This window comes from Acinetobacter sp. SAAs474 (assembly GCF_032823475.1).
Lineage (GTDB): Bacteria > Pseudomonadota > Gammaproteobacteria > Pseudomonadales > Moraxellaceae > Acinetobacter.
Genome location: NZ_CP127915.1, coordinates 1,384,115 through 1,441,785 on the forward strand (window position 1 = coordinate 1,384,115; position 57,671 = coordinate 1,441,785).

The 57,671-nt window shown below is 37.9% G+C and carries 52 protein-coding genes, 3 tRNA genes and 2 pseudogenes (2 of these 57 running past the window's edge); 31 read left to right on the forward strand and 26 right to left on the reverse strand.

Going from position 1 to position 57,671, the window contains the following annotated elements:
- Positions 1 to 452, reverse strand: partial view of a site-specific recombinase gene (locus tag QSG86_RS07535; RefSeq protein ID WP_317030921.1) — the start only. The gene continues 1,588 nt to the left of window position 1, outside the view; the window shows 452 of its 2,040 coding nt (coding positions 1-452); it begins with the start codon at positions 450 to 452; the stop codon falls past the left edge of the window.
- A 20-nt stretch (positions 453 to 472) separates the two neighbouring features.
- Positions 473 to 1,450, reverse strand: a complete 978-nt coding sequence (sdsA, locus tag QSG86_RS07540; protein ID WP_317030922.1) for an All-trans-nonaprenyl-diphosphate synthase — start codon at positions 1,448 to 1,450, stop codon at positions 473 to 475.
- Positions 1,451 to 2,072: 622 nt separating this feature from the next.
- Here sdsA and rplU point away from each other — a divergent pair.
- The 8 genes from rplU to QSG86_RS07580 all read left to right on the forward strand — a co-directional run bounded on the left by rplU (position 2,073) and on the right by QSG86_RS07580 (position 9,342).
- Positions 2,073 to 2,384: a 50S ribosomal protein L21 gene (gene rplU / locus QSG86_RS07545; RefSeq protein ID WP_317030923.1), complete on the forward strand. Its 312-nt coding sequence runs from the start codon at positions 2,073 to 2,075 to the stop codon at positions 2,382 to 2,384.
- Between the two features lie 19 nt (positions 2,385 to 2,403).
- Positions 2,404 to 2,658, forward strand: a complete 255-nt coding sequence (gene rpmA, locus QSG86_RS07550; RefSeq protein WP_054580114.1) for a 50S ribosomal protein L27 — start codon at positions 2,404 to 2,406, stop codon at positions 2,656 to 2,658.
- Between the two features lie 395 nt (positions 2,659 to 3,053).
- Positions 3,054 to 3,752, forward strand: coding sequence for an outer membrane lipoprotein chaperone LolA (gene lolA, locus QSG86_RS07555; protein WP_317030924.1), 699 nt, complete (start codon positions 3,054 to 3,056; stop codon positions 3,750 to 3,752).
- Between the two features lie 523 nt (positions 3,753 to 4,275).
- Positions 4,276 to 5,025, forward strand: coding sequence for an RsiV family protein (locus QSG86_RS07560; protein ID WP_317032701.1), 750 nt, complete (start codon positions 4,276 to 4,278; stop codon positions 5,023 to 5,025).
- Between the two features lie 110 nt (positions 5,026 to 5,135).
- On the forward strand, positions 5,136 to 6,407 hold the full coding sequence (gene serS, locus QSG86_RS07565) for a serine--tRNA ligase (RefSeq protein ID WP_317030925.1): 1,272 nt from the start codon (positions 5,136 to 5,138) through the stop codon (positions 6,405 to 6,407).
- Between the two features lie 75 nt (positions 6,408 to 6,482).
- Complete coding sequence (gene cysG / locus QSG86_RS07570) at positions 6,483 to 7,859, forward strand: siroheme synthase CysG (RefSeq protein ID WP_317030926.1); 1,377 nt, start codon at positions 6,483 to 6,485, stop codon at positions 7,857 to 7,859.
- A gap of 41 nt (positions 7,860 to 7,900) precedes the next feature.
- The gene (locus QSG86_RS07575; RefSeq protein ID WP_317030927.1) at positions 7,901 to 8,380 is read left to right on the forward strand and encodes a tRNA (cytidine(34)-2'-O)-methyltransferase; all 480 of its coding nucleotides are present in this window, start codon (positions 7,901 to 7,903) and stop codon (positions 8,378 to 8,380) included.
- Positions 8,381 to 8,856: 476 nt separating this feature from the next.
- Positions 8,857 to 9,342 (forward strand): hypothetical protein, encoded by a 486-nt coding sequence (locus QSG86_RS07580; protein ID WP_317030928.1) that lies wholly within the window; start codon positions 8,857 to 8,859, stop codon positions 9,340 to 9,342.
- Between the two features lie 89 nt (positions 9,343 to 9,431).
- On the opposite strand, the gene QSG86_RS07585 is transcribed toward QSG86_RS07580, so the two are convergent.
- The 6 genes from QSG86_RS07585 to rpoD form a co-directional block, all read right to left on the reverse strand.
- Positions 9,432 to 10,832: an APC family permease gene (locus QSG86_RS07585; RefSeq protein WP_317030929.1), complete on the reverse strand. Its 1,401-nt coding sequence runs from the start codon at positions 10,830 to 10,832 to the stop codon at positions 9,432 to 9,434.
- Between the two features lie 262 nt (positions 10,833 to 11,094).
- Complete coding sequence (locus QSG86_RS07590) at positions 11,095 to 12,279, reverse strand: iron-containing alcohol dehydrogenase (RefSeq protein ID WP_317030930.1); 1,185 nt, start codon at positions 12,277 to 12,279, stop codon at positions 11,095 to 11,097.
- A gap of 1 nt (position 12,280) precedes the next feature.
- A complete protein-coding gene (locus tag QSG86_RS07595; protein WP_410487516.1) occupies positions 12,281 to 12,760 on the reverse strand; it encodes a hypothetical protein in 480 nt (159 codons plus the stop codon).
- Positions 12,761 to 12,894: 134 nt separating this feature from the next.
- A complete protein-coding gene (gene lipB, locus QSG86_RS07600) occupies positions 12,895 to 13,554 on the reverse strand; it encodes a lipoyl(octanoyl) transferase LipB (protein ID WP_317030932.1) in 660 nt (219 codons plus the stop codon).
- 122 nt (positions 13,555 to 13,676) lie between these two features.
- A complete protein-coding gene (locus QSG86_RS07605) occupies positions 13,677 to 13,964 on the reverse strand; it encodes a DUF493 domain-containing protein (protein ID WP_317030933.1) in 288 nt (95 codons plus the stop codon).
- A gap of 304 nt (positions 13,965 to 14,268) precedes the next feature.
- Positions 14,269 to 16,155 (reverse strand): RNA polymerase sigma factor RpoD, encoded by a 1,887-nt coding sequence (gene rpoD / locus QSG86_RS07610; RefSeq protein ID WP_317030934.1) that lies wholly within the window; start codon positions 16,153 to 16,155, stop codon positions 14,269 to 14,271.
- 370 nt (positions 16,156 to 16,525) lie between these two features.
- Here rpoD and QSG86_RS07615 point away from each other — a divergent pair, with 370 nt between their 5' ends.
- Both QSG86_RS07615 and QSG86_RS07620 read left to right on the forward strand, forming a co-directional pair.
- Positions 16,526 to 16,726 carry a PA3496 family putative envelope integrity protein gene (locus QSG86_RS07615; RefSeq protein ID WP_317030935.1) on the forward strand — a complete coding sequence of 67 codons (201 nt, stop codon included), beginning with the start codon at positions 16,526 to 16,528 and terminating at the stop codon, positions 16,724 to 16,726.
- A gap of 67 nt (positions 16,727 to 16,793) precedes the next feature.
- Complete coding sequence (locus tag QSG86_RS07620) at positions 16,794 to 17,318, forward strand: YecA family protein (protein ID WP_317030936.1); 525 nt, start codon at positions 16,794 to 16,796, stop codon at positions 17,316 to 17,318.
- Between the two features lie 126 nt (positions 17,319 to 17,444).
- Here the strand turns inward: QSG86_RS07620 and QSG86_RS07625 are convergent, their stop codons facing one another.
- The 3 genes from QSG86_RS07625 to QSG86_RS07635 all read right to left on the reverse strand — a co-directional run bounded on the left by QSG86_RS07625 (position 17,445) and on the right by QSG86_RS07635 (position 19,840).
- The gene (locus QSG86_RS07625) at positions 17,445 to 17,861 is read right to left on the reverse strand and encodes an ABZJ_00895 family protein (RefSeq protein WP_317030937.1); all 417 of its coding nucleotides are present in this window, start codon (positions 17,859 to 17,861) and stop codon (positions 17,445 to 17,447) included.
- A gap of 181 nt (positions 17,862 to 18,042) precedes the next feature.
- A complete protein-coding gene (locus QSG86_RS07630; RefSeq protein ID WP_317030938.1) occupies positions 18,043 to 18,660 on the reverse strand; it encodes a DedA family protein in 618 nt (205 codons plus the stop codon).
- A gap of 247 nt (positions 18,661 to 18,907) precedes the next feature.
- Positions 18,908 to 19,840 (reverse strand): rhodanese-related sulfurtransferase, encoded by a 933-nt coding sequence (locus tag QSG86_RS07635; RefSeq protein ID WP_317030939.1) that lies wholly within the window; start codon positions 19,838 to 19,840, stop codon positions 18,908 to 18,910.
- A gap of 168 nt (positions 19,841 to 20,008) precedes the next feature.
- Here QSG86_RS07635 and QSG86_RS07640 point away from each other — a divergent pair, with 168 nt between their 5' ends.
- Positions 20,009 to 20,482: a DUF1289 domain-containing protein gene (locus QSG86_RS07640; protein WP_317030940.1), complete on the forward strand. Its 474-nt coding sequence runs from the start codon at positions 20,009 to 20,011 to the stop codon at positions 20,480 to 20,482.
- On the opposite strand, the gene QSG86_RS07645 is transcribed toward QSG86_RS07640, so the two are convergent.
- The 5 genes from QSG86_RS07645 to QSG86_RS07665 all read right to left on the reverse strand — a co-directional run bounded on the left by QSG86_RS07645 (position 20,479) and on the right by QSG86_RS07665 (position 25,262).
- Positions 20,479 to 21,432 (reverse strand): tRNA dihydrouridine synthase, encoded by a 954-nt coding sequence (locus QSG86_RS07645; RefSeq protein ID WP_317030941.1) that lies wholly within the window; start codon positions 21,430 to 21,432, stop codon positions 20,479 to 20,481. The genes QSG86_RS07640 and QSG86_RS07645 overlap by 4 nt on opposite strands.
- Positions 21,433 to 21,480: 48 nt before the next feature.
- On the reverse strand, positions 21,481 to 22,842 hold the full coding sequence (locus QSG86_RS07650; protein WP_317030942.1) for an NAD(P)/FAD-dependent oxidoreductase: 1,362 nt from the start codon (positions 22,840 to 22,842) through the stop codon (positions 21,481 to 21,483).
- Positions 22,843 to 22,932: 90 nt separating this feature from the next.
- A complete protein-coding gene (locus tag QSG86_RS07655) occupies positions 22,933 to 23,415 on the reverse strand; it encodes a hypothetical protein (protein ID WP_317030943.1) in 483 nt (160 codons plus the stop codon).
- 27 nt (positions 23,416 to 23,442) lie between these two features.
- Positions 23,443 to 24,492, reverse strand: coding sequence for a linear amide C-N hydrolase (locus tag QSG86_RS07660; RefSeq protein WP_317030944.1), 1,050 nt, complete (start codon positions 24,490 to 24,492; stop codon positions 23,443 to 23,445).
- A 17-nt stretch (positions 24,493 to 24,509) separates the two neighbouring features.
- On the reverse strand, positions 24,510 to 25,262 hold the full coding sequence (locus tag QSG86_RS07665; RefSeq protein ID WP_317030945.1) for a hypothetical protein: 753 nt from the start codon (positions 25,260 to 25,262) through the stop codon (positions 24,510 to 24,512).
- Positions 25,263 to 25,659: 397 nt separating this feature from the next.
- Between QSG86_RS07665 and bfr the strand changes: the two genes are divergently transcribed.
- The 4 genes and pseudogenes from bfr to QSG86_RS07685 form a co-directional block, all read left to right on the forward strand.
- On the forward strand, positions 25,660 to 26,124 hold the full coding sequence (gene bfr / locus QSG86_RS07670; protein WP_317030946.1) for a bacterioferritin: 465 nt from the start codon (positions 25,660 to 25,662) through the stop codon (positions 26,122 to 26,124).
- A 225-nt stretch (positions 26,125 to 26,349) separates the two neighbouring features.
- Positions 26,350 to 27,189, forward strand: a pseudogene (locus QSG86_RS07675) (RNA-guided endonuclease InsQ/TnpB family protein); the annotation flags it as partial.
- 238 nt (positions 27,190 to 27,427) lie between these two features.
- Complete coding sequence (locus QSG86_RS07680) at positions 27,428 to 28,414, forward strand: IS110 family transposase (protein WP_317030947.1); 987 nt, start codon at positions 27,428 to 27,430, stop codon at positions 28,412 to 28,414.
- A gap of 32 nt (positions 28,415 to 28,446) precedes the next feature.
- Positions 28,447 to 28,674: pseudogene (locus tag QSG86_RS07685) on the forward strand (zinc ribbon domain-containing protein); the annotation flags it as partial.
- 13 nt (positions 28,675 to 28,687) lie between these two features.
- On the opposite strand, the gene QSG86_RS07690 reads toward QSG86_RS07685, so the two are convergent.
- From QSG86_RS07690 to gltA, 3 genes are all read right to left on the reverse strand, one after another.
- Positions 28,688 to 30,313, reverse strand: coding sequence for an NAD+ synthase (locus tag QSG86_RS07690; RefSeq protein ID WP_317030948.1), 1,626 nt, complete (start codon positions 30,311 to 30,313; stop codon positions 28,688 to 28,690).
- A 303-nt stretch (positions 30,314 to 30,616) separates the two neighbouring features.
- Positions 30,617 to 31,114: a hypothetical protein gene (locus QSG86_RS07695; RefSeq protein WP_317032702.1), complete on the reverse strand. Its 498-nt coding sequence runs from the start codon at positions 31,112 to 31,114 to the stop codon at positions 30,617 to 30,619.
- A gap of 413 nt (positions 31,115 to 31,527) precedes the next feature.
- The gene (gene gltA / locus QSG86_RS07700; protein WP_317030949.1) at positions 31,528 to 32,802 is read right to left on the reverse strand and encodes a citrate synthase; all 1,275 of its coding nucleotides are present in this window, start codon (positions 32,800 to 32,802) and stop codon (positions 31,528 to 31,530) included.
- A gap of 1,005 nt (positions 32,803 to 33,807) precedes the next feature.
- On the opposite strand from gltA, the gene sdhC reads away from it, so the two are divergent.
- The 9 genes from sdhC to sucD all read left to right on the forward strand — a co-directional run bounded on the left by sdhC (position 33,808) and on the right by sucD (position 45,941).
- Positions 33,808 to 34,206 (forward strand): succinate dehydrogenase, cytochrome b556 subunit, encoded by a 399-nt coding sequence (gene sdhC, locus QSG86_RS07705; protein WP_317030950.1) that lies wholly within the window; start codon positions 33,808 to 33,810, stop codon positions 34,204 to 34,206.
- On the forward strand, positions 34,206 to 34,571 hold the full coding sequence (gene sdhD, locus QSG86_RS07710) for a succinate dehydrogenase, hydrophobic membrane anchor protein (protein WP_317030951.1): 366 nt from the start codon (positions 34,206 to 34,208) through the stop codon (positions 34,569 to 34,571). Before sdhC ends, sdhD begins: the two co-directional genes overlap by 1 nt.
- A gap of 12 nt (positions 34,572 to 34,583) precedes the next feature.
- Complete coding sequence (sdhA, locus tag QSG86_RS07715; protein WP_317030952.1) at positions 34,584 to 36,479, forward strand: succinate dehydrogenase flavoprotein subunit; 1,896 nt, start codon at positions 34,584 to 34,586, stop codon at positions 36,477 to 36,479.
- A gap of 15 nt (positions 36,480 to 36,494) precedes the next feature.
- Positions 36,495 to 37,205 carry a succinate dehydrogenase iron-sulfur subunit gene (locus QSG86_RS07720; RefSeq protein WP_317030953.1) on the forward strand — a complete coding sequence of 237 codons (711 nt, stop codon included), beginning with the start codon at positions 36,495 to 36,497 and terminating at the stop codon, positions 37,203 to 37,205.
- 958 nt (positions 37,206 to 38,163) lie between these two features.
- Positions 38,164 to 40,986 carry a 2-oxoglutarate dehydrogenase E1 component gene (locus QSG86_RS07725; protein ID WP_317030954.1) on the forward strand — a complete coding sequence of 941 codons (2,823 nt, stop codon included), beginning with the start codon at positions 38,164 to 38,166 and terminating at the stop codon, positions 40,984 to 40,986.
- 16 nt (positions 40,987 to 41,002) lie between these two features.
- On the forward strand, positions 41,003 to 42,211 hold the full coding sequence (gene odhB / locus QSG86_RS07730; protein ID WP_317030955.1) for a 2-oxoglutarate dehydrogenase complex dihydrolipoyllysine-residue succinyltransferase: 1,209 nt from the start codon (positions 41,003 to 41,005) through the stop codon (positions 42,209 to 42,211).
- Positions 42,212 to 42,270: 59 nt separating this feature from the next.
- The gene (lpdA, locus tag QSG86_RS07735; RefSeq protein ID WP_317030956.1) at positions 42,271 to 43,704 is read left to right on the forward strand and encodes a dihydrolipoyl dehydrogenase; all 1,434 of its coding nucleotides are present in this window, start codon (positions 42,271 to 42,273) and stop codon (positions 43,702 to 43,704) included.
- Between the two features lie 169 nt (positions 43,705 to 43,873).
- Positions 43,874 to 45,040, forward strand: a complete 1,167-nt coding sequence (gene sucC / locus QSG86_RS07740) for an ADP-forming succinate--CoA ligase subunit beta (RefSeq protein WP_317030957.1) — start codon at positions 43,874 to 43,876, stop codon at positions 45,038 to 45,040.
- Positions 45,041 to 45,050: 10 nt separating this feature from the next.
- On the forward strand, positions 45,051 to 45,941 hold the full coding sequence (sucD, locus tag QSG86_RS07745) for a succinate--CoA ligase subunit alpha (protein ID WP_317030958.1): 891 nt from the start codon (positions 45,051 to 45,053) through the stop codon (positions 45,939 to 45,941).
- Positions 45,942 to 46,020: 79 nt separating this feature from the next.
- Here sucD and trpS read toward each other — a convergent pair whose 3' ends face one another.
- Entirely contained in the window at positions 46,021 to 47,034 is a 1,014-nt protein-coding gene (trpS, locus tag QSG86_RS07750; protein WP_317030959.1) for a tryptophan--tRNA ligase, read from the reverse strand.
- A gap of 436 nt (positions 47,035 to 47,470) precedes the next feature.
- Here trpS and QSG86_RS07755 point away from each other — a divergent pair, with 436 nt between their 5' ends.
- Positions 47,471 to 48,970: a cation:proton antiporter gene (locus QSG86_RS07755; RefSeq protein WP_317032703.1), complete on the forward strand. Its 1,500-nt coding sequence runs from the start codon at positions 47,471 to 47,473 to the stop codon at positions 48,968 to 48,970.
- Positions 48,971 to 49,035: 65 nt separating this feature from the next.
- Here QSG86_RS07755 and QSG86_RS07760 read toward each other — a convergent pair whose 3' ends face one another.
- A complete protein-coding gene (locus tag QSG86_RS07760; RefSeq protein ID WP_317030960.1) occupies positions 49,036 to 49,578 on the reverse strand; it encodes a DOMON-like domain-containing protein in 543 nt (180 codons plus the stop codon).
- A 9-nt stretch (positions 49,579 to 49,587) separates the two neighbouring features.
- Positions 49,588 to 49,911: a ribosome assembly RNA-binding protein YhbY gene (gene yhbY / locus QSG86_RS07765; RefSeq protein ID WP_317030961.1), complete on the reverse strand. Its 324-nt coding sequence runs from the start codon at positions 49,909 to 49,911 to the stop codon at positions 49,588 to 49,590.
- A 195-nt stretch (positions 49,912 to 50,106) separates the two neighbouring features.
- On the opposite strand from yhbY, the gene rlmE reads away from it, so the two are divergent.
- The 4 genes from rlmE (at position 50,107) to QSG86_RS07785 (ending at position 54,302) form a co-directional block, all read left to right on the forward strand.
- The gene (rlmE, locus tag QSG86_RS07770) at positions 50,107 to 50,757 is read left to right on the forward strand and encodes a 23S rRNA (uridine(2552)-2'-O)-methyltransferase RlmE (protein ID WP_317030962.1); all 651 of its coding nucleotides are present in this window, start codon (positions 50,107 to 50,109) and stop codon (positions 50,755 to 50,757) included.
- Positions 50,758 to 50,896: 139 nt separating this feature from the next.
- Positions 50,897 to 52,786 (forward strand): ATP-dependent zinc metalloprotease FtsH, encoded by a 1,890-nt coding sequence (ftsH, locus tag QSG86_RS07775; protein WP_317030963.1) that lies wholly within the window; start codon positions 50,897 to 50,899, stop codon positions 52,784 to 52,786.
- 155 nt (positions 52,787 to 52,941) lie between these two features.
- Complete coding sequence (folP, locus tag QSG86_RS07780; protein WP_317030964.1) at positions 52,942 to 53,808, forward strand: dihydropteroate synthase; 867 nt, start codon at positions 52,942 to 52,944, stop codon at positions 53,806 to 53,808.
- 182 nt (positions 53,809 to 53,990) lie between these two features.
- On the forward strand, positions 53,991 to 54,302 hold the full coding sequence (locus tag QSG86_RS07785; protein ID WP_317030965.1) for a DUF5713 family protein: 312 nt from the start codon (positions 53,991 to 53,993) through the stop codon (positions 54,300 to 54,302).
- Positions 54,303 to 54,605: 303 nt separating this feature from the next.
- Here the strand turns inward: QSG86_RS07785 and QSG86_RS07790 are convergent.
- From QSG86_RS07790 to QSG86_RS07805, 4 genes are all read right to left on the reverse strand, one after another.
- Positions 54,606 to 54,691 (reverse strand) — tRNA-Leu (locus tag QSG86_RS07790).
- Between the two features lie 282 nt (positions 54,692 to 54,973).
- Positions 54,974 to 55,699: a hypothetical protein gene (locus QSG86_RS07795; RefSeq protein ID WP_317030966.1), complete on the reverse strand. Its 726-nt coding sequence runs from the start codon at positions 55,697 to 55,699 to the stop codon at positions 54,974 to 54,976.
- Between the two features lie 109 nt (positions 55,700 to 55,808).
- Positions 55,809 to 55,894, reverse strand: a tRNA-Leu gene (locus QSG86_RS07800).
- 9 nt (positions 55,895 to 55,903) lie between these two features.
- Positions 55,904 to 55,977: transfer RNA gene (locus QSG86_RS07805), tRNA-Cys, on the reverse strand.
- A gap of 154 nt (positions 55,978 to 56,131) precedes the next feature.
- Here QSG86_RS07805 and folD point away from each other — a divergent pair.
- Both folD and QSG86_RS07815 read left to right on the forward strand, forming a co-directional pair.
- Positions 56,132 to 56,980, forward strand: a complete 849-nt coding sequence (gene folD, locus QSG86_RS07810; protein WP_317030967.1) for a bifunctional methylenetetrahydrofolate dehydrogenase/methenyltetrahydrofolate cyclohydrolase FolD — start codon at positions 56,132 to 56,134, stop codon at positions 56,978 to 56,980.
- A 307-nt stretch (positions 56,981 to 57,287) separates the two neighbouring features.
- Positions 57,288 to 57,671, forward strand: the 5' portion of a protein-coding gene (locus tag QSG86_RS07815) for a class I SAM-dependent methyltransferase (protein WP_317030968.1). It continues 285 nt past the right edge of the window; 384 of the gene's 669 nt are visible here — the first part of the coding sequence; the start codon lies at positions 57,288 to 57,290; its stop codon lies beyond the right edge, outside the window.

Below are 57,671 nucleotides of genomic sequence, written 5' to 3' on the forward strand. Positions count from 1 at the left end.
CCTTGATTTAATAAGTTAAACAGTTGTTGCCACTGCTGTTGTTGAATGCTTTCTAACCAGTATTGATCACTATGTTGATGAAAAACATTTTGAATCAAATCATGTAGGTGGTCTTTGTCACCAATCAAGGGTAAAAAATGTGCACCAAGACGTTGAAATAACTGATTCCAAAAACCGTCTAATGATAAAATACCTGTATCAGCATATAAACTGGTCTGCTTATATTGGCTGATCAGTTTAAGCATAAAGCTTTGTAAGGTGTGTGCCGCATTGGGTGTGATCAGTATTGCTTGAATAAATGCAGCAAATTTATGTTGTATTTCTTGACTATTTCTCGTATCCGTTGGACGAATTCGATTGACCAATTCAATCACTAGGGTATCGTCAAGAACAGCATGACAGGCAAGCTGTTCTTGCATACTGCTAATTAAGTCATTCAGTTGAATATGCATAGACAATCAATATCTGTTGACTACTGAATACGATTCAGTGCAAGACGTGCTAGATTTTCCAATGCTGTACGATACTCGCTTTCTGGTAAGTACTGTAGTGCTTGGATAGCCATTTCGGTTTCCTGTTTTGCACGTTCTCGACAGTAGTTGAGTGCACCTGAATCATGGACAATTTGAATGATTTGTTCCAAATCTGCGGTACCACCTGTGGCAATACTTAAACGAATCAGTTCATGTTCTTGGCCTGTGGTATTTTTAAGTGCAGCAATTAACGGTAGGGTGGGTTTACCCTCCATTAAATCATCACCAATATTTTTTCCTAAGGTTTCTGTATCTGAGGTGTAGTCTAAAATATCGTCAATAATTTGAAACGCATTGCCAAAATGTCCAGCATAACGTTTTAATGGTTCGCGATAGGCTGGTGTACCCGATAAAATTGCTGAACCTTCTGTTGCTAATTCAAATAGGCGTGATGTTTTACCATGAATAATATCGAGATAGGTTGCTTCTGTAGTTTCGGGTTGATGTTGTGATTGTAATTGTAACACTTCACCTTCGGCAATTTCGCAGGTTCCTGTCGAAAAATCTTTGAGTAAGGTCATATTGTTGAGATCGACCAGTAAATCAAACGCACGTGAAATCAGAAAATCACCTACCAGTACAGCCGTTTGGTTGTTCCATGTTGCATTGGCTGTTGGACGTCCACGACGCAAACCAGATTCATCAACCACATCATCATGAACCAATGTTGCTGTATGTAACATCTCAATAATAGCGGCAAGTTTACGGTGTTGTTCTAAATCTATGCTTCCACAAGCCTTTGCTGCCAGTAAGCACATAATCGGACGCATACGTTTGCCACCAGCTTCAACAACATGCTTGCTAACAGCCATTACTAAGGCAACTTTAGACGTAATTCCTTCATTAATGAATGTATCCATCGCAGCAAAATCAGTTGCAACAGGAGCGAGAATGTCTTGCTTAAAATCGATGGTCATGTAAAGCGAAACCTCATTTTATTCAATAAAAAAGATTGAAAGATGTAATTTATCAGGAAACACACAGTATAGCGTAAAGCTTTTTCAACAAGTCTGCCAAAAAAAACATTTTTAATCTATAAGCCAGCGTATCGTATCTGTTTAATTTAGCGTATTAAATCGTCATTATTGATTAAAGATGATATTGGATTTTCCTTATTTTTTAATGATTTATATCAATAGAACCTATGGGCCTGATTGATATGATTTTTATCTGGCTATTTGCGATCATCATGATCTCGCTACTGTGTAATTAAAATTAATACAATTCAATTAAACATCAATATCGTGAATGCTTGATCTCAAATGCTAGGTGATGAGTAAGATGGCTAGATGGTGTGGTGTAGATTTATTTTTCTGAATATCAATAAAAGCATGGTTTGTTGGCTAGAGCAATCCATCATTTTAAGTATATTGTTGAATTAAGCATCAATATTCTGCTGCTAATTTTTTCAGCAAATGGCTTGTTGTTTGCATCAATATCCCTTAAGATATTTGCCCTTGTATAACCCCCAGTGGTGATCGTTTTAAGTTCGATATATCCCTTTATCGGCACGACAACACGGGTATGTTGGAGTACATTATGTACGCAGTAATCCAAAGCGGTGGTAAACAGCACCGTGTAGTTGAGGGTGAAACCCTTAAAGTTGAATTATTGAAAGCTGAAACTGGTTCAACAATTACGTTTGATGACGTATTGATGGTTGTGAACGGTGATAGCGTTCAAATCGGTGCTCCAGTTGTTGCTGGCGCTAAAGTAACTGCAGAAGTGGTTAGCCATGGTCGTCACGACAAAATTCGCATCATTAAAATGCGTCGTCGTAAACATTACCGTAAACAACAAGGTCACCGTCAATGGTTTACCGAGTTGAAAATTACTGGTATTTCAGGCTAATCCACTAGGAGTATAAGACATGGCGAGTAAGAAAGCCGGTGGTTCTACTAAGAACGGTCGTGATTCAAATCCTAAGATGTTAGGTGTTAAAGTTTATGGTGGTCAAACTGTGACTGCTGGTAACATCATCGTTCGTCAACGTGGTACAGAATTCCACGCTGGTGCAAACGTAGGTATGGGCCGTGACCATACTTTATTTGCTACCGCTGACGGTGTAGTAAAATTCGAAGTGAAAGGTCAATTTGGCCGTCGCTACGTTACTGTTGAAGCATAAGCTTTGATTGTAAAGAAACCCACTTTTGTGGGTTTTTTTTCGTTTTAGCATGGGTGTTTTACAGTTAATTTACACAATAGCCATACAATAACAGGTTGTTTTTGATCAATATACCGTTGATTTAAATGTACTTAATCATTGATCTTGGCTGATATTTTGAATTGAAAACACTGTAAGGATAAATGTACGGGACTGAGTAGTTAGGTGCAGTTATTTGATTGCGATCTCTGTATCAGGTGCATTGAATCAGCTAAATTATGCTACAAAAACTACACAAACAGCCTAATTTTTTGTTGAAGAGAAATACAAACATCCTTATTTTATCTTAATTTTTTTGTTTTAATGATTTTAATATTGGTCATAACTTGCTTTAAGCAAATATCAAAGGTAGATCTATGAATATGCGTCGTCATCACGTATGTTGCTTAACATTGGCTGCAGGTATGTTGGTACCAGCTATACTGAGTACAACAGTATCTGCTGCAACGGTTGCAGCATCAGAGCAGCAGGCAACGGCAAGCTTAATTAATCAGCTGAAAGGTATGCAGCGCTTAACTGCAAATTTTGAACAAACGACGAAAGTGACTCATCCTAAGGCTGTGAAAAGTAAAGGCTTAACAGCCCAGCATATGAATCAGACTTTTAAGGGTGTAATGAAAGTTGAACGCCCTGGGAAGTTTTATTGGGAAACCAGTAGCCCAGTAAAACAGACAATAGTATCTTCCGGAAAAACAGTATGGATTTATGATCCAGACTTACAACAAGCAGTACGACAAAGTTTAGATGAACAAATGTCAAATACTCCTGCATTATTGTTATCTGGTAATACCAATCAAATCATGACAGCTTATAAGGTTGCTCAACCTGATCAAAGCAAAACATACTATACTTTAACACCTAAAAATAAAGAGGGTGCATTTCAGCATTTAACAATTAGTTTTAGTGCTAAAAATAAACCGTCCATGATGGTATTACAGGATTCACTAGATCAAACCACGTATATCAAATTTAGAAATGTAGTGGTCAATGGTGCGATTCCTGCAGCCACATTTAATTTTGTACCACCTAAAGGCACGGATATTATTGATCAATAATAGTGCCAAGCTTGCTGCTAAAGCACATCTTGATTCTCTGCTGAGTTAATCAATGCTGTAGATCATACTGATCAATAGCATTGATTGCTTAAGTTAGGCTAATTTTTAGTATTTTGGCATTATTTTGCATGATGGTCTTGATTTTGCCGAGCTTAAGATTTAAATGTTCAGTTTATGCCTGATCGATATTTTTTTGCGCTAAATTTAACCAGTTATCTTTTTCAGTAACTTGAATAGAATAAATACGTGGCTTGAGTAGCTTAAGCCAGATCATACAGAGAAATATGATGCTATTTAATTGATTATGCGAATTTTTATGATTTATTAATAGCTATGCTGATATCGTGTCATGTTGTATTGTACAGATGCAATCTTAGGCTTAAGCAGCAGAATGATATGGCTGGGTGAAGTATGAGGGATGAAATTTATATCATGAATTTGTATAGTGTAACTGTTATTAAGCGTCATTCTATTCGGGGTTAAGGTGAAAACAATTAATATTAAAGTACTGAGTATTGCGACAATGGTGCTTGTGTCCACAAGTTTAATCACTGGATGTAAACCACGTAATGAACCTGTTAATGAAAATTTAACCAGTACACAACAAGAAAATAATGTTCAAGTCCCATTAATTCAATCTAAAACAGTCACAATGAAAATCACCAAGCCAGAGGCTTGTGATGCTGAAGGTTGTACACAATATGATTTACAAACCGTAGAAACCAATGTTGACTGGATTAACAGCTATTTTAATGCGCGTATAAAAAAAGCAGAGCCGATTGCATTTTCAACTGAGCCAAATGAAAAAGTTCAATTAGGCGATGGTTCTGTTGCCGGTTTAAGTCAAAGCAGTATTGCCGTACGTTATATTAGTCAGTGGTATAATGTGGCAACTTTTGCGATTGATTCTTATACCTATAGCGCAGGTGCAGCGCATGGTTTATATCATACAGAGTATGTTAATTTTGATTTGTCTCAAAAAAAACGTATTGCTCTACAAGATATTTTAGTTAAAGGTGCTGAACAAAAAGTACTTTATCAACTGTATGATGCTAACTCGATTTGGTTAAGTGACCATAATATTGAACGTCAAAAATTACAGCTCAGTGATAATTTTTACTATGGCCCCAAAGGAATCGTTTTTGTTTATCCACTCTATGAATTGGCAAGTTATGCTGAGGGTATGAGTGAGTTAACCTTACCATATCAAATGAGTCAAAGCTTATTTAAGCCGCAGTATTTACCAAGTTTACCAAACTATAAAAAGTTATAGTCTGTAGCAATTATTGTGCTAATGAATCGTAACAGTTCGCGCTTACACTGTATTTTTTACTGTTAAGCGCTTACACTATAGGCAGTTTTTTTCTTTACTTAAGATCGACTATGATTGACCCTAAATTACTTAGAAATAATATTGAGGCTGTTAATTTAGCCCTTGCTAAACGTGGTATACAACTCAACGTAGAAGAATGGGCATCATTAGAAGCTCGCCGTAAAGAAATTCAGTCCAAAACTGAAAATCTGCAAGCTGAGCGTAATGCTGGTGCAAAACAGGTGGGTCAAATTAAAAAAGCAGGTGGCGATGCTTCTGAGATCATGGCACGTATGGCGATGATTGCAGATGAAATTAAAACTGCTGAACTTGAATTGGCAAACCTGCAGGCGGAGTTGGAAGAAAAATCATTATCTATTCCTAATTTACCTGATGCGTCTGTACCTGCTGGTAAAGACGAAAATGATAATGTTGAAGTGCTAACATGGGGTACACCTCGCGCATTTGATTTTCCCATCAAAGATCATACCGATTTGGGTGAGATGATGGGTGGCTTGGAATTTGATACTGCAACTAAATTGACAGGATCACGTTTTAGTGTATTAAAAGGCCCTTTAGCGCGATTACAACGTGCTTTAACACAATTTATGTTAGATACACATACATTGCAAAATGGCTACACTGAGGCTTATGTACCATATTTGGTCAATGCCGATTCGTTGCGTGGTACTGGTCAGTTACCTAAATTTGAAGAAGATTTATTCAAATTACAAGGTGAAAAAGAGTTCTATTTAATTCCGACCGCAGAAGTACCTGTAACCAACTTTGTTCGTGACGAAATTATTGATGCTGAGCGTTTGCCACTTAAATATGCTGCACATACACCATGTTTCCGTAGTGAAGCAGGCTCTTATGGGCGAGATACACGTGGTTTAATTCGTCAACATCAATTTGATAAAGTTGAAATGGTGCAAATTGTTAAACCTGAAACCTCAATGCAGGCACTTGAAGAATTAACCGGTCATGCCGAAGGAATTTTGCAGGCATTAGGTTTGCCATATCGTAAAATAGTACTTTGTGGTGGTGATATGGGATTTGGTGCAGTAAAAACTTATGATTTAGAAGTTTGGGTACCGAGTCAAAATACTTATCGCGAAATTTCATCTTGTTCATGTATGGGAGATTTCCAAGCCCGTCGTATGAAAGCACGTTATCGTGTCGATCAAAAGAAAACTGAATTGGTGCATACCTTGAATGGTTCTGGATTGGCTGTAGGTCGTACCTTGCTTGCTGTGATGGAAAACTATCAGCGTGCAGATGGTTCAATTGAAATCCCTGAAGTGCTTCGTCCATATATGGGTGGTCTAAGTTATATTGATTAATCGTCAATAACAGAAAATCACCGTATTGTACGGTGATTTTACTTTAAGCAATCAGGACAAATTCTGAGGTCTTTTGTGGATATTTTTCCAATCTCTTTAAAGTTGCAGCAGCAACCTTGTCTGATTGTTGGTGGTGGACATATTGCTTATCGTAAAGCAGTGTTACTGGCAAAAGCTGGTGCAATCATTGATATACTTTCGCCTACAATTGAACCGGATTTGCTTGAGATTGTTCAGCAGAGCCAAGGTCAGTATATTCAAGCACTGTTTAATTTAGATTTTCCAATCCGAAATTATCGATTAGTGATTGCTGCTACCAATGATGCCGCAGTCAATCAAGCGGTCTTTCAAGTCTGTGAAGCAGCGCGAGTGTTAGTCAATAGCGTTGATGATCCGCCTCATTGTCGTTTTATGGTACCAGCGATTGTGGATCGATCACCGTTGGTGATTTCAATTGCCAGTAATGGTACATCACCTGTGCTATCTCGTCAGCTTCGGACTCAGTTAGAAAGTATGATTCCCCATCAATTGGGAAAACTAGCTGCTTTTTCTGGAAAATGGCGTAATACTGTCAAAGCACAGATTATTCATCCTGATGAACGCCGTATTTTTTGGGAAAATCTGTATGCCAGTCCACTCAAAGAAAAAGTATTCAATGATGGTATTGATGAAGCAGATCAATGGATGGAACAAGCACTGAGCGATTGGACAGCACCTTCAGGTGAGGTTTATCTTGTGGGAGCAGGGCCAGGTGATCCAGAATTATTGACACTCAAAGCATTACGTTTAATGCAGCAAGCGGATGTTGTTATTTACGACCGTTTGGTTTCTGCACCGATTATGGACTTATGTCGTCGTGATGCCGATAAAATTTATGTCGGTAAGGCACGTTCTCATCATACTGTACCACAAGAGGGTATTAATGAGCTTTTGGTTAAATATGCCCGTCAGGGAAAGCGAGTGTGTCGTTTAAAGGGCGGTGATCCTTTTATATTCGGTCGTGGTGGTGAAGAAATTCAAGAGCTTTTTGCAGCAGGCATTCCTTTTCAGGTTGTACCTGGTATCACAGCAGCTTCTGGATGCGCGGCTTATGCCGGTATTCCTTTGACTCATCGTGATTACGCACAAAGTGTGCGATTTTTAACGGGCCATTTAAAAGAGGGTTCACCTGAACTCCCTTGGCAAGAATTGGTTTATGAAAATCAAACACTGGTGTTGTATATGGGATTGGTTGGTTTAGAGCAAATTTGTAAAAAACTGATTGCACATGGTCAAAGAGCAGATATGCCTGTGGCATTAATTTCTAAAGGTACCACACCAGCACAAAAAGTATTGATTGGAACTTTGGCTGATATTGCCGAAAAAGTTTCTCAAGATCAAATACAAGCACCGACCTTAACCATTATTGGTGAAGTGGTACATTTACGTGAACAGTTACAGTGGCAAGGCTAGTCAGCTTTGCTTAATTGATAAAAGTAGAGAAGAGATATCCTGTGATTCATATAGTGTTATACGAGCCTGAAATTCCAAGTAATACAGGGAATATTATCCGCTTATGTGCCAATACAGGAGCACAATTACATTTGGTTCAACCTTTGGGTTTTGAACTGGATGATAAAAAGTTAAAGCGTGCAGGCCTAGATTATCATGAATATGCAAGGATGCAAATTTGGCAAAATTTTGAGGATTGCTTGGCTAATCTTAAGTCACAAGGTATTGATATGGATGCAATTTATCCATTAACAACCAAAGGCCTAGAAACACCACATCGCTCAAATCTAAATCGACCAGTGGCTTTATTAATGGGTCCTGAAACACGTGGTTTGCCAGAACATGTCCGTACGATGTTTCCTAAAGAGCACTGGATTCGTTTACCGATGGCAGCCAACTCAAGAAGTTTGAATTTATCTAATGCAACCGCAGTGATTCTATACGAAGCTTGGCGTCAGCAAGATTTTAAGGCTTTAATCTAAAGCTGTTGATATAGCTGTAAGCTGTATGAATATAATTGATTGTGTCAATGATGCGCTAAAATAGCTTCAACCCAATATAAGATAGAAAACATCCGTATAATGCCATGTTTTAATTTTATGATTCGGTTTGATGGTATTTTAGCCATTTTTTATTCTGCCAAGTATATGGTTTTATTTTAGTGATATTTAATATTTTTTAATGAGCACTTTTAGTCATCAATATTGCTGAAATATGGGGGTGATCGTGAGGTCATTTAGATTATTCTAGATCACTGACGATTGTATAAAACTATAAATTTTTGATTAATATTTTTTAATCACTATGATGATCAGTTGAAATGATGTTACTGCAAAATAATATCGCTTAATGGATCATTTTATTTTAAAATTGATCACGCAATTTTTAAAATAAAATGATTGATCACAACTTAAAATATTCATTGATTTATAATTTTTGAGCAATGGAATAATGGATAATGAAATTTTCTTTTTTTAAAGTACAACATGATCGGCAGGTATTAATTTCTTTTTGTATAGGTCTATTATTATGCTTGAGTTCGAGCGTAAATCTTGTATATGCAGCAGAAAGTAGTGAAACGATCGTAGATGATACACTCTCTGAATCTTCACCATTATTAAAGGAATTACAGGTCCAACAAGAATTAGCCTTGATGAAAACACGCTTAAATGCACAAATTAAAACATGGGGAGATCAACTCACTGCAGATGATTTTGAATGGACGTTATATGGTCGAATGCTAAAACCTGCAAAACGGATAGAGGTCTGTAATATTTTTCAAAATGTGATCAATGAAACCTATCAACTGTTACAGCAAAATAAGTCACAATTGACTGCAGATAATCAGAAAGCTTTAGAAAGCCGTCATAGTTTTATTCAGCAATTGGGTATTAAAAATAATACGATTCCGACAAAAATGGGTTTTTCTTGTATGGTTAAATAGTCACTTCATCATGCTGGGATGAGTGTGTGTTTTGAAGATCTGTACATATTTAAATTAAAAAAGGCGCATGATGCGCCTTTTTGTTGTAATCATCGGATACTATCGTCAAATTCATTATGTTGTGGTGCTGGGTGTTTAAAGCCTTTGGTTTTGTATCCTAGATACATGATGCCAAACATGGCCCACCATAGCCCATACTTTAATGCAGTTTCTTCAATTTCAAGCCACATGGCAAAGATACTGGCAAAACCAAGTAATGGAATGACCACAAAACTGATAATATCTTTAAGATTTTGGGTACGTCCATCACGTAGTGCATAACGTGAAATCACCGATAAATTTACAAAAGTAAAAGCGGTTAAAGCACCAAAGCTAATCATGGAAATCACAATATCTAAGTCCATAAAGCCAGCTGTTAATGCAATAATACCAACGATGACAATATTGTAAGATGGGGTAAAATTCTTATGGCTAATATGTCCAAACAACTTTTTATTAATTACACCATCGCGTCCCATTACATACATTAAGCGCGATACACCTGCATGTGCAGAAATACCAGATGCCATTACCGTAATGATTGCAAAGGTGAGCACATAAGATTGAAACAGTGATCCACCTACAAGGAGTAAAATTTCAGGTTGTGTTTCTGCAATATTTTTAAAGTATTTGCCCGGTTCACTTGGGAAATACAATTGCATAAAGTAAGTGCTGATAATGAAAATAATACCTGCAATTAATGCCGTTAAGAAAATGGCTTTGGGTAATGTTTTTTCAGTATCTTTGGTTTCCTCAGCCAATGAACTGAGAGAATCAAATCCGGTAAATGAGAAGCAAAGGAGTGTTGCCCCTGTAATTAATGCACCCACAGAGGTCAGAGAACTCCAGAATGGATCTAAGCTCCAAAGTTGATAACGCTCTGCTGCACTGATAGGGCCGTTGGCATTAAAACCGGCTTGCAGTTTGCTATAAACCATCCAAGTAAAAATTCCGATGACCAATAATTGGATCAGTACAATCAGACTATTAAAGTTGGCAACAAATCGTGCACCACGTAAATTAATACCTGTCATTAAGGCACTGAGTATAATGACCCATACCCAATGATTCATTGCAGGAAAAAGTGCTTCTAAATAAATTACCGCGAGAATAATATTGACCATTGGGGACAATAAATAATCGAGTAATGATGACCAACCCACCATAAATCCAACATTAGGATGAATAGATTTTTGTGCATAAGTATATGCAGAACCTGAAGATGGGTAGCGGCGGATCATATTGCCATAGCTAATGGATGTAAACAGAATTGCAATTAAGGCAATAATATAGGATGCAGGTACATGGAGATGACTTTCTTCAGCGACGAGTCCGAAAGTATCAAATAGTGTCATTGGTTGAATATAAGCTAAACCAATAATAATAATGTGCCATAGCCCTAGCGTTTTTTGCAGTTTAGCTGCCGATTGAGTCCCAGAAACATTTGTCAACGGCGTATCCTCTTAATCGTTGATCAAGGATCAGTCATATCATTAAGGATCGTTTGAGACGAACGATCCCCCCTACATTTAAAACAAAGTGCGCCAATCTACTCCAAAATGCTAGTTTTTGTCAGTAGCGATCTAGACTTTTTTTAGCAAAAAACTGGCCAATTGGCTGCGACTTGTTTATTTTTTGTTCTGATATTAATAAAGCCCAATGTTTAAAAAACATTAGGCTTTTCGGGGCTTATCTTCCCTTATTTTTTTCAAATTACCAAGCTTTTTTTAGGATAGATTTTAAATCTGCTAAATTGGCTTCTTTAGGATTGTAAATGATAGAGCCATCATTGAGTGCTTTTTCAGCAATTTCATCCAGTTGAGCTTCATTAATTTTACCTGTTTCACTTAATGTTCGTGGTAATTTGGTTAAGTTATAAAGCTGATCGCGCATTGATAAAATCGTAGCAATGGTTTTATCGGCACGTAAATGTTGTGGTGTTTGTGCATAAATATCTGGGCCTGCAAGAGGCAACAATAAATCAGCAATCTTATCTGCATTAATTTCTTTGTTATATTCAAGAACATATGGCAATAGAAGATTCATACATAAACCATGAGGTAAATGTGCTACAGCACCTAAAGCGTGTCCCAAAGAATGAACCAAACCGACCATGGAGTTTGAAAATGCAATACCAGCCATCGTGGATGCCTGAGCAAGCTCTAAGCGGCCTTGTGCATCATCGGGATGGTCCAAGACTTGAAATAAATGATTGGCAATTTTCTTGATCGCTGCTGTTGCATAAGCATCAGACAGGGGATTGGCAGCCAGACAGGAATATGCTTCGACAGAATGGGTTAAGGCATCCATTGCTGTCATTGCTGTTAAATGTAATGGTAACGTTTGTGTCATACGTGGATCTAAAATAGCCGCATGTGGCATCAGGTAGTATGAGGCAAATGCTATTTTGACATTTTTTTCAGTATCAGAGACCACCGCGACCATAGTCACTTCAGATCCTGTGCCAGATGTTGTTGGAATCACAAAAAAAGGCTTTAATGGGCGGGGTAGATTATGCGCACCTGAATACTGTCGTAGATCATCGGCATTTTCACTGACTAAAATGTTAGTGGCTTTAGAGGTGTCAATCACTGATCCACCTCCTACCGCAATAATGGCATCACAATGATTGTCGCGATATAACTGTGCAGCTTGATGAACTGTGTCGAGGCTGGAGTCCGGTGGTACATCATCAAAAATACAACCAATCACAACATCAGTTGCAGCAAATGCAGCTTCAATCGGTTTGAGTAAATCATGCTGACGTACTCCTTTATCAGTGATGATCATCGGGCGTTTAGCCCCTAAGGTAGATAATTCAAAAGGAATATGCTCTAAGGCAAGATGACCTGCGATGATTTTTACTGGACAGAAAAACTCATAATAAGGTTGTGCCATGTTATATACTCCGTTGAAAATAAGATTGAGCAATTTTGAGATAAATATTGCCTGCACTCATTAATTTTTCTTTTAGACTTAATTGCTGTGGATATTCTTTAACGGCCAGTTCTGCAATCATTTTAGGTAAAATTAGTGCTTCCATTTTATTTAAACAGCGTACCAGTCGAACAGCGTAAGACAAATCTCCATCGGCAATCATACGATCATTAGCAAATGCTTGTGCAGTACTTTCTTGAAAAGAAAATACTAAAAAAGCATGACTGAGATGTTTAAAGGTGATGGTTAAGTCTGCTTTAGTCCTGATCGAGTCTAAACGTTTTAATTGATGTGTTTCGGTTACTTGTAAGATAAAGTTTGGTCCGTGAGGAAATACGGTCATTGACAGTATAAAATTTACAGGAAACTGGCGAATCTCTTGTTGGACTTCTTCATCAACCTGACTTGCCATGACGAGGCCTCGTCCAATTACATCCATCATTAGTTTGACATAGGTGAGTTGCAATGCAGGTTTTATGGCGTTGGTTGAGATCACACGTCCATCCTTTTATTGATGATTTTATTGTTTAGAGTAAATACTCTAGATGCTGCTTTGGCATAAGTAAAGTGATTTAATTAAAATTGTCTAACAGCGATTTGATTAAAGTAACCGCTGGTATTTAAATTTTCAATCACATCATTTGCTAACTGATTAAATTGAGGATAGTTTTCAATTAAATCCATGATTCTTACCATTTCTAGACCTGCGTATCCACAAGGATTAATGGTATGAAAGCCAAATAAATCGCAGTCAATATTAAGTGCTAAACCATGGTAACTACGACCTTTACGGATTTTAAATCCCAAAGAACCGATTTTTGATTGATTGACATATACACCTGGTGCATCTGCTTTAGCATAGGCGTCAATATGATATTTTTTAAGTAATGTTATCATCAAATTTTCAGCATAGGATACTAGGGTTCTAACATTCCAGCCAAGACGGTTAAGATCAAACATAAAGTAAATCACCATCTGTCCAGGACCATGCCAAGTCACTTGACCACCACGATCAGTGTGTACGACAGGAATATCACTTTCAATTAAAATATGTTCGGGTTTTCCTGCTTGTCCTTGGGTGAGTACATTATGATGCTGCAAAATCCATAATTCATCTGGACTATCATGATCACGTAATTCAGTAAATTTTTTCATTTCCTGAAAACGGTCTTGATATGCGGTTAAGTGTTGATAAACACGAATATTCAGATCAGGTTTTTGTCCAGTTTCAGTCACGTAAACCATATCCTTGTTGAATCAGTGGAAAATACAGTTTAAAGCATATTGAAAGAGAGATAAAACAGCATTTATATAAATAAGAAACACGCCATTTGGCGTGTTTTTTGTTGATATACCAACTAAAGTGCTGTTTTTATTAAAGGACAAGCAGCAAGATCGGCATATACCGCATGGACTTGTTCGAGTTCATCAAAACGCAGTTGTGCTGTAAGTGAATGATATTTTCCTGTCCGTGATGGCGTAATGGTTATACTGTTAGGATCAAATTCTGGAAAATGTTTGCTGAATATTTCAATTACAGCATCACGTAATTCATCACCAGCAAGGCCGATGAGTTTAATGGGGTAATCCATTGGAAATACCCAGAGATGTTCTTGTAGTTCACGAGATGGTGTACGATCTGACATGATAGCCCCTTATGGATTCTCTTTGTTATATAGCATAAAAAGAGGTGATTTTTCGTTGCTAGGCACAGCTATCCAAAGTAAAGATAGTCATGTGTTTATTTTAAATGATTTTGTCACATATTTTCTAAACTGATTGAATGGCGTGAGTTTGGAGAAAATGCATGAGTCTGCGATATCTCTACTTAAGCTTATCACTCAATAGATCAGATAAAAAAGCCTGCGATAATGCAGGCTTTTTTACGCTACTTTTCATATTATGGAGGCCATAAAGTTTATTTCAAGGCAACCATTATAGGTTCTTTATTTAGTCATTTTCCAAGAAAGAACGTAAATGTTCAGAACGAGAAGGGTGACGTAACTTACGTAATGCTTTGGCTTCAATCTGACGAATACGTTCACGTGTTACATCAAATTGTTTACCTACTTCCTCTAAAGTATGGTCGGTTGGCATATCAATACCAAAACGCATTTTTAATACTTTTGCTTCACGTTCAGTTAAGTTTTCAAGTACTTCACGGGTTGCTTCTTTAAGCCCCTCTGAAGTAGCCGCATCAATTGGAGAGGTAATATTACCATCTTCAATAAAATCACCTAAATGTGAATCTTCATCATCACCAATCGGTGTTTCCATTGAAATCGGTTCTTTAGCAATTTTCAGAACTTTACGAACTTTGACTTCATCCATTTCTAAACGTTCACCTAATTCTTCAGGTGTTGGTTCACGGCCCATTTCTTGCAATAATTGACGCGATACACGGTTAATTTTATTAATCGTTTCAATCATATGCACGGGAATACGAATAGTACGTGCTTGATCGGCAATCGAACGAGTAATGGCCTGACGAATCCACCAAGTTGCATAGGTTGAAAACTTATAGCCGCGACGATATTCAAATTTATCGACAGCTTTCATCAAACCAATGTTTCCTTCTTGAATTAAATCAAGGAATTGTAAGCCACGATTGGTATATTTTTTTGCAATCGAAATGACCAGACGTAAGTTTGCTTCGACCATTTCCTTTTTGGCACGGCGTGCTTTGGCCTCACCAACTGCCATACGTTTAGAAATATCTTTAATTTCTTTAACGCTAAGGTCCAGTTGTTTTTCAATGTCGGCAATTTTTTGTTGGAATGCTAAAACATCTGGACGGACTTTTTCTAAATATGTCCGTTGTTCTACAGGGATTTTACCGATTTGTGCATCTAGCCAAGCTGGATTTGATTCTTGCCCTGGGAATGATGTACGGAATTGAGTACGATCCATACGGCCACGACGTACTGCATAGCGCATCACTTCACGTTCTGAATGACGAATTTGTTCATGTGTACCACGAATCATTTCTGAAATAATATCAAACAGACGTGGCGTAAATTTAAACATCATAAATACGGTTGCTAATGCTTCTAGTGCTGCTGCACCTTCTGGGCTATTGCGACCATATTTTTCCATGATCATTTTGGTTTCTGTCCATGCATTTGCAAGTTCAGTAAAACGCATTTTGGCAATTTCAGGATCAGGACCAGATTCACCTTCTGAATCATCTTCAGTTTCGGCTTCTTCATCCTCATCATCATCATCTAGTTTGACATCTTTTGTTGATTTTGTTGATGATTCTTCGTCATCATTCAGCTCTGCTTCATCTTCTAAAACTTCTGGAATTTCTTCATCGGTTTCAGGGTTTAAATAGCCAGAAAGGATATCGGCAAGACGACGTTCGCCATTTTCATAATCTTTATATTCATTTAAAACCACTTCTACTGCATTTGGCCAGTATGCAATGGCATGTAGCACATCACGGATACCTTCCTCAATGCGTTTGGCAATACTAATTTCACCTTCACGCGTTAAGAGCTCAACAGTTCCCATTTCACGCATATACATACGGACAGGATCTGTTGTGCGACCTGGTTCATTTTCAACTGATGCCAGTACAGCTGCTGCTTCTTCTTCTGCAACTTCATCTGTTGCTTCAGCATTATCTCCGAACATGGTGTCATCAGATTCAGGCGCACGTTCATGCACAGGAATACCAACGTCTTGAAGCATTTGAATAATGTCTTCAATTTGTTCGCTTTCAGTGATCGAGTCTGGGAGATGATCGTTAACCTCAGCGTAAGTTAAGTAACCTTGCTCTTTGCCTCGGCTAATCAGAGCCGCTACTTGAGAAGTCGGGGAAGTCATATCGCTCATCTTTGCTTACTCTTCGTTGAATCTGTGGCAGTGAAAAACCGTGCATGATAGCACAATTCGCCTTAAATAGCTTCTGAATTGATCAGCCAAACAGCAAATTAAACTTGGCTTAGCTGTACAATCGAATAAAAATATCGGGGCAAAGTATAAAATTTCAAGTCTATAACTGTCGCTTGGATAGATATTTTAATTATTTTTTGTCGCAAGGTCGTTTATGACCATTTCACCCTAAATGTAGCATTTATCGCAAAAGCTGTAATGGAATTGGCTAAAAAAAGTGAAAAAAAATAAATAAAACTTGACAAGAATAGCAATCCTAGATAAATACGCCGTAGACCCATTTACATTTTTTCACTCTGAGGTAGTTTTAGTGTCTTCTACAGATTTTGAACTAGATGATAGCTACGGTGATGATGATGTTAATTTTGATGAAGCATCAAGTAAAATTAGTGCGAAAGAGTCATTAGAAAAACGTCGCCTAATTGATGATTTATTGGCACAACGTCGTTTGGAACGTGAGCTTAAAGATTTTGACTACGATTTTGATGATGACTTTGATGACGAAGATTAACTAAAAATTTCGGCAAAACATGGCAGCATGGTATGCTTATATTTTCGTATCTAAGTTTGGATTTTAAATGAGTGCTTTAGATTTAGACCTGTTAAGTGAATATCTAGATGGTGACCAAAACGAGTACGGTCTAGATTTTGCAGCGACTCATGGTTTTTTATGTGCAATTGCTGTTGGACCAAAATTTGACAAATGGTTAGAAGAACTATTTGAAGCAAATCACAACAAGATACCTGCTGAAATTATTGGCCAAATTAAAATCTGGTTAGACAGTATTCGCCAAAATTTAGCCAATGAAGAAGGCATTGAGTTTCCTTTTGAAATCGAGGAAGCAGATGTTGACTCAAGTCTAGGTGATTGGAGTGTGGGTTTTGTTGATGCCATGTTCCTTAATGAGGAAGCATGGTTTGCTGCTGAGTTTGAAGAGCAATTAGTTGATTTAACCTTGCCAATTATGATCTTTAGTGGTGTCGATGAAGAGGATCCACAGATGGAAACTTTCCGTCGCAACGGTCAATTAATGGATGAGCTTGCAGAAGAAATTCCAGATAACCTCAATGAACTTTATTTGATGTATCACACACCAAACTAACATTATGCAATGATTTGATTTTAAAAGCATCTCTACGGAGGTGCTTTTTTTTATGGGTAAAAGCTACGTTTAAAAAGTGGATGATTCAAATAAGTGTCTAATGATGATATCAAAAGCAGCAAGACTTTAATCCAATAATCGTTTATAACAAAACTGTGCATACCATCCATAGGCAATCGAGAAAATTGCCCCATGAACTGCAATAATAAAGAGCATGATAACTGCTGAAATAGCAATACCGGCTTGATCAGCTGAGGCTAAAATTGCATCTGCGCGAGGATTCATTAATACCAAGAAGAATACAAAAAAACTGCCAATGACGATCGCTACAGCACTAGATCCCCATACTAGCTGTACTTTTTCATCACTGAAAGGGAGGCGTTGTTCGCGTCGTACAAAATGACGTGCAGCAATAAAGGCAGCGGCAATTAATGCGGGAATAACACTTATCCCACCGAGCTGAAAACCAAAAATAAGTACCGTAATAACCAATAAAAGTGCAAGACAATAAACAGCAGCAAAATATTTTAAATAATGTGTCATACGACCCTCGATCGTCAAGGATAAAGCGTTATAGTAGTTGTGCAATTTTAATTGATTGATCGCTACATTTCGAGAGTACTCGTAATCACGACATAATGCCAATATTTCAAAAGCATTTTGTCTTTAAATTGTAGGTGAGCTTGTAGCATAAGCAGAGTTTTGTTGCTATAAATCAAGCGGATTAATCTTGATGTGCTTTTTGTTTATATTTTCGATAAAGTAGCCAACTGATCACGATTGCGGTAATGAGCAGAATAACATAGCCCGCTTGACTAAAAATTTGCTGCATTAAGGCTTGATTCTCTCCAAAATAATAACCAATACATGCTAAAAAAGTGGTCCAAATGATGGTCCCTAAGCCACTAAATAGCATGAATTTCCAAAATGGCATATGGCTCATTCCTGCTGGAATGCTAATGAGAGAACGAATCGCGGGAATCATTCGACCAAAAAATACAATGCGGTGACCATAGCGTTCAAACCATGTTAATGCTTTTTGTACATCGCTTACATTGATGCCTAAATATTTTCCGTAGCGCTGTACACAGGCAAAGATATGTTGATGTTTAAACTTATAGCCGACCCAATACAATACAGCTGCAGCAAGCAGAGAGCCAATGCTACCAAAAACAATGACACCCAATAAAATGAGCTCTCCCTGAGAAGCTGCATAACCTGCTGAGGGCATGATAATTTCTGAGGGAAGTGGAGGGAAAACATTATCGAGGAACATCAGTAATGCGATTCCCGCATAACCCAATTGTTCCATAATTGAAATGACCCATTGTTGTAGATTCATAATCAACACATCATTATTTCGCTATTCAAAACTGATCTATTCTAAATAGCATAAATGACAAAAAAATGAATAGTGACTCAAACAATTAAACTGATTGAGTGGATGTGATGGTGATTTTTTTTGTATGGTTGTAAAGTTGATTTAGCAAATACAACTTACATCATCATGATTTTTGAGCTAAAGCTTGAGACTTGATCGAGAAACTCAACTGCCTCTTGTTAATATCAGGCAGTTGAGTGTTGTGATTTTAAAGACGTTTACGTTTTGCTGCGACAATTTGCGATTGACGCATACGGAAACCTTCTTTTTGTTTTTCAGTGGTTTTATCAATACAATATTTACAAGATACACCATGTTCATAGCTTGCTAAAGCCACTTCTTCTGGCAATAGTGGCCAACCACAGGCATGACATTTGGTATTTTGGCCTTCTTGCATACCATGTGTTACTGCCGTACGACCATCAAATACAAAACATTCGCCTTCCCACATGCTTTCTTCAGCAGGTGTTTCTTCAAGATATTTTAAGATGCCACCTTTGAGATGATATACCTCATTAAAGCCTTCTTGTAGGAGTAAAGAGGTTGACTTTTCACAGCGAATACCGCCAGTACAGAACATCGCAATTTTTTTATCTTTATGTGCTGCTAGATTGTTTTTAACATATTCTGGAAATTCACGGAAGGTTTCGGTCTGTGGATCAATCGCGCCTTTAAATGTCCCTGCTTTATATTCATAATCATTTCGGGTATCAATTAAGATCACATCATCACGTGCAATCAGTTCATTCCATTCTTGAGGATTCAGATAATGCCCAACCAAGTCACGTGGTTTTACCTCTACGCCCAGAGTGACAATTTCATTTTTTAGTTTGATTTTCATTTTACGAAATGGTTTATCTGCGCTATGAGATTCTTTATATTCCATCGCATTAAAACCTTCGTTCAGCAAAAATTGATAAATGGTATCAATTGCGACACGATCACCTGCAACCGTTCCATTAATGCCTTCACCTGCCACAATTAGAGTTCCACAGAGATTGACCGTTTTGACCAGATCTAAAAGGCGCTGTTGAAGATCTGCAGGATCTTGGACCTCTTTGAATTGATAAAGTGCGGCAACAACCCAACCAGTCGTCGCTTGCTGTTCTACAGGTGCAAGCTGTTCTACAGTAGCGTTCATGGAAAACTCCAAATTGTGTAAGTTTCGAAAAGGGCGATATTTTAACGTGTATCTGGCGAATAAGCGAGTCATTGCTGTGTAATAAAATTGCTTCTCATCATACAATAGAGCAGGTATATTCAGCTAAAATTGAATGCTGTCAAGATATAAAGCTTAGAGGAATGCGTTTTGAGTAATGATGGTCGACTGACTGCGTTAACGCCATGTGCTGGGCGTTGTTCAACCGTTTTTGGCGATGCGGTATGCCGAGGATGTAGACGTTTTAATCATGAAGTGATTTACTGGAATACCTATAGTGCAGAACAGCAAACAGCAGTCTGGTTACGTTTAGATGTGCAGTTAGATCAGATCTTAATCCCCATGTTACCTCATGCGAATTTGGATCAGGTGGAACGGTTCATTGATGAAAAGCGTGTACGCTGGCGTCAAGATGCTTCAAGCGGACGTAAACTCTATCATGCCTTAAAATTATGTCAGAAAAATAAAAATTTTCTGGCGCAGAGTGGTTTGGCGATTGAGGTTGCCGATCTTCAACCGCTTTGGCAGACTTTTGAACAACGTATTTTAGCGTTAGCTATAGCCAGCTACGATCTGGCATTTTTACGTGCTGATCGTATGCATCTGGACCGTGACGATATTTAGCTTTCAATCCGTGGATTTGAGCCTTGTTGTTGCAGTCTTTCAATAATGTCATGGAGTGACTTGATACGTTTGACTTCATCCCATAAACATTTGGCTTCAGGGTAATGTTTAGACATCATGCCTAACCATTGTTTATAGCGACCAACCATGTTCATTTCTTTTTGATAGTGGCCATTTAAAAAGCGAAGTTGTAATTGTGTTAAATCATGCCAGTCGAGTAATGGTGTATCTTGGTCTTGACGAATACATTGTGTTAAATCGGGAGTTGTGACCGCCCCACGGCCAATCATTAAATCACGGCATCCAGACTCAATTTGACATTGCTTGGCATCTGCATTGCTCCAAATTTCACCATTTGCAATCACATTAATCTTTAGTGCTTCACGAATGGGTGCCAATAGTGTCCAAAAAGCAGGTGGGGTATAGCCATCTGCTTTGGTACGTGCATGTACGGTCACCCATGCTGCACCAGCATCTTCAATTGCATAAGCATTATCGAGTGTAAAATTTCGATCCATATAACCCAAGCGCATTTTGGCAGAGACTGGAATATGTGTGGGAACAGCATCACGCACCGCTTTGACCAGTGTATAGACGGTTTCAGGTTCATCGAGCAGAATGGATCCCCCCCGATGACGATTGACCGTTTTTGCTGGACAGCCAAAATTCATATCAATGGCAGGTGCACCGAGTTCAACTGCCCGTACCGCATTTGCAGCAAGCATTTCAGGATTATTACCTAAAAACTGGACATGGACGGGGGTCCCGGCTGCAGTTTTTCCTGCATGACGTAATTCTGGACAGTAACGTTCATAAATATGTTCAGGTAACACACTGTCAGTGACACGAATAAACTCTGTTACACACCAGTCGAAGTTTCCTACAGATGTTAATACATCACGCATAATTGGGTCTGTTAAGCCTTCCATGGGTGCAAGTACAAGTTTCAACGGGTAAATACCTGAACAATAAAAAAGGCTGTTATACGGTTTTTTAGATCACTTGTCTAGCATTGCGTCAGATTCATGTCTTTCAGCTAGCAGGGTTGAATCAATCAGGTGATTGATCTGTTGTGCAGTGGCTTGACCCGCTAAATATGCACCATGCACTGTACCAGCATAATCTTCACTACAGTGTTCACCTGTAAAAAATAAGCGTTGTTGCAGTGGGGTATTGAGCTGCTGTATGAGTCTTCGATGGTGTTGTGGGGCGGGATAACTAAATGAGCCTTTGCTCAAGGGATCAGCTCCCCAACGTGTGACGATCATTTGAGTTGGTTGCTGGGAAAAATCCACAGATTGTTGTAGTGCTGCTGCAAGCCATTGCAAGATGGCATCATCATCATGATGATCAATCCATTCAGCACGTTGTCCACCAAATAACAGTAAATAAGTAGGTTGATGATAGCTATCAGAAAGGTCTAAAACATTGATCCACTGCTGCTTTGCCCAGAAAAAATGACTGATTGTCTGGTGGTTGCTATCATTTTTAAAAACTAAAGGAGATTTAAAGCTTAAATAAACTTTATTAAATGAGCCATAACCCAGTTTTTGGATGGCATCCAAATAACCCTGAGGGAGGTTAGGGTTAAAGTCAATGTCCTGTTGTTTAAGAATACCCAATGGTGCTGCAATAATTACTTTAGCAGCAAAATAAGATTGCTGATTTTGATCTGTGATTTGAATATGCTGATCGTGTAATGTAATAGACTGCACGGTTACATTGGTACGGATATCTAATCCTGTACTGAGTGGGGTAATGAGCTGTTGATAGCCTTGAGGGAAAATGACTTCATCACCAGAAAAATAGCCTTCATATTGGTGAAAATATGTAGAAAGTTGTGTCAGTTCTGTTGCGAAAGGATCATTGGCATAGTATTGAAAATATGCATTTAATAAGGTGGTTAATTGTTGCGCTGGAAAAGGTGATGAGTGATCAGTAACATGACTGAGAATTTCTGCAATTGCATCTGCTGCAATAGGGTGGGAAGAATAGCTTAATTGTTGCATGATTTGACTGATACAATGTTCAAAGTAATCTTGCTCAGTTTGAGAAAAACATTCCCCATTAGCATGATAAAATTGACTGACATCATAATTAAAAACTTGTGTATCAATATGATATTGCTGAGTAATTTTCCAAATCGGATTCTGTTCAATGCCATGAATCCAAGAAGCACCTAAGTCATAATAAAAATTTTTTGCATCCATCGTATGTATTCGGCCACCAATACGATCTCTGGCTTCGAGGATAATACTTTGAAGTCCATTTTGTTGTAATTGATTGGCACAGGCCAGACCGGCAATACCTGCACCAATAATATAAATAGGTAAATGCTGTGATGCTGTATTTAGTGACATGATTTTATGAATAGTCGTTGCTGTGAGGGGGGTGAGGCTAAAACAGTACCTAAATTTATTTAGATACTGTTGTTTAAGATCAAAATACAGTTAAGGCTGAATAGGGTACAACTCAGTAAGTTCTTTGTATACTGGTGCCTCTTGGCCGTCTTTTAAGATATATCGAGAAATTACACCATGATTGGTATAAATCTGCATAGAGATTGTATGTGAACCTTTGAACTGCTCCATTAAATGCCTTGGAATTTGAATGCTATTATTAGAACGATAAACGCGTCCTACAAAATCAATTTTTGTTGCATCTAAAACATTAAATGCAATATTGGTTTTACCGTTACTAAAAGCAACTTTTTCAATTTCATATTTGTTTTGCGCACTATTTAGGCTGATTCGCACTTTTAAAAGATCTTTATTCGATTCATTCCAGCTTACTGTAACAATTGGACAAAGTTCATTTTCTTGGCAAATCAATAAACCAAATGTGCCAATATTGCTTGGGTTTGAAGGTGGCGTTGAGGCACAGCCTGTAATCAATAAACCACTAAGTGCTAAAAAGAGTAGTTTTTGTTTCATGAATATATTTCTCAAATCTTAATGAAATTATGATGTTCCTAAAAAGGTAAATGGTTTTGCCTCTTTAAATGAAGCATTGGCTTTACCTGAGTAAATCGTAGATTGATCAGGGCCTAAATCTAACTTTTTAGTTTTACCATCATTAAAATTAATTTCTTTTAAATCAACCCAAAAGATATTGGGTGATACTGCTGATTCAAAGAAGTATAAGCTATTTTTATGATCTACAACGCTACGCCAGCGAGTGGATGAAATATTAGGCTCTTCTTCTGTATTAAGACCATAAGGAACAGATACATTACGAATGACACTAAATACACTGGCTAAGGTATTTTGGGTAGTGCCTTTTTGTGGTACAGCATTAATATAGAAGGATGCACGGGCAAAACGATCAGAGGCACGATTGGTTCCTGGTAACATTACTGTACCACCAATTTGTTGCCAGTATGAGTTTAAAGCCAATTGTTTATCAAAGGTCGGAGAGTTGGTCATCACTTGATATTTACGACTATGATGAATGACTTGCTTGCCACCAATATATTCAACAATAGCACTATCACCTGTCGCATCAGAAATCGATAAATGTAGTGTGGCCAATCTTTGCTCACCCGGAACACTGTCTGTAACAATGGTAAAAGGTTCTTTTTGTAGAGCTTTAACTGCTTCATCTACAGTGGCAAAGTTATCCAGTACATATTGTGCCCATAATGAAATACTCATTGGTGGTTTTTTTGCTGTTTTAATATTTGGATATTCAGATTCAACCAGCCAAAGTAAATTCGCCACTAAGCCCTTTTCATTGATACCATCTGTGGTGGAAATATCATAACCTGTTGCAATTAGACTGCCATATTTTGATGTCCATTCAATTGATTTTGGACCAGCCATACCATTTCGTTTGACTTTGTTGGGCAGGATCCATAAATTGGTTTTTACATCAGATTTCCAATCCATAGAACGTGCAGTCATAATATTGTTATTTTCACCGAGATAAACCACACGGGTGCAGGCCATTGCAACATCTGCTGCGAGTAACAGTGCTGCTGCACAGAATGCTTTTTTAAATTTATGTTTCATATTTATTTATCCTAGAATTAGAAAATGGGTAAATTAATACCAATCACCGGACCACGTTCACTAATTTTCCAATGGAAACCATTAGATTCATAATCTTGTTTTAAATAGCGATAACCGACTCTCAGATTAAAGTCTCGATTAAAGCCTGGGATTCGATAGCCAACATAAAAATGTGCAGCGATGGTATCTTTGACGCCAATAGTGACTTGTGATGCTAAATTCCATGGTGAGTCAAAGTTAGATCTCAAACGTGTGCCCCAGAAAAATTCATTCCAATGTATTTCAGCTTGTTTTGTGTTACCGAGTGCAGCAAGGGTTGCATTTGCTTCAGTATGGTGTATGCCGATAGTGGGTTCAATAATCAGTGATGAATATTGATTTTGCAGCTTATTGGGGGATTTATAGGCCTGATAATAAACGCCATAGCTACTTTGATCGAGTTTGGTTTTGATCGCCAGTGGAACGTTAAAAACTTGTTCTGCTGTTGAGGTTTTTACTAACTGTTTGTCAAAATAGATCCCCCAATCCCCTTTATTGATATCAATATAGGTCATATAGGCTTGATCAAGGTGTTTTAGAGTTTCATTAAAAGATTGATCTACGTTGTATTTAATATTTTGATCATGCAATGTGCCATTGATATCCGCAGCAAAAACATAGATGGTTGCATTGATTTTTGGCGTGCCTGCAAATGAGTCAGTAAAACTATTGGCAAAAATAGATGGACTGACAAGGCCAAGTGCAAAAAAATAACAATATTTTTTAATCATAGTTTCTCTCTCTTTTGCTTATTTTATCACTGTTTACTTTGATCAGATGTGATATTTGTCAACAAATACAGTGGCTGAATGTTATGAAATTGTAGTGAAAAACAATCCCGATTGATGTGGCTTAACGTGATGGAAAAATATCTTATTGCAGATTGAAATAAGACGCATTGTTAATAGTTACAAATTTTAAAAACTTCAATATAGGCTTAAAAGATTAAAACTAGGAATCATTTTTTTAATACAAGCACTTATTTTATAAGCGGAAAATATTTTAAAGATAACTGCAAATGCGTGTGTTTATCATTTATTTTTTTTAAAATCATAAACTTAGCTGATATTTATTTTGCATTTATAATCTGGTTTAGCCATAATATTGAAAAAGGTATGGAGATTTAAAATGCGTGGCAATCCAGAAGTCATAGACTATCTTAATATGTTAATTGGTGGCGAATTGGCAGCTCGTGATCAATACCTAATACATTCTCGTATGTATGAAGACTGGGGATTAAGTAAAATATTTGAACGTATCGATCATGAAATGCAGGAGGAAGCACAGCATGCAGATGCTCTGATTCGCCGTGTTTTATTCCTAGAAGGTACACCTAATATGCAACGTGATGCTGTCGATATGGGCAGTGATGTCGTTAGTTGCTTAAAGGCAGATTTAAAACTGGAATATCATGTACGTGAAAAACTAGCACAAGGTGTTAAATTGGCTGAAGAAAAAGGTGACTATGTCACACGTGATATATTACGCCAGCAAATGTCAGATACCGAAGAAGACCATACCTATTGGTTAGAAAAACAATTACGTTTAATTGAGTTGGTTGGGCTGCAAAATTATATTCAATCACAGATGTGATATTGATTTAGTATTTCAATTGATACATGTGGGTATGCCAATTCATTTATGGATTGGCATTTTTTTATCCAAGATTTGAGTCGTATTTTTTTAATCACATTGAGCCTAAAACCTCGTCTTTTAAGACGGCAATATAAGCGAGTGGCGTTAAGCCATACGACACACTATGACGCATAGCCTCGACTTACAACGCTATGCGTATTTTCTTTGTACTATAATTAAGCTATGAAAACTCTTAAAATCCGCATAAAAGACCAACACGTTAAGGCACTTAATCAATTAGCGTCAGAGGTTAATTTTGTCTGGAATTATGTAAATAATTTGAGTTTTAAGCATTTAAAAAGAAAAAGTGAGTTTCTTTCTGCATACGATATTGCTAAGTACACAAAAGGCACATCAAAAGAATGCAATCTTCATAGTCAAACAGTGCAAGCTGTTACAGAAGAATTAGTTATACGCCGTAAACAATTTAAAAAAGCTAAATTAAATTGGCGTGTTAGTAATAAAAAATCGGCTAGACGTTCTTTAGAATGGATACCTTTTAAAAAGTCCGCTATTCGATATGCCGATGGTTTTATTCAATATGATAAAACTCAATTCAAATTATGGGATAGCTACGGATTAAGTAAGTACATAGTTAAAACTGGATCGTTTGTAGAAGATAGCCGTGGGCATTGGTACGTGTGTTTAGTTGTTGAATCCGTCAAACAACAAACACAAGCGAAACAAGCCATAGGGATTGATTTAGGCTTAAAAGACGTTGCTACATGCTCGGACGGTACGATAATTAGTAATCCTAAATATTATCGCCAATATGAGCAAAAACTAGGGATTGCACAACGGGCAAAGAATAAATGCCGTGTACGTGCGATACATGCAAAGATTAAAAACAGCCGTCAAGATTACTTGCATAAGGCAAGCACTAAGCTTGTTAAAGAAAATGCAATGATTGTTGTTGGTAATTTGAGTGCTAAAAAACTTGTAAAAACTAAAATGGCAAAATCCGTATTAGATACAAGTTTTTCAGGATTTAAAACAATGCTCAAGTATAAATGCGAGAACGCCCTTGCGTAGCAGTGCTACTTGTATCTTGATTGATATAGTGATTAGCTACCATTATACGCAAATTGTAGAGTTTGGAGTGCTGCTAAAATCTTAAATTTGAACCTGAGATAAAACCTACAATTTGCCCTTATCCCTCATACAACTCTGAACGGTAACTAAGCACTTTGATGCTGTATTCACAAGGTAAGATGATGGTTAATGGGATAAAAATCATAGCTTAAACTCAAGGAATATCACTATGATTATGCTAGGTATTGATGTCAGTAAAACCAAAATAGATTGTTGCATTTTCCCTCAAGGTTTGACTGGAAAAAGAAAAAATAAAATATTTACTAATACAGAAAGTGGCTTTGGCAGTCTGCTCAAATGGCTCATCACTCTTAAAATTGAACCTGATCAAGTGACAGCAATCATGGAAGCGACTTCGGTTTATCATGAGAATTTGGGATATTATCTATATGATGCAGGTGTAAAGGTTTGTGTGGCTAATCCTTCACGAGTAAGAGCCTTTGCCAAAGGCATGTCCATGCTAAATAAAACGGATAAAGCTGATAGTGAAGCTCTTTCACGTTATGGTTACACCGCAAAGTTAATCATATGGCAGCCTGAACCTGAAAATGTCAGATTATTAAAAGCTTTACTAGGCAGACGAGATGTCTATCTAGGTAGTCTATTGCAGGAAAAGAATCGACTTGAAAAGGCGCAGTCCACTCATACCTCCGTTGTTGTGATTAAATTATTTGAAGAGAATATTGAGTATTTAAATCAGCAACTTGAACATATTGATAAGTTAATAAATAATCACATAGATCAAGATCCAACATTGAAACAGGATTTGAAATTACTGCAAACTATTCCTTCAATCGGTGAACGATCAGGCTTATTACTGTTGGGGTTATTTCATTCGCACAAGTTTGAAAAAGCAAGTCAAGCTGCTGCATATGTAGGTTTGGTTCCAGTACATCAGTTGTCTGGCAGTTCAGTCAACAAGCAAAGTCACTTATCAAAAGCAGGTGACAGTAAAATACGCTCAGTATTGTATATGTCGGCATTAACAGCGATTAAATATAATCCACACATTGAAGCTTTATATCAACGATTATTAAGCCAGGGTAAAAATAAAATGTGTGCTTTAGGTGCTGCAATGCGCAAGCTTATACATCTGTGTTATGGCGTTTTAAAACATCAGACTGCCTATCAAAGAGATTATTTAGTGGTCGAATAATCTCAAAACCTGATTGACTACCAAGACGGTATCTCATGTTTGAAGAAGTAAACGAAAGTTTCACAACCCAGATGTGTTCGTGCTGTCAGAAAATATCTGGCAATAGTCCGAAAGGTAGGGCGGATCTTGGAATAAGCGTATGGAAATGTGAATGTGGAAGTTTAAATCAACGTGATTTAAACTCCGCAAAAAACATACTTCTTACGAAACAGTGTTTCTCAGGACATGAGCGTCTAGCAGTAGGAATCTCCGCCCTTTAGGTCGGAGAGGATGTCAAAGTCCAGCTTTCCAGCCATTCATGATTGGATAGCGACGTTCACGAGAAAAAGCGCGTGAGCTAATACGAGGACCAATCGCACCTTGACGACGTTTATATTCATTGCGATCAACCAAAGTAATCACTTTTTCAACGATTTCTTGATTAAACCCTTTGGCAATAATATCGTCTTGACTTAAATCCTCTTCAATATAGGCATAAAGAATTGCGTCAAGAACATCATAGCTTGGTAGTGAGTCTTGATCTTTTTGATCAGGACGAAGTTCTGCAGAAGGTGGACGTGTAATAACACGTTCAGGAATCACCGGTGTTTCGGCAATACTATTGCGGTATTTTGCCAATTCAAATACGATGGTTTTATATACGTCTTTTAATACCGCAAAGCCGCCCACCATATCACCGTATAAGGTACAGTATCCTACCGCCAATTCAGATTTATTACCGGTCGATAATACCAGATTGCCAAATTTATTGGATAAGCCCATCAGTAATGTACCGCGTGAACGCGCTTGTAGATTTTCTTCAGTCGTATCTGTTGGCGAATTACCAAAAAATGGATAAAGTGTTTGCATAAAGCTATTTACAATTGGATTGATTTCAGCAATCCCAAAGGTAATTCCCATACTTTTTGCTTGTGCAGCAGCATCTTCAATACTGATTTGTGCTGTATAGGTATAAGGCATCATAACTGCCTGAACTTTCTCTGCACCAATGGCATCGACTGCAATAGCGAGGGTTAGTGCTGAATCTATTCCACCTGATAACCCTAAAATAACACCAGGAAAGCCTGAGCGATGAACATAATCACGGGTTGCCATAACCAAGCCCTGATAAATTTCAGCCATGGTATCTAATGTTGGTGCAATTTCGCCTATTTTATAAGCTTTTTTCTGTTGATCAAATTCTGCGATTAGCAATTTTTCTTGATAGCTTGGCGCTTGTACAGCAATAGTGCCATCTTTATTAATGACAAAACTGGTACCATCAAAAATTAAATCATCTTGGCCACCGACTTGGTTAACATAAACTAAGTTTAAATTCAGCTGTTTTGCCAATTCTGACATTGTGATCATGCGATGTTGTGGTTTGCCAACTTCATAAGGTGATGCATTTAAAATCAGTACCGTTTCAACATTCAATTGAGATAATTGTTGAACGGTATGAATCGTCCAAGCATCTTCACAAATCAATACGCCAAATTTATGACCTAAATATTCAAATACCAGATGTTGATGGCCTAGATTAAAATAGCGTTTTTCATCAAAAACACCATAATTAGGTAGATTTTGTTTATTGTAGATTCCTAAAATTTCACCATCTTTCATGACGGCAGCAGCATTGTAACGTTGACCATCCTCGGTTTGGTTAACAAAACCAAAAACCATTACAATGTCTTTAACTTGACTTAATTGCTCAAATGCAGCTTCACTACGTTTCGTTAAACTTGGGCGTAACAGAAGATCTTCAGCAGGGTAGCCGATAATCGAAAGTTCAGGAAATACAATAATGTCCGCATGTTGCTTTTTTGCTTCGATTGTTTGTTCAATCATGCGCTGAACATTGGTCTCAATATTGCCGACATGTGGAGATAGTTGTGCTAAGGCAATGTTTAAAGATTTCATTTAAATTAAATCCTATTCCTATAGGTTTTAAAACACATGCTTCCATTTTTTTTATTTTTTTATTTTGGAATGTCAAGTGTTTAAGTGAGAATTAATGCCTAAAAGGCCAAAGTATAAAAGCCGTGTTTTTCCACTTAATAATAAAGTGAATCAGTGTCAAAAAAATCGCATTAACTATTTTAACGTAATTTAAGTCAGATGTTAGACTATATTTATGCTAATTTGTTTGAGATACCTATTTTATATCATAGCTGTTATTTTAAATTTAACAATCCTTTTAAAGTGGCTTATTCAACATTTATTTTATGACTTAATTCGCTGGTCGGATAAAATAATATTGGGAATTTTTTTTAAAAAAATATCTTTAGCAATATCTCCTTGTTGTTCTATATTATAATCAAAAAAACACTGCTCTTTGCTTAAAATATATGTATAAGGATTGTATAGTCCAAAACTTAAGAAACGTAGGATTTGTAAAACTGCACCAATTAAAAGTACATTCATATTTTTTTGATATTGTAGAATATGTGTCATTTCATGAATAAAAACTGCTTGGTAAGCAATCGATTCTTGAGCATAGTCTAATTTAAAATGTAGTTTTGCAATATGAATATTACCTTGGGGAGCCATAAAGACATGTTGAGATTGCCAAGGTAAATAACGCTGATTGATAATTTTGACTTTTTGATAATCAATTAAATTGGCAAATACACTTTGCGCCAATTTAATTTCTCCTGTTGTTAAATGACGACAATTAAACTGATCGAGATTAAGAAATCGTATGAGAAAAGATATTAGAATGGGACTAAAAAAGTAGCGCGACAATTTATTTATATTTCCTAAAGGTTCTAGAGTAATTAATAGATATATTGTAGTTTAAAGATGGCCGAATATTGAAGATGGTTGTTTAATTTTTATGCTTGAATTTCTGGATATCATTGCAGTGGATGATGCCTACTAGAAATAGATAAGTATTATATTTGATTATTGTCACAATTAGAAATATTAATGTGATTTAGTTATTAAATGCTGCTTTGGGATAGTGCAATGAATTTAAAATAATGCTGTTTAGGTGATTCACGATGAGCCATTACTCAATCATGATGGATAATAGATTTTAAGCTTGATGATTGCTGAAAATGATTGAATCATCATAATGAGATATAAAAAACCACCCGATGGGTGGTTTTTTATCCAACTTAATATAAATCGAATTAACGATCAATATTACGTTGAGTTTCACCTGTATAAAGTTGGCGTGGACGACCAATTTTATAAGGACCGCTATGCATTTCTAACCAGTGGCTGATCCAACCAACAGTACGTGCAAGCGCAAAGATTACGGTAAACATTTCTGTTGGGATACCAATCGCTTTAAGAATGATACCTGAATAGAAATCTACGTTAGGGTATAGGTTACGTTTGATAAAGTATTCATCAGACAGCGCAATACGTTCAAGTTCCATTGCTAATGCAAGTTGAGGATCGTTGATACCAAGAGCACTCAATACTTCATCACAAGTTTCTTTCATGACTTTAGCGCGTGGGTCGAAGTTTTTATAAACGCGGTGACCGAAGCCCATGAGTTTAACTTCTTTAGTTTTAACTTTTTCCATGAATTCAGCAACATTTTCAACTGTGCCAATTTCATCAAGCATTTTAAGTACAGCTTCGTTTGCACCACCGTGAGCTGGACCCCAAAGTGCTGAGATACCTGCAGCGATACATGCATAAGGGTTAGCGCCAGTAGAGCCTGCTAAACGTACTGTTGATGTTGATGCGTTTTGCTCATGGTCTGCATGAAGTGTGAAGATACGATCCATTGCTTTAGCAAGAATAGGATCTACTTTGTAGTCACGGTCTGCAGGAGTAGCAAACATCATGTAGAGGAAGTTTTCAGCGTAGCTTAAGTCATTACGTGGGTAAACGAACGGTTGACCAACAGTATATTTGTAGCTCCAAGCCGCTAAAGTTGGAATTTTTGCAATTAAACGAATTGCAGTAATTTCGCGATGATCAACGTTTTCAATATCTAAATTATTATGATAGAACGCAGATAATGCACCAACAACACCCACCATGATTGCCATAGGGTGAGCATCACGACGGAAACCATTATAGAAACGGCTAACTTGGTCGTGAACCATAGTATGGTTGCGAACTTTTGAATCAAAATCTGCTTTTTGTTCAGCAGTTGGAAGTTCACCATTTAGCAATAGGTAACAGGTTTCTAAGTAATCTGCTTTTGTTGCCAATTGATCAATTGGATAACCGCGGTGTAAAAGAACACCTTTACCGCCATCAATGAACGTGATTTTAGATTCACATGATGCTGTAGCCATAAAACCAGGATCAAAAGTAAAGTGACCTGCAGCCAACACATCCTTAACGTCGATTACATCTGGGCCCAAGGTGCCGCTGTAAATTGGTAATTCAATTTCTTTGCCATCAAGCTGTAAAACGGCTTTTTTGCCAGTTGCTTCAGACATTCAATAGATCTCCTGTCCTGGTGAATGTTGATCCAGTTTAGGGTGTTTATCTTGTAATCCCTTAAACTGGAGGTTCAAAAATTTGCTATAAGATTAGTAGTTACTGAAATTTTGTCAATTATACTTATGGATAAAAAGTGACAATTACATTAAGTCTTAGTCAAAAAATATTCGTATAAAAACTGAATAAAATCACAGTATCAGCGAACTATCATAAGTCAAATTTATGCAGAGTTGCAGAAAAAATTCACTTTTTAAACTTAATTGTAAGCAATTTTAAATTGTATTTATTAGAAAAATGTAGCAACTGTAAATGACATTTATAACTAAATTATTATATTTTTCGTAACTTACATGACATTTTAGGTTGATTTTATTTAAGATGAGTGAAGTGAAAACAGACTTAAAACTATTTTTTTATGAAATTGTTTGTTTAAAAAAAATGCAAACACGTTGTGTGTAATTTATACAATCATGGTTATGTTGTTGTAGATATTTCCTTTTTTGTATAAAAAACATCTGGATATATTTAAAATACTGGCTAAATATTGTTGTTGTTGGCCTTTTTTCAGCCGAGCAGTGGTTGTATTAATAATAGTTAATATAAATAGTAATTATTTATTTTTAAAATAATGTCTGGTAAATATATGCAATATGTATGACAACATTAAAAATAAAAGGTAGAAAAATTGTTCGGCTTTAGTCGTAAATTGTTAATTGATAAAAAAGCCAGTATAGGACGCTAAAAAAACTTTTTTCCATTTAAAAACAATTGATTATTTATACAATGACATATTTTAAGCATATTTTTTACATTATTTAAGTTGTAAATGATTCTTATTTGATATTTTTTTTATAAAAAAGCAGCGAGCTGCTGTTTGTATTTTAATAGTTGTCGTCTTATAATTCAGTGTCTTTTTGAATTTAGGCAAAAGCTTGCCTAACAATGCCAGCTTTCCTTCGAACTAATTCCAACAAACTCCGGATGGAGTTTTTACTTACAGGATGCCCGCTGTGAAAAGCAACAGACCTGTCAATTTGTCCATGGGTCAAGTTTTAGATGTAAACTTAAAATCCCCTGTGGCTATTGCATCAATTTTACACCGTCTATCAGGTGTCATCGTATTTTTACTCGTACCGGTACTTTTATGGATTTTGGACAAGTCATTGTCTTCTCCTGAAGGCTTTGCACAAGTACAAGCTATTTTTGATAGCTTTATTGTTCGTTTCATTGTATGGGTATTTGTAGCCGGCTTGATCTATCACTTCATCGCAGGTGTTAAGCATTTACTCGCTGACCTTGGTGTTGCAGAAGAGCTACAAAGTGGTCGTGTGGCAGCTACTATTTCATTGATCTTGTCTGCGATTGGTATTGTCGCAGCATTTGTATGGATTGTTCTCTAATGAAAAGTGCTACAGGTTTAACAGGTTCAGGTTCTCGTGATTGGTATATCCAACGCTTAAGTGCTGTTGTCTTGGCTGTTTATACCGTTATTGTCTTTGGTTGGGTCCTTTGCAATGGCGGCTTTAACTATGAGCAGTGGTACGGCTTTATGATGACATTACCAATGAAGATTTTATCTTTATTGGCAGTCTTATCTCTTGTAGTACATGCATGGATTGGTATGTGGCAAGTATTCACGGATTATGTGACTACACGTCAAATGGGTCCATCCGCTACAGGATTACGCCTTGTACTAACATCAGCAGTGATTGTTGCTGTATTTGCATACGCAATCTGGGCTATCCAGATTTTTTGGGCAAATTGATAGGAAAAGATCATGGGCGCTATAACCCCTAAAGAAGATTACACAAATATTCCGCATGAAACTTTCGATGCTGTCATCGTTGGTGGTGGTGGTTCAGGTATGCGCGCATCTTACCAGCTTGCTCAAGCAGGTCTAAAAGTTGCGGTATTAACCAAAGTATTCCCAACACGTTCACACACTGTTGCAGCGCAAGGTGGTATTGGTGCATCTCTTGGTAATATGCAAGATGATAACTGGCACTACCATTTTTATGACACTGTAAAAGGTTCGGATTGGTTAGGTGACCAAGATGCAATCGAGTTTATGACTCGTGAAGCGCCTCAAGTTGTGTATGAATTAGAACACCTTGGTATGCCTTTTGACCGTAACGCAGATGGAACAATTTATCAGCGTCCATTTGGTGGTCACTCTGCAAACTATGGCGAAAAAGCTGTTCCACGTGCATGTGCTGCTGCCGATCGTACAGGCCATGCGTTACTTCATACGCTTTATCAAAGCAACGTGAAGATGGGAACACAATTCTTCGTTGAGTGGATTGCACTTGATTTAATCCGCAATGAAGCTGGTGATGTGCTCGGTGTAACGGCGATTGATCAAGAAACTGGTAAAATTGCTGTATTCCAGGCAAAGGCAACTTTATTTGCTACTGGTGGTGCAGGTCGTGTTTATCGTGCATCTACTAATGCGTATATTAATACTGGTGACGGTCTTGGTATGGCAGCGCGTGCAGGTATTCCATTACAAGATATGGAATTCTGGCAGTTCCACCCTACAGGTGTTGCGGGCGCAGGCGTATTGTTGACAGAGGGTTGTCGTGGTGAGGGTGCAATCCTTCGTAACAAAGATGGCGAACCATTTATGGAACGCTATGCACCAACGTTAAAAGATTTAGCACCGCGTGACTTTGTCTCTCGTTCTATGGACCAAGAGATTAAAGAAGGCCGTGGTTGTGGTCCTAAAGGTGATTATATCCTACTCGATATGACACACTTAGGTGCTGATACGATTATGAAGCGTTTACCATCTGTATTCGAGATTGGTAAAAAATTCGCGAACGTTGATATCACTAAAGAGCCAATTCCTGTAGTACCAACTATTCATTACCAAATGGGTGGTATTCCAACTAATATTCATGGTCAAGTTGTTGTTCCAGAAGGTCAAGAGACTGTGGTTCTGGAAGCGAATTACCATAAAGAAACAGATACTTATACAATAAATACTGATCGTAATTTTACAAAGCCTATCAAAGGATTGTATGCGATTGGTGAATGTTCATGTGTATCTGTGCATGGTGCAAACCGTTTAGGAACCAACTCATTACTTGACTTGGTTGTTTTCGGTAAAGCTGCTGGTGAACATATTATTGATTATGTGACTAAACATCACGGTGATGAATACGCGCCACTTCCAGCCAATGTACTTGAGCAAACTATTGCGCGTGTACGCAAGCTAGATGAATCTACCTCTGGTGAAAATGCACAAGAAGTAGCAGACGCTATTCGTGATATCGTTCAGGATCATGCTGGTGTATTCCGTACTTCAGCACTTCTTGATGAAGGTGTGAAGCAGATTCTTGCAATTGAACCTCGTGTGCGTAATATCCACTTGAAAGATAAGTCTAAGGTATTTAATACTGCACGTATTGAAGCATTGGAAGTTGAAAACTTATACGAAGTGGCAAAAGCAACATTGATTTCAGCGGCTGCGCGTAAAGAATGTCGTGGGGCGCATACGGTTGTAGATTTTGAGTTGCCACCAGATCACCCATCTTACCCATATGGTCGTCGTGACGATGAGTGGATGAAGCATACGTTATGGTACTCAGCAGATAATCATCTTGAGTATAAACCAGTGCGTTATAAGCCATTATCGGTTGATGCAATTCCACCTAAACCACGTACATTCTAATCAGGGAGAATTAAGATGAGTAGAGGTACTCGTACATTTCATATCTACCGCTATGATCCTGATAAGGATAAAGCACCATATATGCAAACCTTTAAGCTTGAGTTAACAGATAAGCACCGTATGTTGCTTGATGCGCTTTTGGCTTTAAAGGTACAAGATGAATCATTAACATTCCGTCGTTCATGCCGTGAAGGTATTTGTGGTTCAGATGGCGTTAATATTAATGGTAAAAATGGTTTAGCATGTCTTTGGAATCTTAACGATTTACCAAATGAAATTACCATTCGTCCATTACCTGGTTTGCCAGTGATTAAAGATTTGGTTGTGGATATGAATCAATTCTACGATCAGTATGATAAGATTCAGCCATTCTTGATTAATAATCAACCAGCACCACCAAAAGAGCGTTTACAGTCTCCAGAAGAGCGTGAGCACTTAGATGGTCTGTATGAGTGTATTTTATGTGCATGTTGTTCAACATCATGTCCATCATTCTGGTGGAACCCGGATAAATTCTTAGGTCCATCAGCGTTATTAAATGCATATCGCTTTATTATTGACTCTCGTGATACAGCGACTCAAGAGCGTTTATCACGCCTTGATGATCCGTTCTCATTGTTCCGTTGTAAAGGTATTATGAACTGCGTATCAGTATGTCCTAAAGGCTTGAATCCAACCAAAGCAATTGGTCACATTCGTGGTATGTTGTTAGATATGGCGGGCTAAACGCGTATTGAGCTCGTGTTAAAAAGCACACTTCGGTGTGCTTTTTTTATGCTTAAGTATAGGGATGGTTGCATTGATAGATAGAATATAAATATCGTCATTTGACAACAGGATTTTGGTGATTGCGTTTTATGGCACCATGTGGGCGATGATTGTTGTGTTGGTTACTATCTATAAGTTGTAGCAGTGGTATAAATATAAACCATTTGATCGCGAAGTATTATTGCTTTTATTTGGTGTTTGTAATTGATTGGATATGCTGTTGGATGTGATTGTTTGTTTTTATCTTATTGTATTTTATTGTTTTAATTTTTTTATGCAAACTTATTATGCCTTGGGCATAAATTAGGGTGATCTTGTTAAGTTTGTATGTATAAATGTGAAGTTGCTGTAAGCGATGGTGCATAGTGATTAAAATAGAAGCGTTTAGAGCGTTGTGATGGATTAAAACGCTTTGAATCTACATTAATTTATTTTAGATGACTGGAAATTTGTTTAATCGCCTCCATTGAATTAAGTAAGACCATGGTGGCATATCAATATTTTGCTGTTTTATGGAAAGTATTTGTGAAAAAAAATTATTGGAGACGCTGACTTCATGTTAAACTTTACAGCATCATTATATTAAAAAAAAGAGCAGATTGGCTGCTGTTTTTTTAAGCATTTTTGCTGTTGGGTAATTGGTTTTAAGTCAATTTAAAAAAATAAGTCATGAGATTATTTTTTTAAGTCGATTTGCAAAAAATTGCTCGGTTTTTTCCGAGTATTGGTGAGTGATGATGCCGCTGAGGGCGTTATGATTCATTATATACATTGGAGTTTCTCTAATGTAGGGATAACGCCCCAAGGCTATGCCTAATGGGGAATAATGTCATGCTATCAATTTGACATTACTAATCATGGGTTTTGCTTATAAAGCATCCTGAAAATGTTTTTGCAATAGGAAATGGGTCCAAAAATGCAAGAAGTTACTGACGCATTGCGTCTTGACACTGAGCTTTCCGCTGATAGTGCAGCGTATATTGAAGAGCTTTATGAGCAGTATTTAACGGCTCCAGAATCAGTTGGAGAAGATTGGCGTAAATACTTCGATAAATTCCCTAAAGGGGATCAACCTCACAGCAATGTACGTGAGCAGTTCTTGTTATTAGGACGTAACTCTAATCGTATTCAACCAATCGTTCAAGGCGAAGTCAGTTCTGAACATGAACGTCGTCAAATTGGCGTATTACAGTTGATTTCTGCTTACCGTAATCGTGGACACCAAAAAGCAAAACTGGATCCATTGGGTTTAGCAAAACGTGAAGATGTTCCTGATTTAGATATTTCGGCACATGGTTTAACCAAATCTGATCTAGATACCGTATTTAATGTCGGTAATTTAGCGATTGGTAAAACTGAAACCACTTTAGCTGAAATGGTGAATGCAATGGAGTCAATCTATTGCTCATCGATTGGCGCTGAATATATGCATATCGTAGACACCAAAGAGAGACGTTGGATTCAGCAACGTTTAGAAGGTGCGCTCGGTAAATTTACTTTTAGTGCAGAACAAAAGAAACACTTCTTGGAGCGTTTAACGGCTGCAGAAGGTTTAGAAAAATATTTAGGTAATAAATACGTTGGTGCAAAACGCTTTGGTATTGAAGGTGGTGAAGCCTTTATTCCGATGGTGAATGAAATTATCCAGCGTGCAGGTACAGTGGGTTGTAAAGAAGTCGTTATCGGTATGCCACACCGTGGCCGTTTAAACCTTCTTGTTAATATCATGGGTAAAAACCCAGCAGATCTTTTTGGTGAATTTGAAGGTAAATCTTTAACCAAAAAAGGTTCTGGTGATGTGAAATACCACCAAGGTTTTTCATCTAACGTGATGACTGCTGGTGGTGAAGTTCATTTGGCTTTAGCATTTAACCCATCTCATCTTGAAATTGTTGGGCCGGTGGTTGAAGGTTCTGTACGCGCACGTCAAGTACGTCGTAGAGATATTGGTGGTGATGATGTACTGCCTGTTATTGTTCATGGTGATGCTGCATTCTCTGGTCAAGGTGTGAACCAAGAAACCTTCCAAATGTCACAAACACGTGGTTATACGGTAGGTGGTACAGTACATATCGTTGTCAATAACCAAGTCGGTTTTACGACATCTGATCCACGTGATGCACGTTCTACAGAATACTGTACTGATATCGCGAAAATGGTTCAGGCACCGGTATTTCATGTCAATGGCGATGATCCTGAAGCAGTAATCTTTATCACGCAATTGGCACATGATTTCCGTCATACTTTCCGTAAAGACGTGGTCATTGATTTGTTCTGTTATCGTCGTCGTGGTCATAACGAGGCTGACGAACCTGCAGCAACTCAGCCATTGATGTACCAAGTGATCAATAAAAAAACCACAACACGTGCATTGTATGCAGATAAGTTGGTTCAAGAAGGTGTGATTGATCGTGCTACTGCAGATCAAATGATTGAAGACTATCGTGCTGATCTTGAAGCAGGTCATCATGTTGCCAATGCATTGGTCCTTGAACCAAATACCAAAATGTTTGTGGATTGGGCACCATATTTAGGTCATGAATATACTGATATTTGGGATACGACTTTCCCGATCGAGCGTTTAAAAGAGCTTGGTGAAGGCATGCGCAAACTTCCTGAAGGTTTTGTGATGCAGCGTCAAGTTGCTAAAGTGATTGATGATCGCTTTAAGATGCAAACAGGTGAAATGCCGCTTAACTGGGGTGCTGCAGAAACTTTAGCTTATGCAACATTACTCGACGAAGGTTATTTGGTTCGTATTACCGGTGAAGATGTTGGTCGTGGTACGTTCTCTCATCGTCATGCAAAATTACATAACCAAGTTGATGGCGAAACGTATATTCCGCTTTGTCATGTAAAAGAAAATCAGCCACGTTTTGCTTTATATGATTCATTATTATCAGAAATGGCAGTATTGGCATTTGAATATGGTTATGCCACTACAATCCCACACGGTTTGATTATTTGGGAAGCTCAGTTTGGTGACTTCTCGAACTGTGCTCAAGTGGTGATTGATCAGTTTATTGCCTCTGGTGAAACCAAATGGGAGCGCGTATGTGGTTTAACGATGCTTCTTCCTCATGGTTTTGAGGGTCAAGGACCTGAACATTCGTCAGCACGTTTAGAGCGTTATTTACAATTATGTGCTGAAGAGAATATGCAGGTTATTACCCCAACTACACCTGCACAGATTTATCATGTGTTACGTCGTCAAGCTATCCGCCCAATTCGTAAACCATTGATTGTTATGTCGCCTAAGTCATTACTTCGTCATAAATTAGCGACATCTACTTTGGATGAGTTGGCAACAGGTACTTTCCAAACTGTCATTAATGAAGTGGATGCAATCAATCCTGCAGAAGTGACACGTCTGGTTTTATGTGGCGGTAAAGTCTATTACGACCTACTTGAAAAACGTCGTGAACAAGATCTGAAACATATCGCAATTGTTCGTATTGAACAGTTATATCCATATCCAGAACAACGTCTTGCTGAAGTTCTCGCTTCTTATCCAAACTTGAAAGAACTGGTTTGGGCTCAAGAAGAACCGAAAAACCAAGGTGCGTGGTTATTTATTGCACCTCAACTTTATAACACTGTTGAAAAAGCAGATAAGCAATTACGTATTAGCTATGCAGGTCGTGATGCTTCTGCTGCACCTGCATGTGGTTCACCATATTTGCATGCAAAACAACAAGCTCAGCTCGTAAATGATGCTTTAGCGATCGTAGCTGAATAACAGGAGAGTCTTAAGAATGGCAACCGAAATTAAAGCACCGGTGTTCCCAGAGTCAGTTGCTGACGGAACAATTGCAACTTGGCACAAACAACCAGGTGAAGCAGTATCACGTGATGAAGTGATTTGTGATATTGAAACTGACAAAGTTGTTTTGGAAGTTGTAGCTCCTGCTGATGGTACAATTGCATCTATCATTAAAAATGAAGGTGATACAGTACTTTCTGCTGAAGTAATTGCACAATTTGAAGCAGGTGCTGTTTCTGGTGCAGCTCAAACTCAAGCAGTTCAATCTGAAGCTAAAGTTGAGCAAGCGGCTGCACAAACTGAAGCAGGTGCTGCACCTGTTGTTGAGCGTGCACAAGCAGTGACCGATCAAGCTCCTGCGGTACGTAAAGCATTAACTGAATCTGGTATCGCAGCAGCAGATGTTGCAGGTACAGGCCGTGGTGGTCGTATTACTAAAGAAGACGTTGCAAATCATCAAGCAAAACCTGCTGTAGCACCTTTAAGTGTTGCTGTGGGTGAGCGTATTGAAAAACGTGTACCAATGACACGTCTTCGTAAACGTGTAGCTGAACGTTTACTTGCTGCAACCCAAGAAACAGCAATGTTAACGACGTTTAACGAAGTGAATATGAAGCCAATCATGGAAATGCGTGCACAATATAAAGACGCATTTGAAAAACGTCATGGTGCACGTCTTGGCTTTATGTCCTTTTTTGTTAAAGCAGCAACAGAAGCACTTAAACGCTATCCTGCTGTAAATGCATCGATTGATGGTGATGATATCGTTTATCATGGTTTTTATGATATCGGTGTTGCTGTATCTTCTGATCGTGGTCTAGTTGTACCTGTATTACGTGATACAGATCGTATGAACTATGCTGAAGTTGAAAATGGTATTCGTGCTTACGCAGGTAAAGCACGTGAAGGTAAACTTTCAATTGAAGATATGACAGGCGGTACATTCACGATTACCAATGGTGGTACTTTCGGTTCATTACTTTCAACCCCAATTTTAAATACACCACAAACTGCAATTTTGGGTATGCATAAAATCCAAGATCGTCCGATGGCAGTGAATGGACAAGTTGAAATTTTGCCAATGATGTATTTGGCACTTTCTTATGATCATCGTCTTATTGATGGTAAAGAAGCTGTTGGTTTCTTAGTAACAATTAAAGAATTGTTAGAAGAACCGGCTCGACTTATTCTTGACCTTTAATATTACAAAATAAACTACGGGCTTAGAGTGATCCTCTAGGCTCGTTTTTGGAGATACAGATGTCTCAACAATTTGATCTAGTTGTTATTGGTGGTGGTCCAGGTGGTTATGAAGCTGCAATTCGTGCGGCTCAGCTTGGCTATAAAGTTGCATGTATTGAGAAACGCATTCATAAAGGTAAACCTTCTTTGGGTGGTACATGCTTGAACGTCGGTTGTATCCCATCTAAAGCCTTATTGGATTCTTCTCATCGTTATGAAGATACAGTGCATCACTTGGCTGATCACGGTATTACCACAGGTGAAGTAAATTTTGATCTTGCAAAATTACTTGCACGTAAAGACAAAGTGGTTGATCAGTTGACGGGTGGTGTTGCTCAATTACTTAAAGGTAATGGAATTGAGTGGTTGCAAGGTACAGGCAAGCTACTTGCAGGCAAAAAAGTTGAATTCACACCATTCGAAGGTGATGTTCAAATTTTAGAACCGAAATACGTGATTCTTGCAACAGGTTCTGTACCTGTTAATATTCCAGTTGCTCCTGTTGATGAAGACCTGATTGTCGATTCTACTGGTGCTCTAGAATTCCCAGAAGTACCTAAGCGTTTAGGTGTGATTGGTGCAGGTGTTATTGGTCTTGAACTCGGTTCGGTATGGCGTCGTTTAGGTGCTGAAGTTGTTGTTTTTGAAGCAGTGGATGCATTTTTACCAATCGCAGATAAAGCATTAGCAAAAGAATATCAAAAAATCTTAACCAAACAAGGCTTGGATATCCGTGTAGGCGCTAAAGTTGCTGGTACGGAAATTAATGGTCGTGAAGTGACTGTTAAATATACCCAAGGTGGTGAAGAAAAATCACAAACATTTGATAAAGTGATTGTGTGTGTAGGCCGTCGTGCTTATGCAGAAGGTTTATTGGCTGAAGATTCAGGCATTAAATTGACAGAACGTGGTCTAGTTGACGTAAATGATTGGTGTGCAACATCTGTCGATGGTGTATATGCAATTGGTGACTTAGTTCGTGGTCCTATGCTTGCGCATAAAGCCATGGAAGAAGGCGTAATGGCTGTTGAGCGTATTCATGGTCATGCTGCGCAAGTAAATTACGACACTATTATTTCTGTAATTTATACACATCCAGAAGCGGCTTGGGTTGGTTTAACTGAAGAGCAAGCTAAAGAAAAAGGCTATGATGTTAAAACGGGTCAATTCCCATTTGCAGTCAATGGTCGTGCTTTAGCAGCAAATGAAGCAGCTGGTTTTGTTAAATTTGTAGCAGATGCTAAAACAGATCGTTTACTGGGTATGCATGTCATTGGTCCTGGTGCTTCTGATATTGTACACCAAGGTATGATCGCATTAGAGTTCGTTTCTTCTGTTGAAGACTTACAGTTAATGACATTTGGTCATCCAACCTATTCTGAAGTGGTACATGAAGCCGCTTTAGCTGTTGATGGTCGTGCCATTCACGCGATTCAGCGTAAACGTAAGTAAGTTGATTAAAAGAGCGGTTTTGACCGCTCTTTTTTATTTAAATGATTAATAATAATTGATAGATCATTTAGTCATAAAAGTATAAATTCTATAAATACAAAGCTTATTGTAATGGACGCTTAAGTTTTGTTGGTAAATAACAACGTGAAAAGTAGTAAAAGGTATAGAAATGAATCTACACGAATATCAAGCAAAAGCGTTATTAAAAAAATATGGTATGCCAGTTCAAGAAGGCATTTTAATTCAAACACCTAAAGAAGCAGCAACTGCATTTGATCAGATTGGTGGTCACTGTGCTGTGATGAAGGTACAAGTGCATGCTGGTGGTCGTGGTAAGGCTGGTGGCGTTAAGGTTGTAAAATCAAAAGACGAAGCAACCGAATATGCAAAAAAAATGTTGGGTTCACGTTTAGTTACTTATCAAACAGATAGTTATGGACAGCCAATTCATAGTATTTTGGTCTGCGAAGATGTTTATCCTGTAGCGCGTGAGCTGTACTTGGGTGCTGTTGTAGATCGCTCTAGTCGTCGTGTTACTTTTATGGCTTCGACTGAAGGTGGTGTAGAAATTGAAAAAGTCGCTGAAGAAACACCTGAAAAAATTATTAAAGTAGAAGTTGATCCTTTAGTTGGTTTATTACCATTCCAAGCACGTGATGTGGCATTTAAGCTGGGTTTAAAAGATAAACAAATTAGTCAATTTGTTACTTTGATGACCGGTGCATATCGTGCATTTATTGAAAATGATTTTGCATTATTTGAAATTAATCCATTATCAGTACGGGAAAATGGCGATATTCTTTGTGTTGATGCAAAAGTAAGTATTGATTCGAATGCATTATATCGACTGCCTGAAATTGCAGCGATGCGAGATAAATCTCAGGAAAATGAACGTGAATTAAAAGCATCTGAATTTGATCTAAATTATGTTGCATTAGACGGTAATATTGGTTGTATGGTCAATGGTGCTGGTTTGGCAATGGCAACGATGGATATTATTAAGCTTTATGGTGGTCAGCCAGCAAACTTTCTTGATGTTGGGGGAGGTGCGACCAAAGATCGTGTGATTGAAGCCTTTAAAATTATTTTATCCGATAGCTCTGTACAAGGTGTGCTCATTAATATTTTTGGTGGGATTGTACGTTGTGACATGATTGCAGAGGCCATTATTGCTGCAGTTCAAGAGGTCAATGTCACTGTGCCGGTAGTGGTGCGTTTAGAAGGGAATAATTCTGAACTTGGGGCCAAATTATTAGATGAATCTGGTTTGACTTTGATTTCTGCAGTTGGGCTTGCGGATGCCGCAGAAAAAATTGTTGCTGCAGTACAAGCTTAAGGAGTATCACATGAGCGTATTAGTAAATAAAAATACAAAAGTTTTAGTACAAGGTTTTACTGGAAAAAATGGTACTTTTCATTCTGAGCAGGCGATTGCTTACGGTACCAAAGTCGTGGGTGGTGTGACACCAGGTAAAGGTGGAACACAGCATTTAGATTTACCTGTATTTAATACCATGCGTGAGGCCGTACAGGAAACAGGTGCTAATGCAACTTCAATTTATGTACCAGCACCATTTGTATTGGATTCTATTGTTGAGGCAGTAGATTCAGGTATTGAGCTGATTGTGGTGATTACTGAAGGTGTACCAACGCTGGATATGTTAAAAGCCAAACGTTATTTAGAAACGAATGGTCATGGCGCTCGGCTGATTGGGCCAAATTGTCCGGGTATTATTACCCCTGGAGAATGCAAAATTGGGATTATGCCAGGACATATTCATCAACCTGGGCGTATTGGTGTTATTTCACGTTCAGGTACACTGACCTATGAAGCGGTTGCACAAACGACCAAATTAGGTTTGGGACAATCGACCTGTATTGGTATTGGTGGTGATCCTATTCCTGGAATGAACCAAATTGACTGTTTAAAACTATTTCAAGAAGATCCGCAAACCGATGCGATTATCATGATTGGTGAAATTGGTGGTACAGCAGAAGAAGAGGCTGCAGAGTATATTCAGTCATGTGTGACCAAGCCTGTGGTTGGCTATATCGCAGGTGTGACAGCGCCGAAAGGTAAGCGAATGGGGCATGCTGGTGCAATTATTTCAGGTGGTAAAGGAACGGCTGAAGAAAAATTCCGTGCATTTGAAAAAGCAGGTATTGCTTATACACGTAGTCCAGCAGAACTTGGATCAACCATGTATGCCTTGTTAACAGAAAAAGCGATGTTGTAACGCTTGATCTTGATGATGATCGCGTAAGCGTGAAACGCAGGTAAAGTCTCAATGATAGACTTTACCTGCATACTGGTCGTTAAAAATGAAATACGCCTAAACCTGATTTAACTTCATCTAAAGTCTGTTGGGTAATATCACGACAACGTTCTGTACCTGCTTTAAGAATATCCATAATATAATCAGGATCTTTTGCTAGTTCGATACGACGTTCGCGAATAGGGCCAATCAGCTCTTTAAGTACAGCTTCAAGACGTTTTTTAACAGTGCCATCACCTAAACCACCGCGGCGATAATGTGCTTTCAGTTCTTCAACTTCTTCTTTGTTTGGATCAAATGCATCTAGATAAGTAAAGACAATGTTGCCTTCAACTTGACCTGGATCTTCGATACGTAAGTGATTTGGGTCGGTATACATTGCATTGACTGCTTTTTTAATATCTTTATCACTTGCATCTAAAACGATGGTATTGCCGAGTGATTTAGACATTTTTGCTTTACCATCAAAACCAGGAAGACGCCCCATATTGGATAGTAGTGCTTTACATTCTGGTAATAAGTCATGACCGATTTGACGATTTAAACGACGAACAATTTCATTGGTTTGTTCGATCATAGGAATCTGATCTTCACCTACGGGAACAACAGTGGCTTTAAATGCAGTAATATCAGCAGCTTGAGCAACAGGGTAGCATAAGAAACCTGCAGGGATATCACGCTCAAAACCGCGCATTTGAATTTCAGATTTAATGGTTGGGTTGCGCTCTAAACGAGCAACAGTGACAAAATTTAGATACAGCATCGTGAGTTCATTGAGTGCTGGTAAGCAAGATTGAACACAAATGGTGGTTTTGTTTGGATCAATACCGACGGCAAGATAGTCTGTTGCGACTTCAATGATATTGCGACGCACTTTTTCAAAATTATCGGCATTATCGGTGAGTGCTTGTGCATCGGCAAGTAATAGATGCTGATGATGTGAATCTTGTAATCCTACGCGAGAACGTAGAGAGCCAACAAAATGACCAAGGTGAAGTTGTCCTGTAGGACGGTCGCCCGTTAATATGATGGGGCGATGATCTTGAGTACTCATGACGGATTCCAAAAAAGTAGTCTAGGCTACATCGAGCTTTATAGAAAATGATGCTATTGTACGGTATATTTTTTTTTTATGTCAGAACAATAAAATGAGAAAATTATAAAAGTAATTCATTTTATACAAAAAATAAATGAAGCATCTGTCTTTAAAATAGTAAATCATCATGTATTGATATCGATGTACCTTTAATCAATATATGCGCTAAGAATAGAGAAGCCGTGAATAGCCAGAAAGTAAAATAATGTGTGTATGCGAGGTGTATTTGTGAGTGTGGCAATATTCAAACTTGCATATTTTCTGCTGTAGAAATGTTATTTATTCTTCATAAACTTGAAGAAAAAGTATTATGATTTCTGGAATAAGAATATTTCAGTATAGCGTGAGCTATTTAAAATTATTCTCTTGTCTTGTAATTAAAAATGGTCGTGCAATGGGTAGTTTTTTATTTTTACAGATTTTCACCGTTATTTTTGCACTTTCGATCGCAACAACGATTTTTAATAAGCGCGTTCTTGGATTTCCGCAAGCGATTGGTGTTCCTATTGTTTCTGCAATTTTTGTATTTTTATTACAATGGGGTGCCAGTTTATTAAATGGTAATCGTTTTATTAGTATTAATATTAATAATATTGAAGCAGCAGTTAGACATATTGATTTTTATAATTTTTTAATTAATGGTGTGATTTGCTTTATTTTAACTTCATCGGCATTGAAGTTTAAGGTTTCTGATTTAAGAAATTATTGGAAACCAATTGGATTGCTTGCCAGTATTGCTTTAGTCCTCTGTGCTGTGTTTTTTGGTATCGCACTATATGGATTTCAGTTTTTATTAGGACAACATGTTGATCTGTTGGTGCTGCTTTTATTGGGTGCAGCCTTAGGTGCAACGGATCCAATTGGAATTAAAGGGGTATTAAGTTCAGTTAGAGCACCGCATCATCTAATTGTAAAGCTTGAGGGCGAATCGTTATTTAATGATGCAATGTGTATTGCGTTATTTATGACCTTGTTGAATGTTTTAAAAGGTCAACATATTACGGTGCTTGGTGTTTTAGAAACTTTGCTTTATGAAATTGTAGTGGCTGTTATTATTGGCTGGGGAGTCGGTTTTGCTATTTTACGTTTGCTTCGTGGTAAACATGAAATGGAATCACTGATTTTAACTACGGCTTTATTGGCGTGTGGCTCATATTTAATTGCTTTGTTTGCTCATGCTTCAGCACCGATTGCTTGTGTTATTGGTGGATTAATTGTGGGTAATAAGTGGAATGAAATTCTTCAAGAAAAAGAAATTCGGGAGGTCAATCATTTTTGGCATACGGTAGAAGGTATTATCAATTCATTTTTGTTTACGTTAATTGGTCTTGAACTGTTTATTATTGATTTGAGTGTTAAACTGATTTTGGGTGGGATAGTTGCCTTTATTATTTTACATTTAGCACGTTTTGCAGCGAACTTTTTATCATTTTCATTTTTTCCTGTATTTAGAAAGAATAGCTATAACGGTAGCTTGACGATTCTTTCTTGGGGTGGGGTTCGAGGCGGAATTTCCTTGGCCTTGATTTTGGCAGTGGCCAATATTCCTGAGTTGAGTGAGTATAGCGGGATTTTAATTGGTTATACTTTTATTGTGGTGTTGTTATCTGGGTTGGTGTGTGGGCTGGGCTTACCTGCAGTGATGAATGCCTTTTATTATAATCCCAATGAAGAAACTAAAGGGTTTAAGGGCTGGTATCAACGAATGTGCAATAAAATGAATCGGAAAGGATTTAAATATATTGTTGGTGAGGATCATCATGGTAATGAAACCATTACGGTGTATCAACCAGAAACATTAGTAGATCAAAGAACAGAAGATGGTGTGGCTGCAGTACATCATCCAGACAAGGCGCAAAAAGTGAAAAATTTTGAAAATCCTAACAACTTTTAGCATGATTTTATTGAAGGTGCTGGATCATAAAAATAGCAAAAGGAATAATCCTTTTGCTATGTGATTTAAAATTGATGTAACCAATCACGCTTATTATGAAAGTCTGCCTGTGGACTACTATGTTGCATCGCAAAGTAATGTTCGCCTTGCGTTGTTTTAAGTACAGCAGTTAATCCGATAAAGAGATCTGTCCATTTTAGTTTATAGTTCAACATAAACTCAGTGAGGTCAATACTGGCATTTAAACCATAATGGGTTTTTTTAAGTTGATGAAGTTCAATATCATAGGCCGGTTTTGGCGGCATAGTTTCAGGATAACGATATTCTTCAAAATCATAAGCCTGCCAAGCCTGAGATGGAGAGAGGTTGACTTCTCGATAAAAATCTTCGTCCTTTACACCAATAAAAACTTCAAAGCAGGTTTGTTGCCATAAATAATCTAGACGTGGTGATGAGTGAAGTACATCTGGCCATTGTATAAATTGATTAGGATCGCGTAACCAATATCCTACATTTAAAAGATAAGGATTTTGCTGTTCGATCGCTCCCACTAAAGAAATGGATTGAACATCTTTTTTATCGAAAGCGTTAAGTTCGTAACTGGCCATAAAATCAGCTTAATTAGATAAATGAGCGTGTCGAACAAGATTAGATAACTTTTGATTTTGTTTTGCTGCTTTTTTGTAAAGCAATGCAATTTTACCAATGGTTTGTACAATTTCAGCGCCTGATACTTCAGCAATTTGGCTGATTAATGTACTACGTTCAACACGATCTTCACCAGTCACTTTGACTTTAATTAGTTCGTGATCATTGAGGGCACGTGCCAATTCTTCAATGACGCTCTCAGATAAGCCTTTATCACCCACCATGACTACTGGATTTAGCGCATGTCCAATTTGACGTAAACGTTTACGCTCTTGAATAGATAAAGCCGCCATATAAAATACCTAATTTTAAAAACAGCTCAGTATAGCAAAAGGCAAGGTTAAGCGCTGTAAAAACTGTACAAATATTCTATGCAATTTATTGCAAAAAAATATGATTAAAAGACGTGATTTAGATACACATGTATACTGCATCTATAAACTTTTTCACGTACAATGAATACCAAGAAAATTAATGTTTAGAGATTTATGGCAACACGCATTACCAACCAAAAGTTATCAAAAAGTAGTCGTGCGTGGATGAGAGAGCATTTAGATGACCCTTTTGTAAAAAAAGCGCAAAAAGAGGGTTATCGCGCACGTGCCGCTTATAAACTACTTGAAATCCAAGAAAAATATAAAATTATCAGACCTGGTATGACCGTGGTTGATTTAGGTGCTGCACCAGGGAGTTGGTCACAAATTGCCGGCAAATTAGTCGGTGATAAAGGTTTGGTGATTGCTTCGGATATTCTAGAAATGGATGCTCTTCCCGATGTGACTTTTTTACAAGGTGATTTTCGAGAGGAAGAAGTTTTCGAAAAATTGTTAAATATTTTAAATGGACGCAAAGTTGATGTTGTAATTTCAGATATGGCCCCCAATACATCAGGTAATAGGGCTGTAGATCAACCTCGTCAAATTTATTTATGTGAACTTGCTTTAGACTTTGCGCAACGAGTATTGGGTCCAAATGGTCAATTTGTTGTAAAAGTTTTTCAGGGCTCTGGATTTGATGAATTTCGCAAGCAGGTTGTTGATAGCTTTGATATATTAAAGACTGCAAAACCGGCTGCTTCACGTGCGCGTTCTAAAGAGGTTTTTCTTATAGGACAAGGGCGTAAAAAAGCTTCTAAGTAAAAAGTTTACTTGCCAAGTCGTTAAAAATTGTGCATGTTGTATTTTTTTAATGATTTTGATAGCTGATCTTCAGCTTAATTGGAAACAAAGGTCACCCATTGAGGGCATGATCAAATTAGATTGATATGGGAATAAAGCTTTGAGCGATCTCTTCAAGAATGCCGTATTGTGGCTCATTATACTTGGTGTACTGATACTTATTTTCAGTAACATCAATGGCAGTGATAAGCCGACATCAATGAACTACTCTGAGTTTGTTGCTGCGGTGAATGCTGGTCAAATTAAAAAAGTTACAATCGATGGCGAAAGAATTAGTGGTGAAAAAGCAAATGGCTCACCATTTGAAAGTATTCGTCCGGCTGTTCAAGATCCTGAACTGATGCCGAGCCTCATAAAAAATCATGTAATTGTTGAGGGTACTGCACCGCAACGTCAAGGTTTATTGATGCAACTCCTCATTGCGAGTTTCCCTGTACTTTTAATCATTTTGTTATTCATGTTTTTTATGCGCAACATGGGTGGTGGTGCAGGCGGTAAAAATGGTCCAATGAGCTTTGGTAAGTCGAAAGCAAAAATGCTTTCGGAAGACCAAATTAAAGTGACTTTTACTGATGTAGCGGGTTGTGATGAAGCTAAACAAGAAGTTGTTGAGATTGTTGACTTTTTAAAAGACCCAGCAAAATTTAAACGTTTAGGTGCAACTATTCCTAAAGGTGTATTGATGGTTGGTCCTCCTGGTACAGGTAAGACCTTGTTGGCTAAAGCGATTGCGGGTGAAGCCAAAGTACCATTCTTCAGTATTTCTGGTTCTGACTTCGTGGAAATGTTTGTTGGTGTTGGTGCTTCACGTGTTCGTGATATGTTTGAACAAGCAAAACGTCATGCACCATGTATCATCTTTATCGATGAGATTGATGCGGTAGGGCGTCATCGTGGTTCGGGTACTGGTGGTGGTCATGATGAGCGTGAACAAACATTAAACCAGATGTTGGTTGAAATGGATGGCTTTGAAGGCAACGAAGGTATTATCGTGATTGCAGCGACAAACCGTGCCGATGTACTGGATAAAGCATTGTTGCGTCCGGGACGTTTTGACCGCCAAGTAATGGTTGGTTTGCCTGACATTAAAGGTCGCGAACAAATCTTAAATGTACATTTGAAAAAACTACCGTCGATTACAGGTGTTGATGTTAAAGTTTTAGCACGTGGTACACCTGGTTTTTCTGGTGCACAATTGGCTAACCTTGTGAACGAGGCTGCATTGTTCGCAGCGCGTCGTAACAAGAATACAGTTGATATGCATGATTTTGAAGATGCAAAAGATAAGCTGTATATGGGGCCAGAACGTAAGTCGATGGTACTTCGTGAAGAAGAACGTCGTGCAACAGCATATCATGAGGCTGGGCATGCGATCGTGGCTGAAATACTACCAGGTACGGATCCTGTGCATAAAGTTACCATTATGCCACGTGGTTGGGCATTGGGTGTAACATGGCAATTGCCTGAATTTGATCAGACCAGCAATTATAAAGACAAAATGTTAAACGAATTGTCAATTTTATTTGGTGGGCGTATTGCTGAAGAAGTCTTCATTAATCAAATGTCAACCGGTGCATCAAACGATTTTGAACGTGCAACTAAAATGGCACGTGCGATGGTTACCAAATACGGTATGTCTGATAAGCTTGGCGTGATGGTTTATGAAGATGATTCGCAGCAGTCATTTATGGGCAGTATTGGTAGTCGTACTATTTCAGAGGCAACTCAACAACAAGTAGATGCTGAAGTACGTCGTATTATTGATGAGCAGTATCGTGTTGCACGAGATATCTTGGAAAATAATAAAGATATTGCGCATGCGATGGTTAAAGCATTGTTGGAATGGGAAACCATTGATCGTGAGCAAATTCGCGATATTATGGAAGGACGTGAACCACAACCACCAAAAGTGTATGTTGCTGATCATCCTGTGATTGACGTGACACCTACTGACGCATCAACAACACCACCGCCATTACCATCAGCTTAACTTAAAAACCACCTTCGGGTGGTTTTTTTATGCCTAAAGTAATTGGATGTTTCTATCTAGACCATCCAAATTGAAGTAAGGAAAGTCATTAAAATATATTTTTGTCATGGCTGAACAAGATACAATAACATTAAATTTATGGAGGTCGATTAATAATGCAGTTAGTTGAATTACCTAGAAAAAAAATTAAATGTGGTCGCTTCAGTCTTGATTTGGCTGTACCACATGTCATGGGTATTTTGAATGTGACACCTGATTCATTTAGCGATGGTGGTCAGCATAATCGTGGTATGGCAGCTATTGAGCGTGCATTGCAAATGATGGCTGAAGGTGCAACGATTATTGATATTGGAGGGGAATCTACGCGTCCTGGTGCAGCAGTGGTTGAGATTGATGAAGAAATTAATCGGGTAATTCCTGTTGTAGAGGCGTTGGCGCAGTATGACATTATATTGTCGATTGATACTTCACAGCCGGAAGTCATGCGTGCAGCAGTAAAAGCGGGTGCACATATTTGGAATGATGTACGTGCTTTGACACGACCAAATGCATTGGAAACTGCAGTTGAATTAGATGTGCCTGTTATTATCATGCATATGCGTGGTGAGCCAACAACCATGAATCATTTAGATCAGTATGATCATGTTACTGTAGATGTTATGAATGAGTTGCAACAACGTATAGATGCAGCTGTTACTGCAGGAATTAAAGCAGAAAATATTATTATTGATCCAGGTTTTGGTTTTGCTAAAAATGCACAGCAAAACTTGCAATTGCTGGATCAATTATATCAGTTGAATGACTTAGGTTATCCGATTCTTTCAGGTTTATCTCGTAAGCGTTTTATTGGTGAGGCTTTATTGGGTGCAGATGTTGCAGATCGAGCGGTAGGTTCTGTCGTGGCACATTTGCTGAGTATTCAGCAAGGGGCATCCATTGTACGTGCACATGATGTAAAAGCCATGATGGATGCGATTCGTGTCTGGCGGGCCATGCAGTCATCCGTTGCAAGTGATCACTAGGAAGTGGCGAGTCTAAATGGGTAGAGTAAGTAGAGTAATGTAGCGACTTATTTTTTGATTTATGTCGCAATCATGGCATTTAATTTAAACAGGATAAATCACAGTATTTATCTTGTTTAATATTGGTCTAATAGCGTAATTATGATATAAGCACGTGGTTTTATACAAATTGATTAATAGGTATGTTAGAAGATTTATTGCTGCCAATGTTTGATGATGAATATTACCCAGATATTCTTGTTGCGGAAATTCAGCAACACATTGAACAATTTTCCAAGCATATTGAAAAAAATGTAACTGATTCGGATATTTACCGCATTGCTGATGACACTGTAGCAAAAATTAATGAAATGAAACCTCAGTTCGAGGATTTGGATTCAAGTTTGGATGCTGTTGCTGCAGATTATATTGCGGAAGCGATGATGATGATTGTTCAGGCTTATGGTTATATGGATATTGAAATGGAAGCCTTGGTTTCAAATCGAGCATGGTAATTGTTGTTTAATGATATGGTCATTGGTGCAAATAGGTAGGTAAATGGCACGTATGATATAGATGACGATTATGGAATGATAGCGCGCCTTAAATGGGTTAAAACGAATTCACTATTTGGCATTTATATCATATTATTTATGAAATGATAAAAATATCGTCATTATGATATGTGTATTTTATCAGCTGCTTGCGGCAGAGTGGATAGATTTGGTTTAGTAGATAAGACGAAGTTAAATTTTACATATAAAAAAACCAGCATAATGCTGGATATTTTATTGCACCATCTTTATTTAGACTTAAGATGGTGCCCGAGGCCAGACTCGAACTGGCACGCTTTGTGGGCGGGGGATTTTAAATCCCCTGTGTCTACCGATTTCACCACTCGGGCATGTGCGTCATAATAGAGGAGTAAATAAAGCTTGGCAAGTCTATTTTGAATAGATTGCTTTATTTTCAAGCAAATGAATTTGTTGTGAATAAAAAATATACAAAATATTCAAATTATACATCACCATATAGACAATATTTTTTATAAAGACTGTTGATTGTTGCGGTGTTGGAGTGAAATTTTTTTAGTTGTTTGATATTTTGTCGGTGTTATCTATGCTAAGCAGATTGAATGGCTGAGCAAAGCAGATATATTCCCGACGATGAATATGAGCATGTCAAACTATTTCATTAACTCATCAATATAGGTCTCAAGATTGATATATTTTAGGTTTTGATACAGCGCTTTTTCAAACTTTTGTAATGTTTGATGGGTTTGTATGGCTGTGTTTCGTTGTTGTTGTAGATGGGGGTAGTATGCGGATGATTTTTTATAAAACTTCATTTTTAGGGAAATTTTTACGACTTGTAGATGGGATGAGAAGCAGGCTTGGCGAATATGGCGTAACTGAACCAGTACTTGACTTGAGGTGTGGGGTTTAAATAGGTTTTCTTTGATCAGGCCAATAAAGCCATAGCTGATACTGAAAAAAAATAATGCACTTAATAGTAATGAACTTTCTAAAAATTTGATATTGATGGCTTGTAAGATAATTAATATTGTAATTCTGAGCGGAATATTTTTGATAGATTGATAGAGATGTGTAGATGAGTGGCGAATTTGATAAATAATGAAGGGTGAAATAAGCATAAAACATAAGGTAATGAATAAAATTCCAATGGCATAGCTGAGAAAATTCCCGACCTCGTGCAGTAAATAAACATGGAGTAGATAAACGCTTGGTATAAAGATTATCCCTGCAATTAACCAAGGTAAAAACTCTTTCCATTCATCCAGTGCTCCATGGACAGGGATGAGTCCGTACAATAAGCGCGGTTTTTTAAATGCTTCAGGGTATTGATTAAAGAGTTGGTTATAACGCTCTAAAATTTGTTGTTGAGTCATCATAGGGAATACAGGTTATCTTTAGCGTTTATTGTGTTTTTTAGTGAGGAAATTTAGACATAAAAAAACCAGCATAATGCTGGATATTTTATTACACCATCTTGATTTAAGATGGTGCCCGAGGCCAGACTCGAACTGGCACGCTTTGTGGGCGGGGGATTTTAAATCCCCTGTGTCTACCGATTTCACCACTCGGGCTTAACAAGATGGAGGCGGAGGTCGGAATCGAACCGGCGTCCACGGAGTTGCAGTCCGCTGCATGACCACTCTGCCACCCCGCCGCGTCTTGTTGATGCGTATATTAGCAAGCTCTGAAAAAAAAACAATACTATGATGCTATTGTATGCACATAAAAACAGCATATAACAGCAAATAATTTAAATATTCATGTAAAATACGCCAAATTGATTAATATCAACACTTGGGAGATGGGCTGTGGCATTAGTTTTGGATGGGCGTGCATTAGCGAAAAAAATTGAAGCTGACTTATTGATTCGAGTAGAAGCACTTAAAGAAAAAACAGGGCGGACCCCAATTTTAGCGACTATTTTAGTTGGTGATGATGGTGCATCTGCAACTTATGTACGGATGAAAGGGAATGCTTGTCGTCGTGTCGGTATGGATTCTTTAAAGGTAGAGCTACCGAAAGAAACCACGACTGAACAGTTGTTGGCTGAAATTGAAAAATTAAATGCCAATCCTGATGTGCATGGTATTTTATTGCAGCATCCAGTACCTGCACAAATTGATGAGCGTGCATGCTTTGATGCAATTTCTCTTGCTAAAGATGTTGATGGTGTAACATGTCTTGGTTTTGGTCGTATGGCCATGGGTGAGGCTGCTTATGGTTCAGCAACACCAGCAGGTATTATGACGATTTTGCAGCAAAACCAAATTGAAATTGCTGGGAAACATGCCGTTGTTGTAGGACGTTCTGCTATTTTGGGTAAGCCGATGGCGATGATGTTGTTACAAGCCAATGCCACTGTGACGATTTGTCACTCACGGACAGAAAATTTAGCTGAATTCGTTAAGCAAGCAGATATTGTGGTGGGTGCTGTCGGTAAGGCTGAATTAATTCAGCAAGACTGGATTAAGCCTGGTGCTGTTGTGGTTGATGCTGGCTTCCATCCGCGTGATGGTGGTGGTGTTGGTGACATTCAATTACAAGGTATTGAAAATATTGCTGCTGCCTATACCCCAGTGCCAGGCGGTGTAGGCCCAATGACGATTACTACATTAATTCGTCAAACGGTTGAAGCGGCTGAAAAAGCACTCGCTTAAGTACTATGTTGGGAGAGCTTGTGCTTCAACAAGCATTCTCCCTTTTGAATTTATTTGTTAGAGATTGATCCGTTGTTTGCTGCATTTTTATTGTAAAATCATGGTGAGAATAGATCGATATAATCGACTACCATGATCAGTGATAAGATTGTGTTATATAATGGGTTGATCTATGGTTAAGCTATTGAAAAATTAACATTTATTTCGAGATAAAAAATAATTTTCTGTGCGTAATGAGTGATTTTTATATGCTCAATATGATGTGACATCGCTATATCGTACAATAAGTGGGTAATGAGATTTTTTGATGTATAGTCCTGTTCAAACACGTCAAGCACCGGCACATTTACTGAGCGCTTTGCATAAGGTCATTCCAAACTGTGGATTGCAAGCACAAGTATTACCTGGCACACCGATTTCACTGTGGTTAATTCCTCCCGTATTTCCTGCTGAAGCTTTAGATGATGAGGTTATTCGACGTATTTGGCATGATACACCATATTGGATCTTTTGTTGGGCATCTGGCTTAGCGATGGCGCAGTGGTTATTGAAAGAACCGCAGCATGTCAAAGATCAGGTGGTATTGGATTTTGGTGCTGGTTCAGGAGTGGTGGCGATTGCTGCCAAAATGGCTGGTGCTAAACGGGTGATTTGCTGTGATATTGATCCAATTAGTTTGCAAGCATGTCGA

What these genes read in the sequence shown, in the direction of transcription:
- rpoD (WP_317030934.1), bottom strand. Translation starts at nt 16,155, where the DNA reads ATGAGCGATATGACTTCCCCGACTTCTCAAGTAGCGGCTCTGATTAGC.
- sucC (WP_317030957.1), top strand. Translation starts at nt 43,874, where the DNA reads ATGAATCTACACGAATATCAAGCAAAAGCGTTATTAAAAAAATATGGT.
- sdhD (WP_317030951.1), top strand. Translation starts at nt 34,206, where the DNA reads ATGAAAAGTGCTACAGGTTTAACAGGTTCAGGTTCTCGTGATTGGTAT.
- sdhA (WP_317030952.1), top strand. Translation starts at nt 34,584, where the DNA reads ATGGGCGCTATAACCCCTAAAGAAGATTACACAAATATTCCGCATGAA.
- QSG86_RS07725 (WP_317030954.1), top strand. Translation starts at nt 38,164, where the DNA reads ATGCAAGAAGTTACTGACGCATTGCGTCTTGACACTGAGCTTTCCGCT.
- QSG86_RS07760 (WP_317030960.1), bottom strand. Translation starts at nt 49,578, where the DNA reads ATGGCCAGTTACGAACTTAACGCTTTCGATAAAAAAGATGTTCAATCC.
- QSG86_RS07605 (WP_317030933.1), bottom strand. Translation starts at nt 13,964, where the DNA reads ATGTCAGATCGTACACCATCTCGTGAACTACAAGAACATCTCTGGGTA.
- QSG86_RS07785 (WP_317030965.1), top strand. Translation starts at nt 53,991, where the DNA reads ATGTTAGAAGATTTATTGCTGCCAATGTTTGATGATGAATATTACCCA.
- lpdA (WP_317030956.1), top strand. Translation starts at nt 42,271, where the DNA reads ATGTCTCAACAATTTGATCTAGTTGTTATTGGTGGTGGTCCAGGTGGT.
- QSG86_RS07580 (WP_317030928.1), top strand. Translation starts at nt 8,857, where the DNA reads ATGAAATTTTCTTTTTTTAAAGTACAACATGATCGGCAGGTATTAATT.
- QSG86_RS07620 (WP_317030936.1), top strand. Translation starts at nt 16,794, where the DNA reads ATGAGTGCTTTAGATTTAGACCTGTTAAGTGAATATCTAGATGGTGAC.
- odhB (WP_317030955.1), top strand. Translation starts at nt 41,003, where the DNA reads ATGGCAACCGAAATTAAAGCACCGGTGTTCCCAGAGTCAGTTGCTGAC.
- QSG86_RS07680 (WP_317030947.1), top strand. Translation starts at nt 27,428, where the DNA reads ATGATTATGCTAGGTATTGATGTCAGTAAAACCAAAATAGATTGTTGC.
- QSG86_RS07595 (WP_410487516.1), bottom strand. Translation starts at nt 12,760, where the DNA reads ATGATGGATGTAATTGGACGAGGCCTCGTCATGGCAAGTCAGGTTGAT.
- QSG86_RS07720 (WP_317030953.1), top strand. Translation starts at nt 36,495, where the DNA reads ATGAGTAGAGGTACTCGTACATTTCATATCTACCGCTATGATCCTGAT.
- gltA (WP_317030949.1), bottom strand. Translation starts at nt 32,802, where the DNA reads ATGTCTGAAGCAACTGGCAAAAAAGCCGTTTTACAGCTTGATGGCAAA.
- sucD (WP_317030958.1), top strand. Translation starts at nt 45,051, where the DNA reads ATGAGCGTATTAGTAAATAAAAATACAAAAGTTTTAGTACAAGGTTTT.
- rlmE (WP_317030962.1), top strand. Translation starts at nt 50,107, where the DNA reads ATGGCAACACGCATTACCAACCAAAAGTTATCAAAAAGTAGTCGTGCG.
- yhbY (WP_317030961.1), bottom strand. Translation starts at nt 49,911, where the DNA reads ATGGCGGCTTTATCTATTCAAGAGCGTAAACGTTTACGTCAAATTGGA.
- QSG86_RS07650 (WP_317030942.1), bottom strand. Translation starts at nt 22,842, where the DNA reads ATGTCACTAAATACAGCATCACAGCATTTACCTATTTATATTATTGGT.
- rpmA (WP_054580114.1), top strand. Translation starts at nt 2,404, where the DNA reads ATGGCGAGTAAGAAAGCCGGTGGTTCTACTAAGAACGGTCGTGATTCA.
- QSG86_RS07795 (WP_317030966.1), bottom strand. Translation starts at nt 55,699, where the DNA reads ATGATGACTCAACAACAAATTTTAGAGCGTTATAACCAACTCTTTAAT.
- rplU (WP_317030923.1), top strand. Translation starts at nt 2,073, where the DNA reads ATGTACGCAGTAATCCAAAGCGGTGGTAAACAGCACCGTGTAGTTGAG.
- QSG86_RS07755 (WP_317032703.1), top strand. Translation starts at nt 47,471, where the DNA reads ATGGGTAGTTTTTTATTTTTACAGATTTTCACCGTTATTTTTGCACTT.
- QSG86_RS07560 (WP_317032701.1), top strand. Translation starts at nt 4,276, where the DNA reads ATGGTGCTTGTGTCCACAAGTTTAATCACTGGATGTAAACCACGTAAT.
- serS (WP_317030925.1), top strand. Translation starts at nt 5,136, where the DNA reads ATGATTGACCCTAAATTACTTAGAAATAATATTGAGGCTGTTAATTTA.
- bfr (WP_317030946.1), top strand. Translation starts at nt 25,660, where the DNA reads ATGCGTGGCAATCCAGAAGTCATAGACTATCTTAATATGTTAATTGGT.
- trpS (WP_317030959.1), bottom strand. Translation starts at nt 47,034, where the DNA reads ATGAGTACTCAAGATCATCGCCCCATCATATTAACGGGCGACCGTCCT.
- sdsA (WP_317030922.1), bottom strand. Translation starts at nt 1,450, where the DNA reads ATGACCATCGATTTTAAGCAAGACATTCTCGCTCCTGTTGCAACTGAT.
- QSG86_RS07655 (WP_317030943.1), bottom strand. Translation starts at nt 23,415, where the DNA reads ATGAAACAAAAACTACTCTTTTTAGCACTTAGTGGTTTATTGATTACA.
- QSG86_RS07590 (WP_317030930.1), bottom strand. Translation starts at nt 12,279, where the DNA reads ATGGCACAACCTTATTATGAGTTTTTCTGTCCAGTAAAAATCATCGCA.
- lolA (WP_317030924.1), top strand. Translation starts at nt 3,054, where the DNA reads ATGAATATGCGTCGTCATCACGTATGTTGCTTAACATTGGCTGCAGGT.
- QSG86_RS07625 (WP_317030937.1), bottom strand. Translation starts at nt 17,861, where the DNA reads ATGACACATTATTTAAAATATTTTGCTGCTGTTTATTGTCTTGCACTT.
- QSG86_RS07665 (WP_317030945.1), bottom strand. Translation starts at nt 25,262, where the DNA reads ATGATTAAAAAATATTGTTATTTTTTTGCACTTGGCCTTGTCAGTCCA.
- folP (WP_317030964.1), top strand. Translation starts at nt 52,942, where the DNA reads ATGCAGTTAGTTGAATTACCTAGAAAAAAAATTAAATGTGGTCGCTTC.
- QSG86_RS07660 (WP_317030944.1), bottom strand. Translation starts at nt 24,492, where the DNA reads ATGAAACATAAATTTAAAAAAGCATTCTGTGCAGCAGCACTGTTACTC.
- sdhC (WP_317030950.1), top strand. Translation starts at nt 33,808, where the DNA reads ATGCCCGCTGTGAAAAGCAACAGACCTGTCAATTTGTCCATGGGTCAA.
- QSG86_RS07630 (WP_317030938.1), bottom strand. Translation starts at nt 18,660, where the DNA reads ATGAATCTACAACAATGGGTCATTTCAATTATGGAACAATTGGGTTAT.
- QSG86_RS07635 (WP_317030939.1), bottom strand. Translation starts at nt 19,840, where the DNA reads ATGAACGCTACTGTAGAACAGCTTGCACCTGTAGAACAGCAAGCGACG.
- QSG86_RS07690 (WP_317030948.1), bottom strand. Translation starts at nt 30,313, where the DNA reads ATGAAATCTTTAAACATTGCCTTAGCACAACTATCTCCACATGTCGGC.